At 41.9% G+C, this 57,671-nt stretch carries 56 protein-coding genes, 1 tRNA gene and 2 pseudogenes (1 of these 59 running past the window's edge); 30 read left to right on the top strand and 29 right to left on the bottom strand.

Annotated features, from left to right (window positions below; genetic code table 11):
• On the bottom strand, window positions 1-567 hold the 5' end (the start) of the coding sequence (locus tag LC586_RS21245; protein WP_229486681.1) for a serine/threonine-protein kinase. 1,134 nt of this gene lie to the left of the window's left edge; only the first 567 of its 1,701 coding nucleotides appear in the window; the start codon lies at window positions 565-567; the stop codon falls past the left edge of the window.
• A 195-nt stretch (window positions 568-762) separates the two neighbouring features.
• On the opposite strand from LC586_RS21245, the gene LC586_RS21240 reads away from it, so the two are divergent.
• Window positions 763-2,277 carry a phenylacetate--CoA ligase family protein gene (locus LC586_RS21240; RefSeq protein WP_229486680.1) on the top strand — a complete coding sequence of 505 codons (1,515 nt, stop codon included), beginning with the start codon at window positions 763-765 and terminating at the stop codon, window positions 2,275-2,277.
• Between the two features lie 18 nt (window positions 2,278-2,295).
• On the opposite strand, the gene LC586_RS21235 is transcribed toward LC586_RS21240, so the two are convergent.
• Window positions 2,296-2,916 carry a transposase gene (locus LC586_RS21235; RefSeq protein WP_229486679.1) on the bottom strand — a complete coding sequence of 207 codons (621 nt, stop codon included), beginning with the start codon at window positions 2,914-2,916 and terminating at the stop codon, window positions 2,296-2,298.
• Window positions 2,917-2,973: 57 nt separating this feature from the next.
• Between LC586_RS21235 and LC586_RS21230 the strand changes: the two genes are divergently transcribed.
• The 4 genes from LC586_RS21230 (at window position 2,974) to LC586_RS21215 (ending at window position 4,001) form a co-directional block, all read left to right on the top strand.
• Entirely contained in the window at window positions 2,974-3,258 is a 285-nt protein-coding gene (locus tag LC586_RS21230; protein ID WP_229486678.1) for a hypothetical protein, read from the top strand.
• A gap of 66 nt (window positions 3,259-3,324) precedes the next feature.
• Window positions 3,325-3,603, top strand: a complete 279-nt coding sequence (locus LC586_RS21225; protein ID WP_229486677.1) for a hypothetical protein — start codon at window positions 3,325-3,327, stop codon at window positions 3,601-3,603.
• Entirely contained in the window at window positions 3,596-3,859 is a 264-nt protein-coding gene (locus LC586_RS21220; RefSeq protein WP_229486676.1) for a type II toxin-antitoxin system RelE family toxin, read from the top strand. Before LC586_RS21225 ends, LC586_RS21220 begins: the two co-directional genes overlap by 8 nt.
• A complete protein-coding gene (locus tag LC586_RS21215; RefSeq protein ID WP_229486675.1) occupies window positions 3,849-4,001 on the top strand; it encodes a hypothetical protein in 153 nt (50 codons plus the stop codon). Before LC586_RS21220 ends, LC586_RS21215 begins: the two co-directional genes overlap by 11 nt.
• Window positions 4,002-4,085: 84 nt before the next feature.
• On the opposite strand, the gene LC586_RS42715 is transcribed toward LC586_RS21215, so the two are convergent.
• Window positions 4,086-4,169, bottom strand: coding sequence for a hypothetical protein (locus LC586_RS42715; RefSeq protein ID WP_438822919.1), 84 nt, complete (start codon window positions 4,167-4,169; stop codon window positions 4,086-4,088).
• Window positions 4,170-4,183: 14 nt separating this feature from the next.
• Here LC586_RS42715 and LC586_RS42710 point away from each other — a divergent pair.
• The 4 genes and pseudogenes from LC586_RS42710 to LC586_RS21200 form a co-directional block, all read left to right on the top strand.
• Window positions 4,184-4,318 (top strand): annotated as a pseudogene (locus LC586_RS42710) (IS982 family transposase); the annotation flags it as partial.
• Window positions 4,319-4,720: 402 nt separating this feature from the next.
• A complete protein-coding gene (locus LC586_RS21210) occupies window positions 4,721-4,960 on the top strand; it encodes a hypothetical protein (RefSeq protein ID WP_229486674.1) in 240 nt (79 codons plus the stop codon).
• A 192-nt stretch (window positions 4,961-5,152) separates the two neighbouring features.
• Window positions 5,153-5,374, top strand: a complete 222-nt coding sequence (locus LC586_RS21205; RefSeq protein ID WP_229486673.1) for a hypothetical protein — start codon at window positions 5,153-5,155, stop codon at window positions 5,372-5,374.
• 121 nt (window positions 5,375-5,495) lie between these two features.
• Window positions 5,496-5,888, top strand: coding sequence for a hypothetical protein (locus LC586_RS21200; RefSeq protein WP_229486672.1), 393 nt, complete (start codon window positions 5,496-5,498; stop codon window positions 5,886-5,888).
• On the opposite strand, the gene LC586_RS40755 is transcribed toward LC586_RS21200, so the two are convergent.
• The gene (locus LC586_RS40755; RefSeq protein WP_267921707.1) at window positions 5,872-5,994 is read right to left on the bottom strand and encodes a hypothetical protein; all 123 of its coding nucleotides are present in this window, start codon (window positions 5,992-5,994) and stop codon (window positions 5,872-5,874) included. The genes LC586_RS21200 and LC586_RS40755 overlap by 17 nt on opposite strands.
• A gap of 131 nt (window positions 5,995-6,125) precedes the next feature.
• Window positions 6,126-6,713: a Uma2 family endonuclease gene (locus LC586_RS21195; RefSeq protein ID WP_229486671.1), complete on the bottom strand. Its 588-nt coding sequence runs from the start codon at window positions 6,711-6,713 to the stop codon at window positions 6,126-6,128.
• 153 nt (window positions 6,714-6,866) lie between these two features.
• Between LC586_RS21195 and fni the strand changes: the two genes are divergently transcribed.
• The 4 genes from fni (at window position 6,867) to LC586_RS21175 (ending at window position 14,992) form a co-directional block, all read left to right on the top strand.
• Window positions 6,867-7,916, top strand: a complete 1,050-nt coding sequence (gene fni / locus LC586_RS21190; RefSeq protein WP_229486670.1) for a type 2 isopentenyl-diphosphate Delta-isomerase — start codon at window positions 6,867-6,869, stop codon at window positions 7,914-7,916.
• Between the two features lie 128 nt (window positions 7,917-8,044).
• Window positions 8,045-9,880 carry a signal peptide peptidase SppA gene (gene sppA, locus LC586_RS21185; RefSeq protein WP_229486669.1) on the top strand — a complete coding sequence of 612 codons (1,836 nt, stop codon included), beginning with the start codon at window positions 8,045-8,047 and terminating at the stop codon, window positions 9,878-9,880.
• An 856-nt stretch (window positions 9,881-10,736) separates the two neighbouring features.
• Window positions 10,737-12,500, top strand: a complete 1,764-nt coding sequence (locus tag LC586_RS21180) for a pre-peptidase C-terminal domain-containing protein (RefSeq protein WP_229486668.1) — start codon at window positions 10,737-10,739, stop codon at window positions 12,498-12,500.
• A 1,148-nt stretch (window positions 12,501-13,648) separates the two neighbouring features.
• Window positions 13,649-14,992 (top strand): pre-peptidase C-terminal domain-containing protein, encoded by a 1,344-nt coding sequence (locus LC586_RS21175; RefSeq protein ID WP_229486667.1) that lies wholly within the window; start codon window positions 13,649-13,651, stop codon window positions 14,990-14,992.
• Window positions 14,993-15,425: 433 nt separating this feature from the next.
• Here the strand turns inward: LC586_RS21175 and LC586_RS21170 are convergent, their stop codons facing one another.
• A complete protein-coding gene (locus LC586_RS21170; protein WP_229486666.1) occupies window positions 15,426-16,844 on the bottom strand; it encodes a folate/biopterin family MFS transporter in 1,419 nt (472 codons plus the stop codon).
• A gap of 296 nt (window positions 16,845-17,140) precedes the next feature.
• The gene (locus LC586_RS21165) at window positions 17,141-17,911 is read right to left on the bottom strand and encodes an Npun_F0296 family exosortase-dependent surface protein (RefSeq protein WP_229486665.1); all 771 of its coding nucleotides are present in this window, start codon (window positions 17,909-17,911) and stop codon (window positions 17,141-17,143) included.
• A 488-nt stretch (window positions 17,912-18,399) separates the two neighbouring features.
• Between LC586_RS21165 and LC586_RS21160 the strand changes: the two genes are divergently transcribed.
• From LC586_RS21160 to LC586_RS21145, 4 genes are all read left to right on the top strand, one after another.
• Window positions 18,400-19,689 carry an anhydro-N-acetylmuramic acid kinase gene (locus LC586_RS21160; RefSeq protein ID WP_229486664.1) on the top strand — a complete coding sequence of 430 codons (1,290 nt, stop codon included), beginning with the start codon at window positions 18,400-18,402 and terminating at the stop codon, window positions 19,687-19,689.
• A 118-nt stretch (window positions 19,690-19,807) separates the two neighbouring features.
• Window positions 19,808-20,254: a hypothetical protein gene (locus LC586_RS21155; RefSeq protein WP_229486663.1), complete on the top strand. Its 447-nt coding sequence runs from the start codon at window positions 19,808-19,810 to the stop codon at window positions 20,252-20,254.
• Between the two features lie 221 nt (window positions 20,255-20,475).
• Window positions 20,476-21,489 (top strand): glycosyltransferase family 2 protein, encoded by a 1,014-nt coding sequence (locus LC586_RS21150; RefSeq protein WP_229486662.1) that lies wholly within the window; start codon window positions 20,476-20,478, stop codon window positions 21,487-21,489.
• A gap of 472 nt (window positions 21,490-21,961) precedes the next feature.
• Window positions 21,962-23,515 carry a serine/threonine-protein kinase gene (locus LC586_RS21145; protein ID WP_229486661.1) on the top strand — a complete coding sequence of 518 codons (1,554 nt, stop codon included), beginning with the start codon at window positions 21,962-21,964 and terminating at the stop codon, window positions 23,513-23,515.
• A 467-nt stretch (window positions 23,516-23,982) separates the two neighbouring features.
• Here the strand turns inward: LC586_RS21145 and LC586_RS21140 are convergent, their stop codons facing one another.
• The 5 genes from LC586_RS21140 to LC586_RS21120 all read right to left on the bottom strand — a co-directional run bounded on the left by LC586_RS21140 (window position 23,983) and on the right by LC586_RS21120 (window position 28,090).
• Entirely contained in the window at window positions 23,983-24,180 is a 198-nt protein-coding gene (locus tag LC586_RS21140) for an NblA/ycf18 family protein (protein WP_041565841.1), read from the bottom strand.
• 698 nt (window positions 24,181-24,878) lie between these two features.
• On the bottom strand, window positions 24,879-25,604 hold the full coding sequence (locus tag LC586_RS21135) for a Stp1/IreP family PP2C-type Ser/Thr phosphatase (protein WP_229486660.1): 726 nt from the start codon (window positions 25,602-25,604) through the stop codon (window positions 24,879-24,881).
• A gap of 26 nt (window positions 25,605-25,630) precedes the next feature.
• Window positions 25,631-27,316 carry an ABC1 kinase family protein gene (locus tag LC586_RS21130; protein WP_229486659.1) on the bottom strand — a complete coding sequence of 562 codons (1,686 nt, stop codon included), beginning with the start codon at window positions 27,314-27,316 and terminating at the stop codon, window positions 25,631-25,633.
• 220 nt (window positions 27,317-27,536) lie between these two features.
• Window positions 27,537-27,863 carry a DUF6825 family protein gene (locus LC586_RS21125; RefSeq protein WP_229486658.1) on the bottom strand — a complete coding sequence of 109 codons (327 nt, stop codon included), beginning with the start codon at window positions 27,861-27,863 and terminating at the stop codon, window positions 27,537-27,539.
• A gap of 50 nt (window positions 27,864-27,913) precedes the next feature.
• Complete coding sequence (locus tag LC586_RS21120; protein ID WP_229486657.1) at window positions 27,914-28,090, bottom strand: hypothetical protein; 177 nt, start codon at window positions 28,088-28,090, stop codon at window positions 27,914-27,916.
• Between the two features lie 108 nt (window positions 28,091-28,198).
• Here LC586_RS21120 and LC586_RS21115 point away from each other — a divergent pair, with 108 nt between their 5' ends.
• From LC586_RS21115 to LC586_RS21105, 3 genes are all read left to right on the top strand, one after another.
• Window positions 28,199-29,905, top strand: coding sequence for a protein kinase domain-containing protein (locus LC586_RS21115; RefSeq protein ID WP_229486656.1), 1,707 nt, complete (start codon window positions 28,199-28,201; stop codon window positions 29,903-29,905).
• 196 nt (window positions 29,906-30,101) lie between these two features.
• Window positions 30,102-30,782, top strand: coding sequence for a Uma2 family endonuclease (locus LC586_RS21110; RefSeq protein ID WP_229486655.1), 681 nt, complete (start codon window positions 30,102-30,104; stop codon window positions 30,780-30,782).
• Between the two features lie 62 nt (window positions 30,783-30,844).
• Window positions 30,845-31,567 carry a Uma2 family endonuclease gene (locus tag LC586_RS21105; protein ID WP_229486654.1) on the top strand — a complete coding sequence of 241 codons (723 nt, stop codon included), beginning with the start codon at window positions 30,845-30,847 and terminating at the stop codon, window positions 31,565-31,567.
• Between the two features lie 21 nt (window positions 31,568-31,588).
• Here LC586_RS21105 and LC586_RS21100 read toward each other — a convergent pair whose 3' ends face one another.
• Both LC586_RS21100 and LC586_RS21095 read right to left on the bottom strand, forming a co-directional pair.
• Window positions 31,589-32,173 (bottom strand): Uma2 family endonuclease, encoded by a 585-nt coding sequence (locus tag LC586_RS21100; RefSeq protein ID WP_229486653.1) that lies wholly within the window; start codon window positions 32,171-32,173, stop codon window positions 31,589-31,591.
• A gap of 25 nt (window positions 32,174-32,198) precedes the next feature.
• Window positions 32,199-34,937 carry a CBS domain-containing protein gene (locus LC586_RS21095; protein ID WP_229486652.1) on the bottom strand — a complete coding sequence of 913 codons (2,739 nt, stop codon included), beginning with the start codon at window positions 34,935-34,937 and terminating at the stop codon, window positions 32,199-32,201.
• A 570-nt stretch (window positions 34,938-35,507) separates the two neighbouring features.
• Here LC586_RS21095 and psbZ point away from each other — a divergent pair.
• The 7 genes from psbZ to LC586_RS21060 all read left to right on the top strand — a co-directional run bounded on the left by psbZ (window position 35,508) and on the right by LC586_RS21060 (window position 42,141).
• Window positions 35,508-35,696 carry a photosystem II reaction center protein PsbZ gene (gene psbZ / locus LC586_RS21090; protein ID WP_100901500.1) on the top strand — a complete coding sequence of 63 codons (189 nt, stop codon included), beginning with the start codon at window positions 35,508-35,510 and terminating at the stop codon, window positions 35,694-35,696.
• 189 nt (window positions 35,697-35,885) lie between these two features.
• Window positions 35,886-36,464: a 6,7-dimethyl-8-ribityllumazine synthase gene (gene ribH / locus LC586_RS21085; RefSeq protein WP_094346524.1), complete on the top strand. Its 579-nt coding sequence runs from the start codon at window positions 35,886-35,888 to the stop codon at window positions 36,462-36,464.
• Between the two features lie 113 nt (window positions 36,465-36,577).
• Window positions 36,578-36,649, top strand: a tRNA-Gly gene (locus LC586_RS21080).
• Between the two features lie 444 nt (window positions 36,650-37,093).
• Complete coding sequence (locus LC586_RS21075; RefSeq protein ID WP_229486651.1) at window positions 37,094-37,501, top strand: hypothetical protein; 408 nt, start codon at window positions 37,094-37,096, stop codon at window positions 37,499-37,501.
• Window positions 37,502-37,505: 4 nt separating this feature from the next.
• Window positions 37,506-38,771: a glutamate-5-semialdehyde dehydrogenase gene (locus LC586_RS21070; RefSeq protein ID WP_229486650.1), complete on the top strand. Its 1,266-nt coding sequence runs from the start codon at window positions 37,506-37,508 to the stop codon at window positions 38,769-38,771.
• Between the two features lie 422 nt (window positions 38,772-39,193).
• The gene (locus tag LC586_RS21065) at window positions 39,194-40,765 is read left to right on the top strand and encodes an alkaline phosphatase D family protein (RefSeq protein ID WP_229486649.1); all 1,572 of its coding nucleotides are present in this window, start codon (window positions 39,194-39,196) and stop codon (window positions 40,763-40,765) included.
• A gap of 524 nt (window positions 40,766-41,289) precedes the next feature.
• Window positions 41,290-42,141, top strand: a complete 852-nt coding sequence (locus tag LC586_RS21060) for a universal stress protein (RefSeq protein WP_229486648.1) — start codon at window positions 41,290-41,292, stop codon at window positions 42,139-42,141.
• An 84-nt stretch (window positions 42,142-42,225) separates the two neighbouring features.
• Here LC586_RS21060 and psbM read toward each other — a convergent pair whose 3' ends face one another.
• From psbM to LC586_RS21035, 5 genes are all read right to left on the bottom strand, one after another.
• Complete coding sequence (gene psbM, locus LC586_RS21055) at window positions 42,226-42,342, bottom strand: photosystem II reaction center protein PsbM (protein ID WP_100901506.1); 117 nt, start codon at window positions 42,340-42,342, stop codon at window positions 42,226-42,228.
• Between the two features lie 160 nt (window positions 42,343-42,502).
• Window positions 42,503-42,799, bottom strand: coding sequence for a 2Fe-2S iron-sulfur cluster-binding protein (locus LC586_RS21050; protein ID WP_229486647.1), 297 nt, complete (start codon window positions 42,797-42,799; stop codon window positions 42,503-42,505).
• Window positions 42,800-42,985: 186 nt separating this feature from the next.
• The gene (locus tag LC586_RS21045; protein ID WP_006195022.1) at window positions 42,986-43,123 is read right to left on the bottom strand and encodes a photosystem II reaction center protein K; all 138 of its coding nucleotides are present in this window, start codon (window positions 43,121-43,123) and stop codon (window positions 42,986-42,988) included.
• A gap of 120 nt (window positions 43,124-43,243) precedes the next feature.
• Entirely contained in the window at window positions 43,244-44,431 is a 1,188-nt protein-coding gene (gene tgt, locus LC586_RS21040) for a tRNA guanosine(34) transglycosylase Tgt (RefSeq protein WP_229486646.1), read from the bottom strand.
• A gap of 372 nt (window positions 44,432-44,803) precedes the next feature.
• Window positions 44,804-45,256, bottom strand: a complete 453-nt coding sequence (locus tag LC586_RS21035; RefSeq protein WP_229486645.1) for a hypothetical protein — start codon at window positions 45,254-45,256, stop codon at window positions 44,804-44,806.
• A 377-nt stretch (window positions 45,257-45,633) separates the two neighbouring features.
• Between LC586_RS21035 and cobS the strand changes: the two genes are divergently transcribed.
• Window positions 45,634-46,413 (top strand): adenosylcobinamide-GDP ribazoletransferase, encoded by a 780-nt coding sequence (gene cobS, locus LC586_RS21030; protein ID WP_229486644.1) that lies wholly within the window; start codon window positions 45,634-45,636, stop codon window positions 46,411-46,413.
• 60 nt (window positions 46,414-46,473) lie between these two features.
• Here the strand turns inward: cobS and LC586_RS21025 are convergent, their stop codons facing one another.
• The 6 genes from LC586_RS21025 to LC586_RS21000 all read right to left on the bottom strand — a co-directional run bounded on the left by LC586_RS21025 (window position 46,474) and on the right by LC586_RS21000 (window position 52,227).
• On the bottom strand, window positions 46,474-46,929 hold the full coding sequence (locus LC586_RS21025) for a PPC domain-containing protein (RefSeq protein ID WP_229486643.1): 456 nt from the start codon (window positions 46,927-46,929) through the stop codon (window positions 46,474-46,476).
• Between the two features lie 88 nt (window positions 46,930-47,017).
• Window positions 47,018-47,695: a ComF family protein gene (locus tag LC586_RS21020; protein WP_229486642.1), complete on the bottom strand. Its 678-nt coding sequence runs from the start codon at window positions 47,693-47,695 to the stop codon at window positions 47,018-47,020.
• Window positions 47,696-47,732: 37 nt separating this feature from the next.
• On the bottom strand, window positions 47,733-48,224 hold the full coding sequence (locus LC586_RS21015) for a GNAT family N-acetyltransferase (RefSeq protein ID WP_229486641.1): 492 nt from the start codon (window positions 48,222-48,224) through the stop codon (window positions 47,733-47,735).
• 832 nt (window positions 48,225-49,056) lie between these two features.
• A complete protein-coding gene (locus tag LC586_RS21010; protein WP_229486640.1) occupies window positions 49,057-50,361 on the bottom strand; it encodes an alkaline phosphatase PhoX in 1,305 nt (434 codons plus the stop codon).
• 846 nt (window positions 50,362-51,207) lie between these two features.
• Complete coding sequence (locus LC586_RS21005; RefSeq protein ID WP_229486639.1) at window positions 51,208-51,612, bottom strand: VOC family protein; 405 nt, start codon at window positions 51,610-51,612, stop codon at window positions 51,208-51,210.
• An 18-nt stretch (window positions 51,613-51,630) separates the two neighbouring features.
• Window positions 51,631-52,227, bottom strand: a complete 597-nt coding sequence (locus LC586_RS21000) for a MiaE family protein (protein WP_229486691.1) — start codon at window positions 52,225-52,227, stop codon at window positions 51,631-51,633.
• Between the two features lie 28 nt (window positions 52,228-52,255).
• Between LC586_RS21000 and LC586_RS20995 the strand changes: the two genes are divergently transcribed.
• On the top strand, window positions 52,256-52,696 hold the full coding sequence (locus LC586_RS20995; protein ID WP_229486638.1) for a hypothetical protein: 441 nt from the start codon (window positions 52,256-52,258) through the stop codon (window positions 52,694-52,696).
• A 146-nt stretch (window positions 52,697-52,842) separates the two neighbouring features.
• Here the strand turns inward: LC586_RS20995 and LC586_RS20990 are convergent, their stop codons facing one another.
• From LC586_RS20990 to LC586_RS20975, 4 genes and pseudogenes are all read right to left on the bottom strand, one after another.
• The gene (locus tag LC586_RS20990) at window positions 52,843-53,202 is read right to left on the bottom strand and encodes a chemotaxis protein CheB (RefSeq protein WP_229486690.1); all 360 of its coding nucleotides are present in this window, start codon (window positions 53,200-53,202) and stop codon (window positions 52,843-52,845) included.
• A 156-nt stretch (window positions 53,203-53,358) separates the two neighbouring features.
• Window positions 53,359-53,565, bottom strand: a pseudogene (locus LC586_RS20985) (polyphosphate kinase 2 family protein); the annotation flags it as partial.
• 91 nt (window positions 53,566-53,656) lie between these two features.
• Entirely contained in the window at window positions 53,657-54,139 is a 483-nt protein-coding gene (locus LC586_RS20980) for a hypothetical protein (RefSeq protein ID WP_229486637.1), read from the bottom strand.
• 111 nt (window positions 54,140-54,250) lie between these two features.
• On the bottom strand, window positions 54,251-55,537 hold the full coding sequence (locus LC586_RS20975) for a proton extrusion protein PcxA (RefSeq protein WP_229486636.1): 1,287 nt from the start codon (window positions 55,535-55,537) through the stop codon (window positions 54,251-54,253).
• A gap of 839 nt (window positions 55,538-56,376) precedes the next feature.
• Between LC586_RS20975 and LC586_RS20970 the strand changes: the two genes are divergently transcribed.
• The gene (locus LC586_RS20970) at window positions 56,377-57,564 is read left to right on the top strand and encodes a glycosyltransferase (protein WP_229486689.1); all 1,188 of its coding nucleotides are present in this window, start codon (window positions 56,377-56,379) and stop codon (window positions 57,562-57,564) included.
• The last annotated feature ends 107 nt before the right edge of the window (window positions 57,565-57,671 follow it).

Raw genomic sequence — 57,671 nt, 5'->3', positions numbered from 1 at the left:
TAATACTGGCAGATTATCAGAACGCCGCCAAATTAAATTATCAGGAGAGATATCACGGTGAACTACATCTCGTGAATGGATGTAAGATAACACCGGTAAAATCTGTTGCAGTAAGGTGATTACTTCTTCTTCACTAAAGGTTTTTCCTTGACTCTCACGCTGTTCTAATAATTGGTAATAATTATCACCATCCACATAATCTTGCACTAGAAAGAAAAAATCTTTAGTGCCTATCTTCACTTGTAGCGAGGCGTGAAAACGCGGTATCTGTGGATGCTGGAGTGTTTTCAGGACATTTGCTTCTCGTTCAAATAACTCTTTAGCTTTTTGTAAATCTTGCTTTTCTTCTACTTGGGGTGCAAATTCCTTCAGCACACAGGTTTGATGAGATTTAGTTCTATCCTCCGCCAAATAGGTGCGTCCAAAGCCCCCTTGTCCTAATTGACGGATAATTTGATAGCGATTATCCACAACCTGTCCCACAGCAAGAGGTAATGGTTCACCACAATGGGTACAAAAGCGGTTCCCACCATTATTTGTGTGTTGTTTACTGCAATAGAGCTGCATGGTGCCCAAGGATAAATTAAGGTTTTATTGAATGACTACAACGCGCATACCCTCATTTTCGGATATCCTACGAATTACGTTAGCGACGCGCTTTCTCGTATCCGCGTACTCTTGCAGGGAAGCAAGCTACGCGCAGAGTCTCGTAGAGAGCGTCATTACGAATTACGAATTACGAATTACGAATTACGAATTATCATGAACCGGAAATCAAGACAGCAGCAAGTAATTAAAGCATTTGAAGATTTTTTGTCTACCCCCCTAGAAACGATACTGCAACAGCATCTCAACACTCAAACTTCGGCAGCTTTGAGTTTATTTCACGATGTGGCGGCTAATGTACCTGCCTACAAGGCTTTTTTAGCAGAAAGGGAAATTAATCCCGCGACTATTCAAACCTTAGAGGAGTTTCAAAAACTACCAGCGATCGCTAAACAAAATTATATACTGCGTTATCCTTTAGCTGACTTGTGCCGCAACGGGCAACTCCAAGGGTGCGATATGATAGCTGCTTCTTCCGGTTCCAGTGGTAAACCGACATTTTGGCCTCGTTTTTTCACAGATGAACTCCAAATCGCCACACGTTTTGAACAAATTTTTCACGATAGTTTCTATACAGATACCAGACGTACCCTAGCAGTGATTTGTTTCACTTTGGGCACTTGGGTAGGTGGAATCTTTACCACCAATTGCTGTCGTTATCTTGCTAGCAAAGGTTATCCCATCACTGTAATTACTCCTGGTAACAACAAAGAAGAAATCTTGCGAGTTGTGCAGGAATTAGGTTCAGCTTTTGAACAAGTCGTGCTGTTGGGATACCCGCCATTTTTAAAAGATGTGATTGATACTGGTATCGCTCGTGGTGTGGAGTGGCAGCAATATCAGATTAAATTAGTGATGGCGGGAGAAGTATTTAGTGAAGAATGGCGGAGTTTAGTTGGCGAAAGAGTTGGTTCACAAAATCCTTGCTATGATTTTGCATCACTCTATGGCACTGCGGATGCAGGAGTTTTGGGTAATGAAACACCGTTAAGTATTTGCATTCGCCGTTTTTTGGCAATAAATCCCGATGCCGCTAGAGTTTTATTTGGGGAATCGCGTTTACCCACATTAGTACAATATGATCCTTGCAGTCGCTTTTTTGAAGTTCAAGATGGCGGATTGCTGTTTTCTGGAGATAACGGTATTCCCTTAGTGCGTTATGACATCTTAGATACTGGCGGGATAATTAGTTATGATGCCATGCTGCAATTTTTAGCAGAATGGGAATTTAATCCGCTTGAAAATCTCCGTTCTGACACTCAAGAATTACCTAGAGGTATTCATCAGCTACCTTTCGTTTATGTCTTCGGGCGTTCTAACTTTACAGTTTCTTACTTTGGCGCAAATATCTATCCAGAAAATGTGACGGTGGGATTAGAACAACCAGGAATTCAAGAATGGGTGACGGGTAAATTTGTGTTGCAAGTGAAGGAAGATACTGATAAAAATCGATTTTTATCTGTGGTTGTGGAGTTAGCACCAGGGGTAGAGGGTAGTGAAGATCGAACAGAAGCGATCGCATCTTCTATTCTTTCGCAATTGCTACGCCTAAATAGCGAGTTTGCTAATTATGTTCCCGCAGAATATCAAACACCACAAGTTACATTAGCCCCAATGGGTGATTTTGAATATTTCCCCATTGGCGTGAAACATCGTTATACCCGTCAATAGTACAAGACGCGATGAACGTCAATAGGGTGGTTGTTTGCGATCGCGTTCCCAATTGATTGGGTTATTGATAATATATTGTCTAATTTTATCGAGGGCGAATTCATTACGAATTATGTTGTCATGGAACCTTCCTTGCCATCCAAAACCTTGATAGATTTGATTAATTTCAAATGAACATCGTCCTTTGTACCACCTAACAATTTTAGAAAGGGAATTTTTAGACAACATCGGGTTAAACAACCCAGTAACCCCACCCCGTTCACCATCCCCCCTTGTAGAGACGCGATTCATCGCATCTTCTTCCTGTGTTTGATTCATCACGCCTTCTTCTCGTATTTGATTAATAACCAAAATCCCGTGAATATGATTAGGCATGACGCAAAACGAATCTATCTGGCAATTAGAAAAATGATGAGGAATCTCGTACCATAATTTCTGAGCAATTTCTCCAATTGGTGATAGCTGCATTCCACCCTGCACAACCTCACCAAAAAAGCATTTCTTCCCGTCGGTGCAAATAGTAACGAAATATCCAGCATTACTAGCATAACTCCATGCCGGTAAACGGGTTGAGTCAATTCGATATTTACCTTTGTATTTGGGTTTGTTGTTTTCTGGTTGAGGATCGTAATGATTCATGATTACATCTTTGATTGATACAAAAATTTATGCAATTATTGCTTTGTATTGATGTAATTGCCAACCCAAAAAACTCGGAATTATTCCCGCTATGTAAATGACGGAAAGGAAGAAGACGCGATGAATCGCGTCTCTACAAGGGGCGATCGCAAAAACGATCGCATTTCCATCTTGTTCACGATATCTGTTTTATTAGGGGCGATCGCCTCTGCCGCAGTTTCCCCTAAGATAACCAAAGCACCTGGAAGAATTTTGATAGCTTTGGTTCACAACACAAGTTCGTTTGAATTTATAGTCGATAGCTTAGGCACAATGAAGTTAAAAGTCAAGTATAAAAGCTAGTTACTTCCATCATCTCCAGTGAATGCGGCATAATAAAAACTAAACCTTAAAATTCTGAAGTAGGCAATGAATACTACCGATAATTCTCCGATGGATGATGGGTCATCAGCAGATTTGATTTCTGTCGCAGAGTTACAGCAACAGCTTAATGACTTACTCCAGCAATTATCTCCAGAACGATTACAGGTGCTGACTGATTTTGCTGCTTATTTGGCAAATGCTGAAAGCGAAGCTGCAACCCAAGAGCTTTTGGCAATTCCTGGATTGTTAGAGCGAGTTAAGCAAAATCAAGTAACGCCTAAAGCCCAATACACCGCCTGGAGAACTCTTCGCTCTGATGTATGAAGTTATTCTTCATCCCGATGTCCAGGAAGTTTATGTCAATGCTGACAAAGCCCTTGCTAAGAAAATTGCCCGATGTTTGCAGCAGCTAGAACAAACTCCTCGATCGCACCCCAACATTAAAGCCCTGAAGGGAGATTATGCAGGTTACTATCGCTACCGAATCGGGGATTACAGGGTCATTTATTCTATAGACGATGAAGTTGTGCAGGTACTTGTTATGGCAATCGCTCATCGCAGCGAAGTATATGAACCATAAAGGCGATCGCTTAATCAATTCATCGCAGCAATCAAAAAAACGATCGCATTCCCATTCTGTTCGCAATATCTGTTTTACTAGGGGCGATCGCATTCTCTGGATTGCGGAAATATCAGACGCGATAGATTTACGAGACGCTTAGGAGACGCGATGAATCGCGTCTTTACAAGGAATTGCTGCTTCTACATTTCGCTTATGTTTTGGCTGGAGGAAGTATTTTTCTTTCCTACTCTCCATCTTTCACTTTCTCTTGTTGATGCCAAGCTTGATAAAAAGCGGGGTAGGGCATACTTTGGGCGCACTTCCAGATAACTTCGTAGCAAATATATTGAAACAGTGTTTAGTAGCATCACTTGTGTCTTCCCGAAATCAATTCATGCAGTCACTTATAAAGGATTTTTACTGAAGCTTGAAGCATTTATTTCTACATTTACCCTTAAACAAGCATTTATAGAGTGAGTAACATGTAATGCTTTAATATAATTAAATACTTATGCTTTTGATTAATTCAAAGTAGTGGTTGCCCTACGCACAACCACTACTTTGCACTGCGCGATCGCCTGAGCCAAAATCCCAAAATTGGGTTAAAAACATGATTTATTTTATAGTACAAACTTCACCTTGAAAGGGCTAGTCCTAACTGAGTACATTTTCTAAAGCTGATTCAGCTTTGCGAAGATTTATTGACATCATTCAAATATAAAGAAAATTGAAATAATTTGTAATTACCCAAACAAACAAGCTTCCCCAAGCTGCAAAACCTGACGATACAAGCATTATAGACGTTGCGTGGGGGATGTGTCTGGGGAAATACCCAAAAAAATAATTGACCTTGTAAGCCTAAAAACAAGGTGAATTCAGATGCCAGCTAAAAAACGTGGTCAAAGTGCAAGTCAAAAAGCGATCGCTTTCTTACTAATTCTGCAAACAATGCTAATTGGCGTAAATGCCGAAAACCGCCTTCAGCAAGGAGACTCCCCAATCGAGGTTTTAATGTGGATGATTAACCAGTGTATCCCAGTCCTGAAACAAGCCAGCAGTTTGCAAGAAAAACAGAAAAAGAGCCTGTTACCCAAACATCGCCGTTCTGAGGATCAATAATATCACAAGCCCCTCTTTGCAAGCTTACGATGTACACACAAGTCTTCTAGAGTTGCCCCACCGGCTTTAGATCCCCCCAACCCCCCTTAAAAAGGGGGGCAAAACCTTTCAAAGTCCCCCTTTTTAAGGGGGATTTAGGGGGATCTAAAACGTTTTGCTAGCAATCAGGGGACTTTTCAAACATTCTCTAAGGTGCGTTCAGAACACAAGTCCATTCGTTCAGAACACAAGTCTATTCGTCCAGAACACAAGTCCATTCGTCCAGAACACAAGTCCATTCGTCCAGAACACAAGTCCATTCGTCCAGAACACAAGTCCATTCGTCCAGAACACAAGTCCATTCGTCCAGAACACAAGTCCATTCGTCCAGAACACAAGTCCATTCGTCCAGAACACAAGTCTATTATCGTGTAATTACTGAGCTACCAATCCAATATTATTAAAAAAAATACCTTTTTCTGTAAGTTTTACTGAACCACTATACTGTCCCATTGAGACACTCTAGAAAGATAAGTTTAGTAAAAAGTATGCATTGATGCCACGCCAAAAAAGAACCTCTCCCGTGCTAGAAAAAACCGAACAGAGAGTAATCGGATTTAAATCGATTGATTCCAGCCTTGACTTTGGTGATTCCATCAGCTTAAACAATTTAACCCAGTTAATCGGGCAACTCCGCAACCAGATCGACGAGTATAATATGATGCTAACTGCCATTGATTCAGCAAAGGGAAAAATAGAAACCCTTGAAAAGACCATTCGGGAAACCTCAGAGCGCTTAGTCAGTGGTGTGGCGTTGAAGTATGGCAAAGACAGCCGGGAATACGAGATGACAGGCGGGGTACGCAAAAGCGATCGCATTCGTAAAGCCACCATTACGCGGTTAAAATCGACCGCAGACTCAAAAGCGGCTTCTACACAGACGGCGTAATGAGCAACAAGTAGGCATCATTCACGGTGAATGATGCCCATGTTTTGCGTAGGCGTAGCCCACCGCAGGCATCGCTTTTCACGCTATCTGGAAAACCTCTCTTCATAAATAGTTATGCTAACCACAGTCATTAAACCCCACCCCCAACCCCTCCCCGCTTGCGGGGAGGGGAGACAAAGCATAGCTTTGGCGGGGTGGGGTTCTTCGGATTTAATAAGCAATCAACCAGACATGATATTATTCCTCAATCAACTCAAAATTCACCCGCTCGTAAATATCACGCAAGGCAATTTGAAAATCGATAGAATCTAAAACTAAAACTGCATCTTCACCTTCATATTCCTTAAAAATCCATTGACCTTCTGCTTGCTTTGCAAATTGTTCCACAGCAAAACTATACTGTTCAATCATAATATATTCTTGAAAACCAAGAATTGAACGATAATATTTAAACTTATCTGTTTTGTCATAATTTTTAGTTGAATTTGATAAAACTTCAACAATTAACAAGGGATTAGTAATAATTGTTGTACCTGTTCCCTCATAAATAGGCTTACCTTTGATGACTATAATATCAGGATAAGTATAAAGACGATAACGAGGTATTGATAATTTCACATCCCCTATGTAAATCTCATAATCTTGTCCTTGCGCTGTCAGGGGAAATTTTTTATAAAAATTACCTGCAATTTTGTTGTGGTTAGTTGTTCCCCCTGTCATAGGTATAATTTCTCCGTCTCTGTATTCATTTTTATATTCAGCCTTCTCTTCTAATTCCAAATATTCTTCTGGGGTGTAGTAGCGCTTCTCTGTTTGCAAAACCATATTAATTAACTCATAAAATGAGGGAATAGCTATGTTATCAATAACGTAACGTACCCTAAAGATAGCGAAAATAAATATTTTTGTTATCAAAAGACGGTTGCAGACAATGTAACAATAGCGATCGCAAGCCAATAATTTTAGCCATACCCACCAGTGAACGCCCCTACCAACATCTCTGCACAAACTCAGAATCGCAAAGCCGATCACATTCGGATCTGTTTAGAAGAAGATGTTCAGTCTCATCAAATCACCAATGGACTGGAACGTTATCGCTTTACCCATTCTTGCTTACCCGAACTCAACCACAACGATATTGATATCAGTACAACTTTCCTGGCGAAACACCTTGGCGCACCTTTGTTAATTTCTTCCATGACTGGCGGAACAGAACAAGCCGCAATCATTAACCAACGTTTGGCCCAAGTCGCGCAACACTACAAAATTGCAATGGGTGTCGGTTCCCAGCGCGTAGCAGTAGAAAAACCCCAAGTAGCTGATACTTTTGCTGTCCGCAAGTATGCCCCCGATGTTTTGCTATTTGCGAACTTGGGCGCTGTGCAACTTAACTATAAGTACGGCTTAAATGAATGTTTGCGCGTAGTTGATATCCTAGAAGCTGATGCCCTGATTTTACACATTAACCCTCTACAAGAGTGCATTCAACCCAAAGGTGATACTAATTTTCGGGATTTGATTGACAAGATATCTGATTTATGCGATAAACTACCAGTGCCAGTGATTGCGAAAGAAGTAGGTAACGGCATTTCAGCAGCGATCGCCAGCAAACTAATCGCCGCCGGAGTAGCAGCAATTGATGTAGCTGGCGCGGGAGGTACTTCTTGGGCAAAAGTAGAAAGTAAACGGGCAGAAAATCCCTTGCAACGTCGCTTAGGAAGGACGTTTGCCGATTGGGGTTTACCGACGGCAGAGTGTATTACAACTATTAGAGCGATCGCTCCAAATGTGCCCTTAATTGCTTCGGGAGGTTTGCGTCATGGACTGGATGTTGCAGCTGCGATCGCCTTAGGAGCAGATATAGCTGGTTTAGCAATGCCTTTTTTGCAAGCAGCAGCAACATCAGAGACAGCAGTTGCGGAACTCGCTGAAGTATTAATCGCTGAAATCACTACAGTTTTATTTTGCACTGGCAACGCCACCTTGTATCAGTTAAAGCACTCTGGTAGTTTACAGCGCATAGAATAAGTAAATAGGTCATTAGTCATTAGTCATTAGTCATTAGTCATTAGTTAGTTGTTTTTCCAATACCCATGCCCAATGCCCAATGCCCAATGCCCAATGCCCCATGCCCAATGCCCAATAACTAATAAATAATGCGTAATTTTATCAAACAAACTGTTGCTAGTTTAATTGGCACCTTACTAGGACTAATTATTTTCGGTGGTCTGGGAACCACTGGACTGTTCTTGCTAATATTGGCTGCTAGCTCCTCTAAAGATACTGGGCCAAATGTGAAAGATAAGTCAATGCTGGTTTTTGACTTGTCAATGAAAATTACTGATAGCGAACCTAGTTCTGGCGAACTGTTTCAAAACACATTATCAGGTGTGGATGACGATAGGATGGCACTCCGCAAAGTTGTGGAAACTTTGGAAAAGGCGCGGCGCGATCCGCGAATTGTCGGGATCTATTTAGATGCAACAAGCACAAGCCAAGCTGCTAACGTTGGCTATGCCTCTCTGAAAGAAATTCGGAAAGCGTTAGAGGAGTTTCGTGCTGCGGGGAAAAAGATTGTCGCTTATGGCAGTGATTGGAGTAAAAAGGAATATTACCTTAGTTCAGTGGCAGATTCCATTGTGCTGAATCCTCTGGGAATGATGGAAATCAACGGCTTGAGTTCACAACCGATGTTCTTAGCGGGTGCATTGCAGAAATATGGCATTGGTGTTCAAGTCGTGCGGGTGGGGAAATTTAAGGGCGCTGTAGAACCGTTTATCCTCACAAAATTGAGTCCAGAAAACCGCGAACAAACTCAGAAATTGTTGGATGATGTTTGGGGAGAGTGGCGCACTACTGTAGGCGCAAGTCGGAAAATTGAACCTAACCAGTTGCAAGCGATCGCAGATAATCAGGCACTACTGGAAGCCACGCAAGCCAAAACCACCCGTTTAGTCGATCGAGTAGCATACCCCGATGAAGTAGTAACTGACCTGAAAAAGTTGACAGATAGCGATAAAGACGACAAAACATTCCGACAAATTAGCCTGAATAGCTATGCAGAAGTTTCTGGCAAATCTTTGGGTGTAGAACGTAGCTCAAAAAATGAAATTGCCGTTGTTTATGCAGAGGGCGAGATTGTCGATGGTAAAGGAGAAGATGGGCAAGTAGGAGGCGATCGCTTTGCCAAAATCTTCAACAAACTACGACAAGATAAGGATGTGAAAGCTGTTGTACTACGGATTAATAGTCCTGGTGGTAGCGCTACCGCATCTGAAGTCATGCAGCGAGAAGTGAAATTAACTCGTGAGGCAAAACCGGTTGTAGTGTCAATGGGTGATGTAGCCGCCTCTGGTGGTTACTGGATTGCTAGCGACTCTAATCGCATTTTTGCCGAACCAAACACCATTACAGGTTCAATAGGTGTGTTTGGGGTGTTGTTCAATGGTGAAAAGCTGGCTAATGATAATGGTATCACCTGGGATTCGGTAAAAACTGGAACCTATGCTGATAGTCAAACAGTTTCGCGTCCGAAATCGCCCCAAGAGTTGGCACTTTATCAACGCAGTGTTAACCGAATTTATAATATGTTTCTGAATAAAGTTTCTCAAGGTCGCAAACTCCCAGAACAAAAAGTGGCAGAAATTGCCCAAGGGCGGGTTTGGTCTGGTGTAGCAGCGAAGGAAATTGGTTTGGTGGATGAAATTGGCGGTTTGAATACTGCGATCGCGTATGCTGCCAAGCAGGCGAAACTAGGAGAAGACTGGGAAGTGCAAGAATATCCTCGCACTAGCAGTTTCAAAGAACGGTTTTTTGGACGTGCAACTGAAGAGGTGCGGACTGCTTTAGGAATTGAGGAGACGCAACTCAAACAATCCAATCCCCTCACCGATGAATTCCAAAAGTTGCAACAGGAAATCGGAATTCTGCAAAAGATGAACGATCCACAAGGGGTTTACGCCCGCTTACCTTTCAACTTGAAGATTGAGTAGATGCTTTTTCTAAGTCCTATATCATGTTCGGGTAATTAATTATGATTGCCATAGTTATTGCAAAATTGAAAATTTGGTGGGGGTTTTAAACCCAAGTTCGCTACGGTCACGGGCAGGAGGCAGGAGGCAGTATTCCAACTCAATACGCTTGGGTTAAGGCTAAAACCCTTTGTGAAATCAATTTTTTTAATGAACCTTATTAGGCGCAGAGAAGCCAGTGCGCCCTTGCGGTTAAGAGACTTGTTCGCGCAGCGTCTCCCCTTCTCCCAAAGGGAGAGGCTACGCCAAGGGAGAAGCAACTGGCGCGACACAGAGAGAAGGAAAAAATGCTTAACTGAACTGTATTGTATTCCAACTGAGCCTCCTGCCTCCTGCCCTCTGCCTTTCTTGATAAATCAGTAGATTGAAACAATAATTAATTACAATTTACATTTCTATATAAATGTCTTATTAATCATACTTATTGAAATCTTAAAGTTTTGATAAAGTAGTTGATGTAACCTCGTACTTCATTATAATAAAATAATTACAGCGTCGGTTAAAAAAAGTTTGGAAAAAGAACCAAAATTTTTGCTCAAATTACTTACTATTTGGGTCATAAATTAAGGGACTTTCAAAAAAGAAATTATCTAATTCTTTAGAGTAGGCGTCTCGCTCGTGCACAAGCAAAGGCGGGCTTTTCGGGTCACCCTACAATAAATAGCTGGATATTTTTTTCTTTAGAAGTTATTAACCAAATAATTTAGTGGTTTTTAATTTAGATTACACAAATGGCAAGTAATCTACATTGAACTGATGAATAGTTTTTTGACTGAGGCTGAACTTACGCATTAGTGAGAAATTCAGGAGAAATAACATGGCATTTATTTTCGGCAAAACAACTGCTGACAATCTTTCTGGGACTTCGGGAAATGACACGATAGTTGGTTGGGCTAGTGGTGGTGATGCCAATAGTCCCTCCGGTAACGACACTTTAAATGGTGCAGATGGTAACGATTCCCTCGCAGGTGGAACGGCAAACGACAGTCTAATCGGTGGAAATGGCAATGACACTCTAATAGGTGATGCAGGCAGTGATACCTTTAGAGGCAGTCAGGGTAACGACAGCATTAATGGCGGAGATGGCATAGATACCGCAGACTACAGTCAACTAGGTCAGAGCATTACCTTGTCAGGTGTTGGAACCATTGAAAAAGCTGGCGGATTTGGGCAAGACCAACTCTTTAGAGTAGAAAAGGTTATTGCTAATGCTAATGTTGCCAACAACACCATAGATGCATCCCAATCTTTGGCTGGAGTAGCTATCACCGTTAACCTGCGAACCCAAAGTTTGGTTGCCAATAACGTTCCTGGCTTGGGAACATTGTCATATACAGCAGTCAACTTTGATAATGTCATCGGCACAAATGGAAATGACAGCATTGTTGGCGACACGCAAGATAACCGATTATCCGGTAATAATGGCGATGACACACTTGATGGGGGCATAGGAAACGACACTCTAATAGGTGGTGCAGGCGACGACACTTACTTCGTTGACACTACTCTTGATAGGATTACAGAGGCTGCGAATTCAGGCACAGATAGCGTCCGGTCTTCTGTCACCTACGCACTAGGCACCAATCTGGAAAACTTGAGGTTGAGGGAAGGTAGCGACATCAACGGGACAGGTAACAGTGTTAGCAACTTCCTTTTTGGTAATACTTCTAACAACACTTTGAATGGCGTAGGAGGCAATGACACTCTAGATGGTAATAATGGCAATGATATCCTCAATGGTGGTGATGGCAATGATAGTCTACAAGGCGGGCCCGGCAATGACGTACTCAATGGCGGGTCTGGAGACGACATCCTCATCGGTGTTTTCCCTGGTAGTCCGCTTCCACCTGGAATAGCGGAAACTGATAACTTCACTGGCGGGACTGGGGTAGATAGATTTATCCTGGGGGACGCTGTAAATGTTTTCTACGACGATAACAACACTACCAGTCCTGGTTTTGGGGACTTGGCTACTATTATTGACTTCGACTCTAGCCAAGATCGAATTGAACTCAAAGGACCTCTACAAGACTACAGCCTGCAAGTTGTTGGAAGCAACACGCGAATATTGTTAGACAAACTAGGAGCAGAGCAAGATGAAATCATAGGTATTCTGCAAGGAAAAACCAATCTCAGACTTGATAGTGATGACTTCCTTTTCTATGAGCGGGAAAATGCTGGAGAAGGTACAAACAACTCACTAGACAGCGCTGAAGGTTTAGGTTCCTTATCATCAGGCTCAGACGTTAATCTCTTGGCCCAGTTAACAACAGTTCAACCAGGGGATAATTCCGATTTCGACTTTTTTACATTTTCTTTAGCAAATCCAGGAACTGTCACTATCAGTACGGTGACATCGGGAGATACAGTTCTCGGTCTGTTTGACAGTGCTGGAACTTTATTACAAAGTGACGACGATAGTGGCTTAGACCAGGGGTCATTAATCACTAGTTCTCTGGGTGCAGGTACGTACTCCATTTCAGTGAGTAAATTTGCTTTCTTGCCTGAAAATGGCGGAATTTTCTCTGGTAGCACCTCTATACCTGATCTTTCTTATACCCTAGAAGTCAGTTTGGTATAAGAACGTTGTCAACTTAAGAAAGTCCTGACATCACAAGGCAGATTCAAGGATACTTTTCCTCTTGGCTAAGGGAACACGGCGACGTGTCCCCCTTACCCCAATACGTTTGGGTTAAGGCTAAAACCTTTTAGCAAAGTCAAGTTTTTTAACGAACCACAGAGGCGCAGAGAGCCAGTGCGCCCTTGCGGTTCCCCGACTTGTTCGCGCAGCGTCTCCCCTTGGGAGAAGCAACTGGCGCGGCACTGAGAGAAGAAATAAATGCTTAACTGAACTGTATTGCCCCTTACCCGACAAAAGACTATTTACAAGGCAGCGCTAATTTTCCAATCCTAAATAACTACAGCGGATTTCAAGGAAAGTGTTGTACACAAGCTCGCGTCTCAAAGCCAGCTATAAAGCCTGTTTTACTTCTATTAGCGTAGCGGGGCGTAGCCCATTCTGACGCCTCGGCGGAGCGTCTCCGGCTCCGCTCCTGAATTCTGAATTCTGCTGTATATAAAATTTATGTAAAGCCTAAGTTTTATTAAGTGCAATAATTCCTGGATTAATATATCAATGAAACTTGGAAATTTTACAATCCATTTTTTAATGCAAAATTATCTTTTGGTAAAAAAATGATATTGAAACTTAACTTAACAAAGATATTGCGTTCATCTGAAAATCTTGCAACGTTCACCAAAAAAATCATTATCATTAGTTTAAAACAATAATTAATTAAAAAGTACGTGCGTATTTCAATGTATTATCAATCATATCTATTAACATTTTGATAACTTGGAAAAAAAGTTGACGTAACATTGTATTTCATGATATTTAAATAATTACAGCTTCGGTAAAAAAAGTTTGGAAAAAGAACCCAAGCATTTGATCTAATTACTTACCATTTGGGTTATAAATTAAGGGACTTTCAAAAAATAAATTATCTAATTTTTTAGAGTAGGCGTCTCGCTCAACCGCAAGCAAAGGCGTGCTTTTCGGGTCAGCCCACAATAAATAAGTGGATATTTTTTCTTTAGAAGTTATTAACCAAATAATTAGTGGTTTTTAACTTAGATCACACAAATGGTAAGTAATCTACATTGAACTGATGAATAATTCTTTGACTGAGGCTGAACTTACGTATTAGTGAGAAATTCAGGAGAAATAACATGGCATTTATTTTCGGCAAAACAACTGCTGACAATCTTTCTGGGACTTCAGGAAATGACACGATAGTTGGTTGGGCTAGTGGTGGTAATGCCAATAGTCCCTCCGGTAACGATATCTTGAATGGTTTGGCTGGTAACGATTCCCTCGCAGGTGGGACGGCAAACGACAGTCTAATCGGTGGGGATGGCAATGACACACTTGATGGGGGCTTGGGTACTGACACTCTAATAGGTGGTGCAGGCGACGACACTTACTTCGTTGACACTACTCTTGATAGAATTACAGAGGCTGCGAATTCAGGCACAGATAGCGTCCGGTCTTCTGTCACCTACGCACTAGGCACCAATCTGGAAAACTTGAGGTTGAGGGAAGGTAGCGACATCAACGGGACAGGTAACAGTGTTAGCAACTTCCTTTTTGGTAATACTTCTAACAACACTTTGAATGGCGTAGGAGGCAATGACACTCTAGATGGTAATAATGGCAATGATATCCTCAATGGTGGTGATGGCAATGATAGTCTACAAGGCGGGCCCAGCAATGACGTACTCAATGGCGGGTCTGGAGACGACATCCTCATCGGTGTTTTCCCTGGTAGTCCGCTTCCACCTGGAATAGGAGAAACTGATAACTTCACTGGCGGGGCTGGGGTAGATAGATTTATCCTAGGGAACGCTGTAAATGTTTTCTACGACGATAACAACATTACCAGTCCTGGTTTTGGGGACTTGGCTACTATTATTGACTTCGACTCTAGCCAAGATCGAATTGAACTCAAAGGACCTCTACAAGACTACCGCCTGCAAGTTGTTGGAAGCAACACACGAATATTGTTAGACAAACCAGGAGCAGAGCAAGATGAGAGCATAGGTATTGTCCAGGGGAAAACCAATCTCAGACTTGATAGTGATGACTTCCTTTTCTATGAGCGGGAAAATGCTGGAGAAGCTACAAACAACTCACTAGACAGCGCTGAAGGTTTAGGTTCCTTATCATTAGGCTCAGACATTAATCTCTTGGCCCAGTTAACAACAGTTCAACCAGGGGATAATTCCGATTTCGACTTTTTTACATTTTCTTTAGCAAATCCAGGAACTGTCACTATCAGTACGGTGACATCGGGAGATACAGTTCTCAATCTGTTTGACAGCGCTGGAAGTTTATTACAAAGGAACGACGATGGTGGCTCAGGCCAGGGATCATTAATCACTAGTTCCCTGGGTACAGGTACGTACTCCATTTCAGTGAGTAAATTTGGTTTCTCGCTTGAAGATGGCGGAGTTTTCTCTGGTAGCACCTCTATAGCTGATTTTTCTTATACCCTAGAAGTCAATTTTGCATAAGAACTAGAACTAGCCCTTTCAAGGTGGCCAACGAAGATACGTTGTTTCAGTGCTACCATCTTGAATCCTCCGCTCATATCTTGGGCTTTTTGAAGGTTGAAATAACCAATTCTCGTTCTAAATTTCACCACCTTGAAAGCGTTAGTACCGCAAGGCGGAAGTCAAAAATCAAAAGGAGCCAGCGCGGTCTTCTCCCAAAGGGAGAGGCTAGCGCCAAGGGGTTTCCCCCATGAGCGACTGGCGTCGGCTCTGCCGATTTGTACCCCTACGGGGAAGCAAACTACGCTCTTAGCGTTCCCGCTCTTTAGCAACTGGCTCTCAAAAGTCAAAAATTTTGTATATTAAGGCTTTTGCAAGTTTTAAAATGGTAGCTTGATTTACGCCACGCTGTACTAGTCCTATTATTGTTACTTTGCACGAAAATATTTAGCCGCTAAAAAGAATTTTTTTCCGACTCTGGTTCTCTCAGTACCAACTCAGACATCAAATCTGGCAAAAACGCTTGTTCCCCATCTTTGGATGTCTCAGTTTCTTCTTCAGCAGCAGGTAGCCAGTTGATAAATGGTAAGGGTAACAGCGTGCTGAGGTTAGTAATTACTACCAATAGCCAAAGTGATTCAAAGTTCGTTGCGGTAATCCCCAGCCAATAGGTGATTAATGCCCCGAATGCATGGGAAACCGTTCCTGCTGAATTAAACACCGACATTAACAAGGCAAATAATGTCGCTTCCACACCAGAGGGACAAAGCCTTGCTGCTAGCACCATCACTTGCATAAAGGCAATTTTCCCCATCACAGAGAGAATCAGGCTATCACCCAAACTAAACCAGTGGTCATCTATACCTAATCGCCTGTTTGCGTGAGTCACTAACAACAGCATCGTCATCCCCAAAATTGACGAAAGGACAGTACTCCAAGCAAAAATCACGCGAAAAGGGATGTTTTTGAGGAAACGTTGAAAAATCCAAACACCTGCTAAAGAAGCGAAACTTGTCACCAAGTGGACTCGCCCCAAAAATTCTGGTTCAAAGTGGAGTTCGTTGGTAGCGAAGTAGAAAAAGGCTGAGTCAGCATTTGGGGTAGCTTGCCAGATGAAGATAAACGCCGTTGGTAGCCAAATTCTTTTTTGGGTAATGGCTTGGCGTAGCTGCCCCAGTTGATGTTTTATTGGTAAAGAGTTGGTCTGATTACTATCTTGAGAATCTTTGCTAACGGGGAACTCAGTAATTAACCAAGCTACTCCTGAAACGATGAGAGGGAATAAGGCGGTAATTCCAAAGACAGTACGGGTAGTAAAGTATTGGAGCAGCAGACCGCTAAAGTATGCTGTTATCAAACCTCCGATCGCAGAAGCACCCCAGCACAGAGATTGTAATGAACCGGCTTTTGCTTGGGATTCGCCTCTAGCTCGTTCCACAACCAGCGAGTCAACTATGACATCACTCATGGCGACAGAGAGAGAACCAAGAGCGATCGCTAATGTAGCTGCCCAGCTAGTATGAACTATTGTGGCCAGACTCGCCCAAGAAGCAGTTCCCAGTATCCCGGATAAAATCAAGTAAGGACGCCGACGATAGCCAAATATGGGCAAGCCATCAGAGATGAAACCAAACACCGGCTTGATCATCCAAGGTAGGAAGACAATTCCCAATAGCGCCGACACCTGGACTGGACTCAGCAGCAGTTCATCTTTGAGGAAAAAGCTAACGGCTAGACGCGATAACCCTAAAATTCCTTGGACAAAATAAACGGTGAGAATTGCAATTAACTCCGCATTGGGTTCATTACCCAAGAAGATTTTTTGTGTTAATGAGTCTTTGACCTTGGACAAGCCAGATGATTGAAGCACCATTCGATAAATATTTTTTAAGTTTTATCTACTTTTCTATCATATCGATTCTTAGGATGTGGGCTTTGTGTCAGTCCTACTCTGAAAGCTTGCTATGGGTTGCGTTGTCCGTAGGAGAAAATCTGATCATCAATTGCAAAAGGATTAGGGCGAGTTTACCTAAGTAAGCTCGCCCTAATTTGTATTTAATATTAAATTGTCGTCGGAAGTTTTTAAATCCAGCTTACGGCACACTACGCGAACGTAGAGCCTGGAGTTAGGGTATAGACAAAATCAGGAAAATCTTACTGAGCCAAGATTTAATGAGATTGGCTGACGCTTTGCAACTTCTCGTTCTTGCGCTTGCGAAGAAACATACCACCTACAGTCAGCATACCCAAGATAACACTAGGCTCAGGAACAGCTTTAGGGTCAAAACCTGTAAATCTGTCAGTTCCTGAATGGAAAGAATGGTTGTCGCTTTCAAATCCACCACCATTTGTGCTTGTTTGGGAGATGACAATCTTATTGAAAATATCGTTGGTACTATTTGAGTAGAAGTGAACGTAGCCACTACCTTCACCATTCTGCTGTGAGCCATGAGTTGGAGCAACTGGGTTCACATCCGCAGTTGTAAATGTCTTGATCAGAGTATTGCCATTGTAGAAGGAGAACGTGTTATTGGCACTGATAGCTCCCCAGTCAATACCGAAATAATTGAGGTAACCGTCAAGGTTAATTGTGACTTTATCACCGTTGAAAACTGCCAAATAGCTACTTTTATTAATGTCTGTATCTTTCACACCAGGAGGTGCCCATACATCTGACCTAACGCTGCTGGTTCCACTTGTGTTCTCAAATGAGTACTTAGCGAAACCAGTGGTTGGTACTTTACCATCATTGAAATTAATAGTTGTCGTACCGGGAAGCTTAGTAAACTCAGAAAAAGCACCTTGGTTAGTTTCTCCATTAGGGCCTGCAATGCCTGTGGTCATTTTGAAGGAAATAGCCTGGGCAGAACCTGCATAGATAAATGAAGAGATTGCAGATAAAGATAGAGCAGCGATGCAAGCAATTTTTTTAAAAGACATAATTTTGAGATTCTGTATTTCTATTTGTTGATTAATTCGTTGTGCGACTTGAATTCATTATGGAATGCCTTATATAAGAAACAACACGATGAAATCACTGGATTCTCACTTACTGGTAAATCCATATATCTGGCAGATATTTTGCTGTTTTTTAGGATCTAAATAAGTAGTTTCACTTGGCAAAATAATGGATAACCTATCTGTTCTTTATCTGAAGATAAAAAAGTTGTAAATTTAGATTATATATATTAAGAATTTGTATCTTCGGATGTTGTCATTATTAAGGACTAATAAAGATAACGGACAGTCTTGGAGAAGCCTGTTTCCTGATCAATAGAAATAGATACGTGGTCATTGCTATTGGTTTTGACATTCTTCCCTTGTGCCTACTCCTCTTTCTCCAGTCAACTATGCCATCTGAGTTTTTTTGACATCGGTAGTAACATGAATTAAACTACCTGTTGCAATCAACAAAAGAATCTTTATCAATGCATCCAACCGAAGAAGTTGCTGTCCCTACTCGCGTTATCGGTTTAATTAGTGGCACATCCGTAGATGGCATAGACGCTGTGTTGGTAGAAATTTCCGGTACAGAATTGGATCTCAAAGTTGAGTTGGTAGCTGGGGCAACATATCCTTATCCATCTGAACTCAGAGAAAGAATATTGGCAGTTGGTGCAGGCGTTGCCATCTCAATGGCAGAATTGGCAGAAATAGATGATGCGATCGCTATTGTCTTTGCCCAAGCCGCCCAAAATATTCAAATTGGTCATCAGCCAGCTACTCTCATTGGCTCCCACGGTCAGACAGTTTATCATCGACCACCTGCGGATAGGGAAATGGGAAACAAAACCACTCCCTACTCCCGTTCGGCTACGCTCACGGCAAGCCCACTCCCTAGTACAGACGCAATTAATCGCCTCTGTGCCCACTCCCCACTAGGCTACAGTCTCCAACTAGGGCGCGGTGCATTAATTGCCCATCTTACGAGCATTACAACGATGAGCAACTTTCGCGTCGCTGATATCGCTATTGGTGGTCATGGTGCGCCTCTCGTGCCTAGAGTAGATGCCTATTTACTCAGTCATCCTGAAGAAGGGCGTTGTATTCAAAATATTGGTGGTATTGGTAATGTTGCTTATATTCCGCCTCGGCATGGCGACTGGCTCTCAAAAATTCGCGCTTGGGATACTGGCCCAGGAAATAGTCTGTTGGATCTAGCGGTGGAGCATTTAAGCGCTGGTGCTAAAACTTACGATGAAAATGGCAATTGGGCAGGCAGTGGTACTCCTTGCCATCCATTGGTAGAACAATGGCTCAACCAAGACTATTTTCATCTACCGCCGCCCAAATCCACTGGTCGAGAGTTATTTGGTGTGACTTACCTGCATGAGTGTTTAGAAGATGCCCAAGCATACCAGCTCAACCCTGCCGACATACTGGCAACTCTCACTGAACTTACGGCTGCTTCAATTGTTCATAGTTACCGCACTTTTTTGCCGGAAATGCCACAAAGAGTACTATTATGTGGCGGTGGTAGTCGCAATCTGTATTTGAAAAGTCGATTAGAGTTGTTGTTGCCATCAATACCAGTCTTGACTACAGATGAAGTTGGTTTGAGTGCAGATTTTAAAGAAGCGATCGCCTTTGCAGTTTTAGCCTACTGGCGACTTTTGGGTATTCCTGGCAACCTACCTACTGCGACTGGGGCACCTCTTGAAGTGCTTTTGGGAGAAATTCACCAAAATCAGTACTCAGTGCTGAGACAGGAACAATAAACAAGATAAAAAATTTCTTCATTCAGCACTGGCTCAACGCCGAGCTATCGCTAACGCAACTTAGCACTGCTATAACTATAGTCTTGGCGGCACTCGATCAAGACAGGGAATATAGAAGGTGGCTCATACTTTTTTATTGGAACCAGGACGCTGGACAATGCAGGGAAATTGGCTGGAACGTAATGGTATGCCAATCAGCGTCAAGGGTATGACCTTGGTAGCTTGGAATCGAGATAACTGGTTCACTATGGCTACAAAACTGATATTTCCTGGTAGCGATCGCTCAGAAATCTCTCTGCAATACAAGGGGCGGCTGCATGAGGGAGAGCGTCAGTACACTTTTTTACTCCAGCATAATATTTTGGGGCAGATTGAAGGTGAAGGCTGGATTGGTTTAGATACTATTGTGCAGCGTTATTGGGTAATAGGCGATCGTCAACGTCGTAGTGGCTTTGAAACCCTGCACCGAATTTCGGAAGATAGATATTACCTCAGCAGTGGCATGTTGGCTGGTCATTTTTTAACTAACACAATGGAAGCTAGCCTAGAGCGTCAGTCAACCTAAGGGTAGCGCTGCCTCACTGCTATGCCTCTAGGCTGGAAGCCTCTGGCTCAAACAACTCTGGCAAGGCACTGCTTTCTAACGTCCAATCTCTCATGCCTGATCTTAAAGAGTCATCGTTTATTCTCACTGACCTACTGAGTTGTATACTAAATAAGAAATTATCAAATTATCGTTAGACTTTTAGTATTTTTACCGAACCGTGTAGTCTGGAGTCCAGTTTCATGAATCCTAAAGTCTCTGTCATTATCCCTGCTTACAATACTGAAGCTTATATTGCGAAGGCAATAGAGTCAGTTTTAGAGCAAACGCTCACAGATATTGAAGTTATCATAGTCGATGATGCTTCAAGTGATAAAACTGTAGAAGTCGCTAAAAGTTTTACTGACCCACGTCTCAAAGTAATAGTTAATCAACAAAACCTTGGGGCTGCTGCTGCGCGTAATCGTGCCCTTAGAGCAGCCCAAGGAGAATGGATTGCTGTGCTTGATTCAGATGATTGGTATGCTCCCGAAAGATTGTCCAAGCTTGTGTCACTGGCAAACGAAAGAAATGCAGACATGATTGCTGACGATCTTTATTTAATCGAAGATGGCGAAACATCTCCTTGGAGCACATTGATTCAAGAAAGTGAAGAACGTATAGATAAAATTCTCCAAATTGATATCGTTTATTTTGTAGAAACTGATGTCTATGGACAACCAGGATTGCATCTTGGTATAAGCAAGCCTCTATTCAAACGAGAATTTCTGGTTAAGCACGGCATCGAGTATGATGATGCCATCAGGATGGGTCAAGATTTTTGGATTGATATGAAATGCTTAATCAAAGGAGCTCGCTTTTTCCTTGAGCCAAAACCCTATTATTTCTACCGCTCACGCCCCGGATCTCTTGTACATAAAAGCCAATTGTCACGTCTAAATCAATACTTGAATGCTAGTAATTCTTTCATGCAACAAGAAGTTGTGAAAAAAAATCCAGCTTTAATGCGTGCTTTGTCTTATAATAATTCAGTCTATAAAAAACATCTAGCTTACCTTAAAGTTGTAGAGCCTCTAAAGGAAGGAAAATGGTTAACAGCATTGACAGAAATGGGTAAAAACCCGTACTTTTTTTATGATTTCATTTTGCGATTGAACAATATTATCGAACGTCGAATTCAATACTATGTGATGGGTAATAAATCAGTTTTTGACATTTCTTATAACATTCAGAGAGAACGAAAAACTACCAATTAGTACTATCACATTTTTCCCAATAAATAATCCATTCTTCCGTAGTCAGAATGAGCCTGAAGGTTAAAAACCTGGTAAGGCAATAAGTATCTTTCATTATCCCTACTTACAAAATAAACGCAGAGGACAGCTTTGCTGGAGGTAAGAGGAAAGTACTAATTAAGCAAAACCTTAGTTGTAGACCATTGCTCACTAAAATTAAAATAACCTGAGTGTGACGAACCTCTCCCTGCCTTGAATTTTAGTTCAAGTCGTCCCTCTCCCACTCGGAGAGGGACGGTTTTGGGTAGTATAGCGGTTCTCGCTTGAGTAGGTACTGAACCCCACCCCCAACCCCTCCCCGTTCTTCGAGAGGGTGTCGAATCCCTTTCCTGTTCAATCCCCCTAGCTCCCAGCAAGAACTGCTCCCTTGCCTCTTTTTCAATGCACTTTTCCTCCTAAACACTTACAACCTGCTTTTGGATTCAAATTCTCTATGTCAGACCACAACATTGGTCGCTTACTTAGCAAACGCTACCAACTCCAGGAGTTAATCGGTACTGGAGCAATGGGTCGGGTTTATCGTGCTAAAGATACTTTGTTGGGAGGTGTACCTGTTGCGGTTAAGTTTCTGGCGCTATCAATTCAAAATGAAAAGATGCGATTGCAAGACCGCTTTGAACGAGAAGCAAAAACCTGTGCTTTGCTAGGGCAAAAAAGCATCCACATTGTCCGAGTCATGGACTATGGCGTAGATGACAATAACACTCCGTTCTATGTCATGGAGTACCTACAGGGACAAAGCCTGAACAATATTATTCGCAAGCAACGACTGCCTTTACCAAGATTCCTGAGTATGGCGCGTCAACTCAGCCTGGGGTTACAGTGCGCTCATGATGGCATCCCAGTTGAGGGCAATATTTGCCCAATTATCCATCGCGATATCAAGCCAAGTAATATGTTGGTGATTCAAGATCCCAGTTTCGGAGAATTGGTCAAGGTTCTAGATTTTGGTATTGCTAAATTATTACAGTCAGATGGCGACCATACAAAATTCTATTTGGGGACATTGGCTTATTCTTCTCCCGAACAGATGGAGGGTAAAGAATTAGACAATCGTGCTGATATTTATAGTTTGGGTGTCATGATGTTTGAGATGCTCACAGGCAAAATGCCACTGGTGGCACCAACTCACTCTTTTGGAGCATGGTATAAAACACATCACTATCAAAAGCCACGTTCTTTTGCTGAGGTTGTGCCCGGATTAGAATTACCAAAAGAAATCGAAAATTTGGTGATGAGTTGTCTAGCTAAAGTACCACGCGATCGCCCCCAAAGTATCACTGAAATCCTGAGAGTTTTAGCATCTCTAGAAAAGCCTGAGCATTCACGCAAAATTAAGCAAGACAGCCATGCCCTAGTTCCTGCTATTACAGTGAGCAATGAGGGTGAACAAAAGACAAAAGGCGATTTGCGTGTATCCTGGTCAAACGATGAAATTGCTCGTGTCATTTCCTGGCCCCAAAATAAACCAGTTGCCGATATTGTGTTTCCCCAGCCCATTCATAGCAATGGGGAGCTTTTACCAGCTCTGTGGGTGATGCTACCGCAAGAGGAAATTCAAAAGCGCTTACTCTGTACCCGCTATAACCAATTTCTTTTTATCTCTATTCCCCATCCCATGCTGCTATGGATTACTGTCATCTACAACCGCAAACATGGCGCTAAATGGTTACCTTATTATCTTGATCTCAAAACCAGTCTTGGTCAAGAAATTGCCCGGTTACTACAGCACACAGGTTACTACCGTCTGTTGTTCTTTGCACGAGAAACACCAAATCGCTGTACCCATATTTTACTTTCCAGCATCGCTTCTGCCCAGCGCCAACGACTGCAAGAGTGGGTCGCAATGAGCAACACATTGATGTCCTCTGCCGACCCGCAAATTAGTAAAAGCTTACTCAAAAGTGAGTATGAAAAGATTAAGCCTCAAATTCTCGCAAAACTGCAAAGTATTGATACAGATTCTCCATACGATCTTTCCAGCTAGGAATAATTTCTTCATGTTACATGTATTAAATGTAACTAAAGGGTAGTTTTTTGAAGAATGTAAACTTTTATAAACAAAATATATATAAAGATGTAAGTTCTAGTTATATGTATAAAGAGTGAAAAAACTAGCTGCCAAATCACGGTTATCTAAATTCTCTCTCAGTCTTCCTGTATATATATTCCGGGAGATTGTAAATTTACGCAGGTTAATTTCCACACTAGACGAATCAAAAGGAAGTCTGGCTAAAGCAAACAGTAGATTTGTACTACAAAGTAAAGTAAGTCTAGACTCTAGCAGATGTGTCGTCGAAAAGCTTACTCATTGATTGTTAGTTTTTTGAATTTAATTTTTGTCCAACTTTTGCAGAATTGGTTATCGAAGTTGACGCCCCGACATCCCCAGCTCTTTTCCTCCTTGGAACCAAGCAAGAGAAGGAGGTCGCCCACTGCGACAGTAGAACGACTCTATGCCATAGTGGAACCGGAATCTAAGCCCCACTGGTGCTTAAGAAGCTCTTGATAAGTTGCCTCGCGCACGACCATTTGCTCATAGAGCTTCACCAAAAAGTCTTTAGCTTGATCGTGGCTCATATTTTGCACCTGAGTAGCAAATGAGCATATACTGAATTGCTGTTCTAAGGATAGTTTCATTGGCTGGTTCATAATTAACTCCGAAAAAACAACGAGTAAAGGTGATATCGTTTGCAGAAGTCCAAATGGGATAATAATTGGACTGATATCTGTCCAACATTTGTTCCTCCGTATTACGAAAGATAACAAGTGTTTGACACATTGCCCACATCCGAAGTGTGGACTTTTTCTGCTCTGATATCTTGCACCTAATCCTACTGATATACCACCCAAGTCAGCCGAGCCATATTCCGGAAAATATTCTCTGTTTGGTCTTAGATAGGTATAACTAGTTCTTGACTCCTTTTTGCTTTGCATAACTCTCCTTTGAGGAGATGAGCAAATTTTGTCCTGAATCCTACATAGTTTCCTTGTTTGAGAAAAACTAATATGCTGTCTCCCCCGCAATATGGATGGAGGAAGCTTCGGAGGGTTGGGACTTTAAGGAGGTTGGAGAATGGATGGTAATAAGCGTGAATTATAGTTGCTTTACCTGATTACGTGCAAGATGTAAATCTACCAATTTGTGCAAATTTAGCCTCTTTTAGGTCACTTTGGAAGCTAAAAATATTTGTATCAAATTGTAAAAAGTAAAAATGCTCATGCTGAACAAATTGCTGAGTATATCTACCAGATTTGTCCTTTGTCCAATAGCTAGTAACTCTTGACTAATGACTAATACTTCGGCTCCGCTCAGTACAAGTGACCAATGACCAATGACCAATGACTATTTAGTCGAGTGAGACGATGACAACTGTAATGTTATCGTGCCCTCCGTGGTCTTTGGCAGCCTCAACTAGAGAGATGGCGGCTTTATCAAGCCAAGGGGTGTCTTGGAGGCAGTTAGCAATCTTCTGTTCGACAAGTTCTTCTGTTAGACCATCACTACATAACAGCAAGCGATCGCCAGCTTTTACATCCAGTGGTTGCACATCAATTTGATGTAAGTCTTCACGTCCCAAACAGCGCGATAATACATGACGAAACGGATGTAATCGTGCTTCATCTAAGGTGATGTCACCGATTTTGATTGCTCGTGCTACCCAAGTGTGGTCTTCTGTTACTTGTTCTAAGTGCGATTCTCGGAAGCGATACAGCCGCGAATCGCCAACATGAGCGCACCAGGGCGTCTCTGGGGCGCGAAAAATTACCGCTACAACCGTTGTACCCATGTCGGCGCGTTCGGGATGATTTTGCTGATCGTGCAAAATAGCTTCATTAGCACCCCACAAAGCTTGCTCTAGCAATTCTTGGGAAGATTTAGGAGATTGCCAATTTGCTACTAAATACGCCTGAATTTCCTTAGTGGCAATCCGACTTGCTTCCTCACCTCCGGCATGACCACCCATGCCATCGGCAACAACAAAAAACCGCCCCTGTGGGTCGATATAGTAAGCATCCTGATTATTAGAACGAATAAGTCCCGGATCGCTAAAACCCGTGAAATTAAGTTTCATAAATTATTTTTGCAACCAACCAACAATTAATACATACGATCGTAACGGTCAAGTCGTAAAAGTAGTCTGATCAGGATCACTGAAAGCACTGCTGCAATTAAACCAGGCGCGAGTGCCCACCACACATAATTGGTAACGACTAAGATCGTAGCTGAAAGCGTGAAACCACTGATTAACAGAGCGTAGCTTATTGAGAGCTGAATACTGCTCTGCCGACGCAATAGGCGTTCAGTTTCGATAGACCGAACACGCAAGCGCATATCTCCGCGTTCTAGCTTCTCTAGGGTATCCTCTAACCTACGTGGTAGACCAAACGCGGTACTACTTACCTGAGCTGCTTGACGACTTAATTCGTTAATAAAGCTATTCCCCTCAGAACCATTCATATCGGTCATAAGCTGCATTGCGTATGGTTTGGCAACTTCCATAAAGTTAAACTCTGGATCTAAACCTTTGCCTACCCCTTCTAAGGTAGAAAAGGCTCGCATCACAAAAGTGAAGGTTGCTGGAAATCTAAATGGCTGATTATAAGCTATTTCATAAAGATCGTCACTGATTGCTGCCACCGATTGGTTTTCAAAGGGCTTATCCATGAAATGATCCAGCATGTACTGGACGGAACGCCGGACTGGGCCCATATCATCGGTTGGTGCGATCGCGCCTAAATCGATCAGAGACTGAACAACGCGATCGCCATCTTTTTGGGCAATGCCAAACAGTGTTTGCATTAGTCCTTCACGCACGTTGGACTTAATCCGCCCCATCATGCCGAAATCGTAGAATATCAAAGCACCACTTGCACTAATGGCAATATTACCTGGGTGAGGATCGGCGTGGAAAAAGCCACTATTGAGTAATTGTAGTAAGTAGGCTTGAGCGCCTTGACGAGCGATCGCCTTTCGATCTAAACCTGCTGCTTCTAAAGCTTCGTATTGGCTAATTTTAATTCCAGGGAGATATTCTAAAGTCAACACTCTGGACGTGGCGTAACGCCAGTATACTCTTGGGACGTTTACCCAATCGTAGCCGCGAAAGTTCCGGCGAAAAGTATCAGCATTACGACCTTCGTTAAGATAATCAATTTCTTCCCAAAGAATGCGACAACACTCTTCATAAATACCTAACCAATCTCGCCCCCGTCCCCATTTGGGATGGTTTTGAAAATAGCGGGTAATTCCCTTGAGAATTTGTAAATCTATTTCAAATAACTTTTTTAGTCCAGGACGTTGCACCTTGACGACAACCGATTCCCCAGTATGCAGCACAGCTTTGTGTACTTGCCCCAAGCTAGCAGCAGCTAAAGGAACAGGTTCAAAATTATGGAATAGTTCAGGAATTTTCTTGCCTAGTTCTTTCTCAATGGTCGCTTCTACTTGCTCATAGCTAAATGCCGGTACTTTGTCTTGTAATTTGGCTAGTTCTTCTACATATTCACCAGGGAATATATCAGCACGGGTAGAAAACAATTGCCCTACTTTGATGAAGGTTGGCCCTAAATCCAGCAGGGTATTGCGAATCCAAACCGCTTGACTTTTGCGTCTTGCAGCTTGCTTTGCCTCAGTCACGCCACCCGGATAACTCCAAGATTTGTTGTATAGCCAAAGTTTGAACAATAAGGTCAAGACAAAAGACCAAATGTCCACAAAACGCCGTCTGCTAGAGTATTTTTCCCGATTCCAACGGTATGCTTTATCTGAATAACCTTGTTCCATATACTTTGTTTACCGTTGGTTTGCAACCGAATCCCTTGAAAGAAAAGACACTCTGATTCCTAAACTGTTTTTTCTTAAGTGTCCTTTGTCATTTGCCATTTGTGCAAAATTTTTGACGAATACTTCGACTTACCTCGGCTTCTCTGCGAGACGCTACGCGAACGCTCGGCACAAGTCGCTCAGTACAAGTGACTAATGACCAATGACTAATGACTAAAATTTATGCAGAAGTTCTGCGATAATGTTGCAATTCTGTTCGTAACAGGGCAATTTCTGCTCGTAATTCATCAATATCTGCTTGCAAGTCACCTGAATCAGAACTGGTTTGTCCAGTACCTGTACTAGGTTGACCACTATTAGCAGCTTCTGCTGACCGATTTGCCCGCTCTAGGACTTCTTCTGTAAACTGGCGCAACTGCTCTCTAGCTTCGGCATCAAATTTGCCCAGATCACTCAAAGCATCGGTCAAGGCGACCTCTAAACGCTCATTAACTACTTCAGCTACTGCTCTGCCTACGAAAAAGGCTTGTACGAGGGGGTTACTCATAAATTTTTGTTACGTTGATCCGCAAGAAAATTATAACTTGCCTGTATGCTTTACGGCTTCTGGTTTTGGGGTGGAGACGAAGGAATTTCACAATGGTAGCAGGCGATCGCTTTTTTATTCTCTGTGCCCTCTGTGCCTCTGCGGTTAAAAATCTTTATTAACCACAGAGGCGCAGAGAACGCAGAGGGAAGAGTTTCAGGAGAAATTTTGATAGAGATACCTCGCATCTATAACTAATGTTAAAAACATTGATTAATTGATTTACCCCTGCTAGCTTAAGTGTATTTGCGTAATACACAGCAAACTTGGCATACCCTACTTGTTGCCCTTGAACTATGAATAGCTATCCAGATTTCAGCGAACACGGCTATCAAGTTTTGCGAGAATTGGGACGTAATCGGGAAGGAGGAAGGATTACTTGGCTAGCATCAAAAGTTGATACTGGGGAACAAATGGTAATAAAGCAGTTTTGCTTTGCTCAAGCTGGTTCCAGTTGGTCTGGTTTTGAGGCTCATCAACGAGAAATTAGAGTGCTACAAGGACTAGCTCATCCCGGTATTCCCCGCTACATAAATTCTTTTGCTACGTCTGATGGCTTTTGTTTGGTGCAAGAATATATCAACGCCCAATCTTTAGCAGAAACCCGCAGCTTTGCACCAGAGGAAGTTAAGCAAATTGCTGTCAAAGCTTTAAAAATTCTTAGATACCTGCAAAATCTCAATCCTCCGGTAATTCATCGGGATATCAAACCGGAAAACATTTTGGTAGATGAAGAACTCAACGTTTATATAATTGACTTTGGTTTTGCTCGTATTGGCAGCCAGGAAGTTGCAGCGAGTAGTGTATTTAGAGGTACTCCTGGTTTTATCCCGCCAGAGCAAATGTTTAAACCAACAGAAGCTACAGACTTGTATGCTTTGGGTGCAACCTTGATTTGCTTACTGACAGGAATCAAATCAACAAAAATAGATCAATTGCAAGATCAAGATGATCCATATTTAATTAAGTTTCGTCATCTTCTACCTCGGTTGAATCTACGGTTTCTAAGTTGGTTGGAAAAGATGGTACAACCGCTACAGAAAAACCGTTTTGTTAATGCACAATCAGCTTTAGAAGCACTCAAGCCTCTTGATGTTATCCGTGTAGCGGGAGAAGCACTCAAACCTCTTGATGTTATCCGTGTAGCGGGAGTTGATTTCAGTGAAACAGTGCTGGAGTTCAAAGCGAACCAATTGGGGGAAAAGCTAACGCAAAGCATTACTATTGAGAACCCCATAGGAGATACTTTGCTAGAAGGTAAATGGGAAGTTGCACCCCATCCTCAAGACCCACCCCATACCCCAGATTATCATGCTTGGATTTCGGTAACACCTGCTCAGTTTAGCGGGAATCATACTCGGTGTCAGGTTCAGGTGGATACGAGTAAATTGATGGCAGAGAAGCAGTATAAACGTCAACTTATATTGCACAGTAATGCCTATCCAGAGACTCATACTTTAACCGTGAAGGTGCAGACAGCTGCTTTACCGATTGAAAAGCAACAACTAGCATACGCTTGGCTTGCTGGAGTGTTGCTAATTTGTATTATTGCATCCACATCTATGACTTGGTTTATAAATGTTGTTGGTTTATGGGCTGTAATTTGGGCTGTGATTCGTGCTGTCATTGGTGCTGTGATTGGTGCTGTATGTGCAGGGGAGGGGGCATTGATTGGATCTGTAATTGGAGCTATATTTGGGGCTATGTCTGAGACTGGGGGTTGGCTTGGGGCTGGGATTGGGATTTGGGTTATGGCTGTGCCTTGCGCTGTAGTTATAGTTAGTTCGCCTACTAATGCGTCTACCGCTGTGCTGTTGCTCACAATGGGATTAGGAACTAGCTTTGGAATTATTTATATAGTTGGCTTTGTTAATCCCTATATCTTATTTGCACTAGCAGGAACCGGATTACCCTTGGTAAGTATTTTGCTTTATTCACCACTAAAACGACGTAGGTTAATTACTAAATATCGCCAGTCTGAAATGTCTTTAATCAAACCGTAATTAAACAGAACCCGACTTGTTTTAAAAGTCGGGGTTATTGTTTTGTTTGTGATGCAGATAAGATCGCACTCTCTTTTTTTATGCCTAACTTAAGAATGCGATCACCTTTTTTGCAAAGCATTAATTAATGTAGTGCGATCGCTAACTACAATACTGCTAAAATAAACCCATAACTACTTGATGCCGTATCCATTCGATGACCATAGCTCAAGAATTAGAATCTCAAGAAGGCATCTGCCAAGATGTTATATTTCCTCCTGGTGATCTATATAGTGATGAACCTCCTTTGGAAAGCGAACTTCATCTAGAGCAAATCATGCTCTTACTCAAATGCTTAAAATGGCTGTGGCGAGACAGAAATGATTTCTATGCGGCGGGAAATCTGACTATCTACTACAGTCCACGCCAACGCAAATCAGAATACTTCCGAGGGCCAGACTTTTTTGTAGTGCTAGGAACTGAACGTAAAACCCGCAAAAGTTGGGTAGTCTGGGAAGAAGATGGCAAATATCCGAATGTAATTCTAGAAATTTTGTCTGACTCAACAGCGAATACTGATAAAGGTTTAAAAAAAGAAATTTATCAAGATACTTTCCGCACGTTGGATTATTTTTGGTTCGATCCTTACACACAAGAATTTGCGGGATTTCATTTAGTAGATGGAGAATATCAACCTCTACAAGCAAGTGAACAAGGATATTTGTGGAGTCAGCAGCTAGGGTTATATTTGGGAGCTTATCAGGGATTATTGCGGTTTTTTACACGAGATGGTCAACTAGTGCCAACACCTGAAGAAACCGCAGAACAGGCAGAACAAAAAGCAGAACGTTTAGCAGCAAAACTGCGTGAGTTAAATATCGACCCAGATACAATTTAGATTATTGCTAACTACAACACTGCTAAAATAAATCCATAACTACTTGATGCCGTATCCCTTCTATGACCATAGCTCAAGAATTAGAATCTCAACAAGGCATCTGCCAAGATGTTATATTTCCCCCTGGTGATCTATATAGTGATGAACCTCCTTTGGAAACAGAACTGCATCTACGACAAATAATCCTACTTTTAACTTGTCTGGAATGGCTGTGGAAAGATAGAAATGATTTCTATGCGGCTGGAAACTTGACTATCTACTACAGTCCACGCCAACGCAAATCAGAATACTTCCGAGGGCCAGACTTTTTTGTAGTGCTGGGAACTGAACGTAAAACCCGTAAAAGTTGGGTAGTCTGGGAAGAAGATGGCAAATATCCAAATGTAATTCTAGAAATTTTGTCTGACTCAACAGCTAATATTGATAAAGGTTTAAAAAAAGAAATTTATCAAGATACTTTCCGCACGTTGGATTATTTTTGGTTCGACCCTTACACACAAGAATTTGCGGGATTTCATTTAGTAGATGGAGAATATCAACCTCTACAAGCAAGTGAGCAAGGATATTTGTGGAGTCAACAACTAGGGTTATATTTGGGAGCTTATCAGGGATTATTGCGGTTTTTTACACGAGATGGTCAACTAGTACCAACACCTGAAGAAACGGCAGAACAGGCAGAACAAAAGGCAGGACAAGCAGAACAAAAGGCAGAACAAGCAGAACAAAAGGCAGAACGTTTGGCAGCAAAACTGCGGGAGTTAAATATCGACCCAGATAGAATTTAGAGTGCCGCGATCGCATTATGATTATTCTTCTATTTCAAAATTAACTCCTTGATAAATATCGCTGAAGGAAATTTGAAACCCTATTGATTTTAGTGATAATACAGCATCTACTGATTCGTATTCAGTTAATACCCATTGCCCTTCAGCATTTTTATTAAACTGCTCAACAAGATATTCATATTGATTAATCATAATATATTCTTTGAGTGTCGCAATAGAACGATAAAATCTAAATTTATTAGTTCGATTGTGATTCTCTGTCAATTTAGATAATACTTCCACAATCATTATGGCATTGGTGACTGTAGTAGTGCCAGTTCCCTCATATATTGGTTCTCCCTGAATAACCATGACATCAGGATAAGTGTAGATACGATAACGCTGTATCCACAATTTGACATCACCCATGTAGATTTTGTAATTTTTACCGCGCATCGTAAATTTAAAATTGGCGTAAAAATTACCTGCAATTTCATTGTGATTAGTCGTACCACCAGCCATAGGAATTATTTCTCCATCTCTATATTCATTTTTGGATTCTGATGTCTCCTCTAGTTGTAAATATTCCTCTGGACTGTAGGATTTTTTCGGTGTTTGTGTTTGCATAAAAACCAGATGTGTGAAATATAAATTAATGAGAATAATGCTTGGCTAAAAACTCTTCAGCTTCTCTGTGATCTTTAATCACTCCATCTAAGGTAGCAGCAACTACATCATCTAATATTTGCCGATACTGCGGCCCTGGTTTGTAACCCAGTTTCTTTAAATCATTGCCATTCAATAGTGGCTGCACATTAACCAAAACAGTTAAATATTCCCAAATCTGATGTCTAAGCGATCGCGGACTTTGCAAAGCAATTAAAATCAGCATTGGTAAATCGTACTGTCGCAACAACTGCACTACTTGACTGGGACTTTGACACTTAGGCAAAGATTCCATCACCTCAGTTTGGGCAGAAGCCAAGTTTTGCAAGCGTTTAATGCTATCCTCTTGCAGTTGCAGATTCTTTGCTACTTTCGCTCGATATTGTGGTGCAAGTTGGGCGATTAACGCTTCTAAGCGCATTTCCCAATGAATGAGAGTTTGTTCAGTATCAAATCGCCGCAAGCAGCGTTCTAGCAAACGTAATTGTCGCAGGAGTTCTGCATCTAGCTTCAGGGTAGGATGGATACATTGCAATGCTCCTAAATTATCGAGTAACTGCAAAGCCGATTTCCAATAAGGGGCTTCTAGGATGTGCTTTAATTCTGTTTTTAGTCTAGTTTGCAGGGCTGGAGTTTTGCTATTCTCTTGAGCAGTGCGATCGTAAACGCCACTGTTGATGGCATAGCGGATAAACTCTTCAGTTTGCGGTTCAATTTGAAATCCGAAGCGCACGGCAAAGCGCACGCCACGATAAATCCGGGTGGGGTCTTCGATAAAGCTGTTGGGGTGCAAAACCCGAATTTGCTTGGCTTGTAAATCGATTAATCCGCCAAAGAAATCGAGTAATTCACCAGCACGAGGAGTAGTGAGGCGCAAGGCGATCGCATTGATGGTAAAATCTCGACGATACAAGTCTTGACGAATGGAACTCGCTTCAACTTCTGGATTTGCTGCTGGATAAGGATAAAATTCTGTTCTAGCGGTGGCAATATCTACCCATAGAGAATCTAATTCTGGGTCTTTGTGCCACAACAAAGCCGCAGTTTGAAAAGCCCCGTGGATTTCTAAACGAGCCGCAGGGTAAAGTTGTTGGAGTGCTTTTGCTAGTTCTACACCAGCACCAACATCTGCTGATTTGTGAAAGCCATCAACCACAAGATCAATATCTTTAATCATCAAAGTCCCCGATGCTGCATCAGCTAACAGTAAATCCCGCACTGCACCCCCGACAAGATAAAGATGCCAACCCCGTTTTTCTGCCTCTTGTGATGCTGTGGTGAGTAATTGCCACAGTTGCGGAGCAAGGCGATTTTGCAACTCAGTGCTGAGAGGAATTTTGAATTTTGTTAGCGCAGTGTTAGCGAGTCCGCGAACGTCATTTTGAATTTTGAATTTTTGTCCCTCTTCGTCTTCATCCCTTTCTTGATGTAATTCCCGCAAGACATCAGTACGAGTGACCAGACCAACTAACTGCTCATTCTCCAATACTGGTAAGCGTCCGATATCATAAGTCACCATCAGCGCTTCAATTTGTGGCAGTGTCGTATCTGGTGTAATCGTTTTAAGATTTGTGGTCATGTAGCCTTTAACTGGCGCATGACTAAATCCGTGGTGCAGAGCAACATCAAGATCCCGGCGCGAAATAATACCTACTAGTTGCCCTTGGGTATCAACTACAGATAAACCAGAGTGTCCATAGCGTAATAAAATGCGCTGGGCTTCGGCAATTGTGGTTTCAGGCAGAATCGTGCGAACAGGAGAGGACATCAAGTCTCTAGCCGTGAGGGGATGGGGAATTTGTGCTTTTACCCCGTCCAGGAGTTGTTTTAATATTGCTTCTGAATCAACTCCTCTTAGGTTTAGCGATGCGGCTTGTGAATGACCGCCGCCACCTAGAAGTTGGAATAATAGGTTAAGATTCGTTTTGGGAATTTGCGATCGCCCAATTACAGTTAACCGTGAATCCTCTTCACCTAAAGGATACTCATTAGCCAACAGTAGGGCGTCAATTTCGGTTAATTCCACGAGTTCCGATGCCAAACTCGATAACCCAGGCACAAAATTTTTAGTTTTTAGAGTTACCCAAGCAACCGTATATCCATGTAGACAAAGATATTCTAAATTTTCCAGCGATTCAGTTAATAACTGCTGCAATTGCACAGACAAACCAGGGTCTCGGTAGGTGGAAATTACCGATAAACTTGCACTTTGTTGCATCAACCAAGCCAAAGCTAGGGCATCCCGTGGTGTGGACTGGTCATAAGTCAAAGAGCCAGTGTCAACGTGGATACCCAAAGCCATCACAGTTGCTTCAGCAGGAGTTAGGGAAATTTCCTGTTGTTGCAATTGCTCAACGATTAAAGTTGTGGTTGCTCCTACTGAAGAAATATCTGATTCGGTAGCCGGAATATCTGATTCTTGTCCTAAGTGATGGTCATAAATTATAATTTCTCTAATATGGGGTAAATCTAACCACTCAGCAGCTTTCCCCAAGCGATCGCGCTGTTGCGTATCCACCACAGTCAGAGAACGAATTTTTTCTGGATTCACAGAACGGCGTTCAATTAACGGATATTCGTCCCGATGCAATGCTAAAAAATCCCTTACAGGAGGGTGAGAACCGCCAGTCAGCACAATCTTACTTCCCGGTAGTAGGCGCGTTAACCCTACTGCTGCTCCTAGTGCGTCAAAATCTGCTGTTGTGTGGCAAAGAATTAAATCCATAGTTAATAGTCATTAGTCATTGGTCATTAGTCATCGGTACTTAGACAAAGGACAAACGACTAAAATGTTGAAATTTCCGGTAACTTAAAAACGAGAAGAAAGTGTCAGTGTTACCCTTTAGCTAAAATGGGCAGAAGCCTCACCCTTTAACTCTCAGAGTCAGTGCCCTAATTGTCAAATATTCTAAAATAGATGATCAGGGCGTTGTATGATTTAAGTGGTTACTCGCCACCACGGTCGTTGATACACCCCGGTTACTGCCCTCTGGGAAACCTACGTGAAACGTTAGACAACGGGAAACGAGTAGGCATCCTTTCAAAGAATGCAAATTTACCATTGGTTGACATATCAGTGCAAAAGTCATAAGCAAATCATCCTGTGTCGTAAAATTTGTGGGGTACGAAAGGAAGAAAAAATCAAATTGTTGACCGTGGGGGATCACAGGTACATAAAACCAGAGCTTCTGGAAATGTCCTATGCAATAGCAGGAGTCACGCTCGTTGCCTACACTGTACACCTTACTGTTAGTGTAAGACATATCACTATTTCGCTGTATTGGGAGAAGCAAAAATGACCATAATATTCCAATTCGCTTTGATAAGCCTAGTTCTATTGTCTTTTGTCCTGGTTGTTGGCGTTCCCGTTGCTTACGCCACTCCCCAAAATTGGGTTGAATCTAAAAAACTGCTCTGGGTTGGTTCCGCCGCCTGGATTGGTTTGGTATTTTTAGTTGGTTTGTTAAACTTTTTTGTCGTGTAGGCGACGGCTTCACTCTGGCGCAGGCACATAATATAAGAACTAGAGGGGCAGAAAAGCCAAGGTCAAAGACCAAAGGAGAAAAGGAAAGATTTTTTCCGATTTCCTTTTTTCTGACCGTGCTTTCCTGCTCCTCTACATTTAAATAAGAAATGTATATTGGCCAGAACTATAGTTGATTAAGAGGCAGTCATGGCAGTTTTCGAGGGAACTTTTACCCAAACGGAGCCTTTGCGGTTTGCAGTGGTGATTGGTCGATTCAATGACCTAGTTACCGGAAAGCTGCTAGAGGGATGTCAAGATTGCTTGAAACGCCACGGTGTAGATCCTAACCCGCAAGGTAATCAGGTGGACTATGTTTGGGTTCCAGGAAGTTTTGAGGTACCTTTAGTAGCTCGCCAACTAGCACTTTCCCATCGTTATGATGCAGTAATTTGTCTAGGTGCAGTTATTCGAGGGCAAACACCCCATTTTGATTATGTATCCGCCGAAGTTTCTAAAGGTATTGCCGCCGCTAGCTTTCAAACTGGAGTGCCAGTAATTTTTGGCATTTTGACAGTAGACACTATGCAGCAAGCCTTAGAACGGGCAGGCATCAAAGGTAATCACGGCTGGGATTATGCCCTGAATGCCCTAGAAATGGCAAGCCTCATGCGGCAACTACGTTCTAACCTGGCAGAGCCATATTCTCGTAATAGCCAGTCTTTGCCAGCCTCTTTTCAAAGTGCCAGCATCGGTAATTTAACTGCGGAGTCAGAAGAACTCGGCTAGACCGTCATTAGTCATTTATCCTTTGTTATTCACTAATGACTAATGACTAATAACTAAATTAAGGGGTTGACAATTAGGGATAAATCTGAGATATTAATATATGGTTATCGATTGCGGGTATAGCTCAGTGGTAGAGCGTCACCTTGCCAAGGTGAATGTCGCGCGTTCGAATCGCGTTACCCGCTTCCAACTAAAACCTCTTGGAGTTGAAAATTCCAAGAGGTTTAGTATTTTTAGGGTGCATTGAAGTCTTCGGCGATTCGCACTACACTCTTGTGAATCGCTCCCAATGTGGACAGATTGAGCAAACAAATCGTCTACTGTCTCAATTTGAATATCGCCCACTTGCTAAGAAATATAAAACCCAGCTTTAGACTGGTGTAGATATACATTAGCTTGGCTACAATCTTTATAGGTGTAATCAATTCGTTTTATGTAGGGTGTATTACACTGGACTAAAAGTGGCTAGTTAAATAATAGTGTTGTCAGGTGCAAAGCGTCTTTTAGCATTCCGCGATCCGTTAAACATCGCCTGTTTATCTTCATAAAGGGAGAAGCCTCTAAGGCATTTACTAAGGGATCATATTCTCACAGTTCGTGTAAAACACGCTCAAGTTATTAGAACGCTTGTGCAATCTCAAAAACCCGAAAAAATAGACTTCAATACCGAATATCCCTGTCCCTGTCGTCGCCGGGGTCAGTTAATTCCGATTACGCTGACAGAAGCATTTGGTTGCGATCGCTGTCAGCAAATCTTTGTAGTAGAAGATAATGGTCATGTCCTAGAACAGCTTTCTACCACCTATCCCTATAAGCGGGCTTGGCGTTGGATGGGAAATAGTTGGCATGTTGTCCATCCGCGCTTGGGAGAAAGCTATCTGCCTATAGCACTTGGCATTATTTTCGTGCTAGTGATTATATGGCTGCCATTAGCACTGCGATTGGCAAATGGTTCCAGCATTGTTGCTTGGGCAATGGTGGCGGTGCTATTGGCTATTCTGCCAGCGCTAATGGTCTGGCTTACCTACAGACGTTAACTCAATGACTGTTGAAGTTTTGGATGATCACCCCGAACCGATTACTAGTGCCCAACGAGCCTATCATGCTTCCCTAAAGTTGGGGATCACAAAGGGAGCAGACCGGAGTCGTGCAGTACTGGCAATGGCACAAGCCCTTGAGCGCTCATTTGACGACATTCTAGAAGCCAATACCTTGGATTTAGAAGCGAGTCGGGAAATGGCAGTGCCTGAGTTGATATTGGACTGGCTGAAGCTGACTCCCACAAGGTTAGAGATGACCGTGGACATTTTGCAACGGTTGGGGGAATTATCAGATCCCCTACGGCGCGTTAGAACTGCTGATTATCAACTGGAAGATTCCCAGAGTTATACCCAGTTAATGCCCTTGGGAGTAATTGCATTTATTTATGAGGCGTTTCCAGATTTAGGAGCGATCGCAGCAGGTTTTTGTATCAAAACTGGCAATAGTATAATTCTCAAAGGCAGTACTGAAGCTAGCCATTCTAACGCGGTCATCGCTGAGGTATTGCAAAGTGCGATCGCCCAAGTTGGACTACCTCCGGGCTGTCTAGAACTGATCACAGCAGAACATGGTGCTTCGGTTCGGGATTTAGTCACCCAAGACCAGTACGTGAATCTAGTGATTCCCTACGGACGTTCTAGTTTGATACAGCAGGTAGTACGACAGTCAACTTGCCCAGTCTTAAAGTCAGCGATGGGTAACTGTTATCTCTACTGGTCGCTAAATAGCAGTTTAGAAATGGTGCGCTTAATGATTCTTAATAGCCATCAGAGCGAACCAGACCAAGTTAATGCCATTGAAAAGGTGCTAATTCACCGCCAAGCCTTGCCATCGTCAATAGCCGTTCTGTGGAACAGCTTGATGGAAAAAGGCTTTGAAATTAAAGGGGATGCAGAACTAGTAAAAGCCTTTCCTCAGTTGCAGCTGGTGAAGGAAGGCGAATGGGGAAACCCTTATTTAACTAAGACAGTAGCTTTTAAATTGGTGGATAGCTTAGAAGCTGCGATCGCCTGGATTAATGAATACAGCAGTGGTCATGCCGACTCTATCGTTACTGAATCGTATCAGGAAAGTCGGCAGTTTGCTTTAGGAGTTAACAGTGCTTCTACCTATATCAACACTTCCCCGCGTTTTTCCCGCAACCCCTCACGGGGAGATTCAGTGTTTCTTGGCATGTCTAACCAAAAAGGTCATCGTCGGGGATTTATTAGCCTGGAAACCTTGACCACTGTCAAGCACATTGTTCAGGGAAATGGTAGGTTTTAAATAATTCGTAATTCGTAATTCGTAATTCGTAAAGGGTTTGACAAAAGTTTCTGTAGCGGCAGTTCTGTTTGGTTGGGGTCTAAATCCCCCACAAAATTCTCCCAGTCCCAATGCCTCATGCCTCAATTCAATTTGAAACTTAATACAATCTTAATTTCTGCTTGATCTTAGGTTGGTAGGTTTCTTGTGTTTGGTTGAGCAGCTATTGGGAGACAAGTCAAGTCAATATAATTAGTAATTACTAATTCATAATTCATAATTATTAGACGGGTTAGAATTCCCTGCAACAATCAAGCAGCCACCTTTTCTTTGGAATTACGAATTACGAATTACGAATTACGAATTATTTAAGCCACTGTTTGTGCTTTTCACAACTGACCCTCCTGAATGCCAACTGTATTTACATCTGGGTAGGGGTGAATATGGAACTTATGGATGGTACGCGCCTGCTAGCAAATCGGTGCAGACGGCGGAGTTTTTTGCTGGGTGCAGGATTCTTAACAGGATTAACAATAGGTAGCCAATGGCATCCAGTATTGGCTAACTCAAGGTTTTCTGATTATCCGTTTAGTCTTGGTGTTGCCTCTGGTGATCCTTTGCCAGATGGTGTTGTTATCTGGACACGACTGGCTCCCAATCCACTCTCTGGAGGTGGAATGCCATTGGTAAATGTCCCTGTGCGGTGGCAAGTTGCCCTTGATGAAAACATGAAACACGTGGTGCGGCGAGGAACAGTGCTGGCGACACCAGAGTTAGCACACTCAGTTCACGTTGATGTCCGTGGACTAGACCCTGACCGTTGGTACTGGTATCAATTTCAAGCGGGTAGGGAAGTAAGCCCTATTGGACGGACTCGCACAGCACCAGCATTTTATGGCTCTATATCACAACTGAACTTTGCTTTTGTCTCTTGTCAAGACTGGCAAAATGGCTATTATACGGCTTATCGGCATTTGGCTGATGAAAACCTCGACCTTGTGGTTCATCTGGGTGATTACATTTACGAATACGGGCCACAATCCGGTGGGCCCCGTCAGCATAATAGTCCAGAAATTATCACTCTTGCAGACTACCGCGATCGCCACGCCCTGTACAAAACTGACCCGAATCTCCAAGCGGCTCATGCTGCTTTTCCCTGGATTGTCACTTGGGATGATCATGAAGTTGACAACAACTACGCCAACTTAATCCCCGAAGATAACCAAACCCAAGAGGCTTTTAGGAAACGGCGAACTAACGCGTACCAGGCTTACTACGAACACATGCCTCTGCGTCGGTTTTCATTGCCTAACGGCCCAGACATGCTGCTTTATCGACGGTTCACTTTCGGTAATTTAGCTGAGTTCAATGTTCTAGACACCAGGCAGTACCGCACTAACCAACCTTGTGATGACGGACTTAAGCCTCGCTGTCCCGAAGCTGTTAATACAAATGCTACCATGACCGGCTCAGAACAAGAGCAATGGCTACGAAAAGGGTTAGATCAGTCGCGATCGCGCTGGAATGTGATTGCTCAACAGACCATGCTTGGCCAGTACAATTTTAATAGCAGTCCAGGTGCAGGTGTCTTCAATGTGGATCAGTGGGACGGCTACGTGGCTGCACGTAATCGACTCTTGAGTTTTCTAAACCAGCGTAAACCTTCTAATCCAGTGGTAATTACCGGAGACATCCATTCTAGTTGGGTTCATGATCTGAAGCTTGATTTTAATAACCCAAACTCACCGACAGTAGGCACTGAGTTCGTAGGAACCTCAATTACCTCTGATTTTCCTACCGAATTCATCGCTTCAGTTCAAGCTTCCCTACCCAACAATCCCCATACTAAGTTTTTTGACGGTGCTTTCCGGGGATACGTGCGCTGCAAGCTTACCCCACAACGCTGGCAAAGTGACTACCGTGTTGTATCAAGCATCATTGACTTGAATGCCTCTGTCAAAACCCTAGCTTCCTTTGTAGTCCAAAACGGACAACCAGGAGCGCATCTAGGTTAAGGGAAGTTCGATAAACCCTCCCTGAGTTAAACTAAAGTTCAAGTCTCTCCCTCTCCAACTCGGAGAGGGACGGTTTTGCGTAGTAAAACCTTCTTAGAGGTCTTTATAGTACCTCAACAAATAAATTTTCTTAACCCAAGCGTATCGGCTTACAGTATAATAAATCTTTTTGAAGAGTTATTTTGGCATTTCTTTGCAATACTTAACTAAGTTCTAATTAAAAAAAGTGAATATAGATAAAAAATGATAACTAACATCATAATTTATTAAGTTATCCAAGCGAAATTGAGACTATGCTTAATAATTGCAGTCTAGTTGATCATCTTAAGTAAATAGGTGCAAATGAACTTAAACATTTGTTGAGCTTTTTGTACTTTGTCATTTGTTTGAGTGTTAAATACTAAAAAAACAAAGTTTATTTGTGCCAAGTTACTGACTAAGTTGTTGAGCAAGGCAGTAAAAATCTGACCTGAGCCAAGTAATAACAGCGATAACTAAAGTAAACTTAACAACAATCACGTAAAATGATAGAAAAAATTTTGCTGGCTGTATCGGGATTGGGACACGCAGAAGAAATGCTCAAAACCCTGAAAGAAATTCCTTCAATTCAATCTGCAAAAGTAACAATTTTGCATGTTGTTCAGGCACAAAATACTGCTGCTACCATGACAGCTAAATGGGAAAATGGCGGTAAAATATTAGCTAATGCCATTCAAACTTTGAACTTAGATCCTAGCCAGGTTTCTTCAATTTTGCGCGAAGGTGACCCGAAAGATGTAGTTTGCCAAGTAGCTGATGAAATCGACGCTGACTTGATTATTATGGGTTCACGCGGACTGAAGCGCCTGCAATCCATTTTATCCAACTCAGTCAGTCAGTATGTTTTCCAGCTATCTTCTCGCCCAATGTTGCTGGTAAAAGATGATATTTATGTCAAAAGAATTAAGCGCATTATGGTGGCAATAGACAACTCTGATTCTGCAAAAAACTGCTTAAAATTGGCACTGTTTTTACTGCGAGATATTCAGGGCGGCGAGTTAATTTTGGCAAATGTTGTCACAGATTTAGGCGGGAAAAAATCGGAAATAACCGAGGTTAACTCAGATAAAAATCCTGTTTTAGCAGCCGCAGTTGCAGAAGCTAAAAACCAGGGCATCCAATCTCGTTGTTATATCAGTAGTGGCAAACCTGGTGAAGAAATTTGTCGGTTGGCAGAAGAGTTGAATATAGACTTATTATTGCTCGGTTCTCCAGATCGTCGTCCATCCATCGCTAAGAGTTTTGTTGATATAGACCGACTTATCGGATCTTCCTTGTCTGACTATGTTCGAGTCAATGCCACTTGTCCAGTATTGTTGGCGCGGACGATCGCTTAAAGTCAAAATAGAGTTAATGGTTGATAAATAAATAAAAACCCCTACACTACCGGTGCAGGGGTTCTTTATTTGATACACAAACTCTTAATTATCTTTTCCACCTTCGCGGCTAGCAGTTTGGATGTACAGAATTAGTAAAAACACAGTGGGGACTAGTACGAACAAAATGCTCGCTACGAACCCCAGGTCATTAACTTGCATGGCAAGAAAACCTCTCTTAAATTTCCAGTCAACAACATTAGGATAGCATCATCGACGACACAGTTATACCAATTCAAAATTCAAAATCAGGAAACTTAATTTTGGTAAGTATTTTGACTACTGACTGGATACAAATTGAAGCAGTGGCAGATTTGAGAACTTAAGGCTTGGTGACTACACTGACTGAGCCATTCACTAAAGTTTGACAGGCTAGGCGGTAATTTTCCGGCTTTTTTTTGAATTTGCGGTTTTCTACGTCTGTGCGGGGGGAAAGATTTTCTAGTCCTTCGACTATCTCCACAATGCAAGTACCACACTGACCATTCCCACCGCAATTGGTCATCTTACCAATGAATTTATATATATCAATGTCATTTTGCATCGCTTTGAGCCGGAGATTGGCACCATCTGCCGCCACTACTTCTTTATTCTCTTTAACGAATTTGATATTACCCATAACTGATTTCTCCTTGACTCTAAGCTTGGCTTTCAAGGCTTCATATTGACATGGCTTGATTCACATCTTATTTATTATATTAAATCATTACAAAATATTAATAAATATTAATTTTATAAAATATAGCCCCACAAAAAAATAGAACAGGTATAGTACCTGTCCTAATAAATTGAAAAATAGATTAACTTACCTAAATCCCACGGCTGCTTGCCAAACGAAAGCAAGCAACAAGAAGAATACGGGGATGACTGGGAGAACGTCCACCAAAGGATCAAAGATTTGGTATGCTTCAGGCAGTTTTGCTAATAAAAGTGCTGCTTCCATGTTTGTTTAAATCCAACTATCCAACACAGCGTTCATAATTGAGAAATATCTTAACATGGTTTGGTCGGTTGTTAGGAGTTAGGAGTTAGGAGTTAGGAGTTAGGAGTTAGGAGTTAGGAGTTAGGAGTTAGGAGTTATTATTCCCCTGTTTCCTCTGCCCCTCTTACCCCCCCCATCTCCCTCATCTTCCTCATCTCCCCTTTCTTGGTTGAGCCAGTGACCAAATTCTGTGACAAAGCGATCACTTAATATTGCTTCTCTAATATGCTGCGTAAAGCGAATTAGTTCGGTAATGTTGTGAATGCTCAACAAGGTATAAGCTAAAATTTCCTGCGATCGCACTAAATGAGATATGTAAGCACGGCTAAAATTTTGGCAAGTGTAGCAAGGACAAGTTTCATCTAATGGCGTAAAATCTTCACGAAACTTAGCATTTTTTAAGTTCCAGCGTCCGCCCTGCACGATCGCTGTACCATGTCTCGCCCAACGGGTGGGAATTACGCAATCAAATAAATCTATACCAGATGCGATCGCGATCGCCATTTCCCGATAAGTACCGACACCCATCAAATAACGCGGCTTTTCAGGCGGTAGAAGCGGTGCTGTCACTTTCACAATCTCAGCCATCATTTCTGGTGGTTCTCCTACACTCACGCCACCAATGGCATATCCCGGCAAATCCAACTTAGCCAAAGCTTCCGCCGCACGACAACGCAAATCCAAATACACGCCCCCTTGCACAATCCCAAACAAAGCCTGCTCACTGCGTTGATGAGCCGTTATGCAGCGTTCTAACCAGCGATAAGTGCGCTCAGTTGCAGTTTCAACCTCTTGGCGAGTAGCTGGGTAAGGCGGACACTCATCAAAGGCCATAATCACATCTGCCCCCAAAGTATTTTGAATCTCAATGGATAACTCAGGAGTCAAGTTAATAATTTGTCCATCATGGGGTGAGCGGAAAGTGACGCCTTCTTCAGTAATTTTCCGCATCTCGCTTAAGCTGAACACTTGAAACCCACCCGAATCTGTGAGCATTGGGCCATTCCAACCCATAAATTTGTGCAACCCACCACCCCCAGCGACGATCGCTTCCCCTGGTTGTAGGTGAAGATGATAAGTATTAGATAAGATCATTTGCGCCCCAGTATCTCGTAGCTGGGCTGGGGTGATAGTTTTGACATTCGCCAGCGTTCCCACTGGCATAAATCTGGGGGTTTCTACAACACCGTGAGGAGTGAAAAACACTCCTGCTCTAGCTTTGGTTTGGCTACAGCAAGCGAGACATTCAAAGGAAAAATTCGCACTCATACCATTTTGGATTTTAGACTTTCCTGCGGAACGCTACGCGAACGGCTACGCTCAGTCGAACGATTTTAGATTTTGGATTGTGAAACGCTAATGAGTAAAGAGTTTCAGAAATCCATAACTAGTACAACGTGGCAGAAATAAACCTACCATTTCAAAACAGCCAGAAAGCCCAAAATGAAAGCTTTTTGACTTTTGACTTCCGCCTTGCGGTACTAGCAGCCATAAAACCAAATGGTATTAGGGCAAGATTAATATTATTGGACTAAATTATGGACAAACATAAAAACTGGCAATTGAGTTTTCGTGAACATTTAAGCGTTCACTACTAACCTAGTTACCAACTTTACGAGTATATACTGTACTAATTGTTATTTAAAAAGAATCAGAACAGTCATCGTCAATTTCTGCATCCCATCTGGCTGAGAGGACTTGCTCCATCATCGCTTCTATGGCGCTGACATTGAAGTTTCGCTCTCGTCGCTCTTGTATGGGGGTTGAGCGGGGAATCAACCGCAGACACACTCCTTCTTGCATCAAATCAAAATAGGTTTCTTGTTGCGACGACTGTTTTAGTTCCAAGTAATCAAAACTACAAACATTCAGATATAGGGCGTGGTTAGCCACTAAGGTAGACCTTTGCGGATTGGCAAAAACTTCCATCACATCTCCTTCACCCTCGCTCAGTACCTTATCTTCTTGGGTGTAGATGTAGTGGACTCGACCTAAATCTGTCAGTAATCGCCGGATGTCGAGCTTATTCACAATGATGCCCGTGTTAATAATGCACGGAGCTGGTATCCTGATGTCGGGTAGATGGTGACTCATAGGAAAATAGCGATTGAGCTAAGGAGAGCGACAACATAGCTAAACTGTCATAATTGAATAGCTTGTTTACTTCCTACATTTAAAAAATATCAATTTTGTGGGGCAATCGTCTAAATAATTTGAAGTAAGTTTTTAGTTAACGAATACAAAACACTAATTTTGATCCCTGATGTAATTTTAATTTCCTGAATCATTGCTTATTTTGTATAAAAACTACGCTTGATTATTTATTTACCACTTAGAACAGCATAACAAAATTTTTAAGAAGAATCTCTAATAGAAGTAAATCTTATCTAAAGTTTTAAAGTATGCTCATGTTGGTTGTACTGAACCCAAGTCTATTATCCAGCAATTAACCATATATTAATGTTACTAAGATGACGAAACAGCAACAGTGGTGGAAAAAGCTGCTGTTAAAGCTGGCAGCTAGTATTATATTTTATACAAGTATTCCAGTACCGTATTTGGACGGATTAGACTTTGGGGGAGTGGCACGTCTTGCTTCGGTTGTAGGGTTAATAATTGGGGGAATTTTAGGATTACTGGATACGGGGATGGATTATCTGGGTATGCCAGTGTTAACTCGTAGTGCTTTAGTAGTCAGCGTTTGGATTGCCATAACTGGTGGACTGCACTTAGATGGGGCAATGGATACTGCCGATGGTTTGGCAGTAGGCGATCCAAATCGACGGCTGGAAGTGATGACAGATAGTGCTACAGGTGCATTTGGGGCAATGGCAGCGATCGCCTTGGTGATACTAAAAATAACTGCTTTGACGGATATGCCAGAAAACCGTTGGTTGTTGCTGATGGCTGCTTGTGGCTGGGGACGTTGGGGACAACAAGTAGCGATCGCACGATATCCTTACCTGAAACCAACTGGCAAAGGTGCGCTTCACAAACAAGCCATTCGTTCTTACAAAGATTTGTTACCAGGATTGTTGTTGCTGTTTAGTTTGAGTGGTTTAGTTTGGTTGATAGATAAACAGCAACTATTTCTCGCACTGACAATGATAATTGCTGGAAGTGCGATCGCCACTTTAACTGGTGCATGGTTCAACCACAAATTAGGCGGACACACAGGAGATACCTACGGCGCAGTCGTTGAGTGGACTGAAGCCTTATTTCTGTGTGTATTGACCGCTCTGGGAAGTTAGGAGTGAGGAGTTAAAAATCCAAACTCCAAACTCCAAACTCCTAACTCCTAACTCCTAACTTTACTTAATCGGTTGCAGCTTTGTCACCTTGAGTTTAAAAGCCCCAATCCCAGTTTCCCCAAAAGACCGGACACGAATCACATAATCCCCTGTCTCTACGATGCGAGTAAATAGTAGGGAATTGCTAGTACCATCAGGGCCATCATCATTTTCTGCCAAAGTCGATCCATCAGGTGCTAGCAGGGTGATGATGCTGTCAAAGTTTTCTGATGACAGGTCAACTGCTAAATTATCGCCCTTCTCTAACTTCACTGTATAATCACGGGCAAACCCACCTTGACCTGTGGGAATGTCTTTGTCTGAGAGGCGATCGGAAAATTCAGTACTGTTAGATAAAGGAATTGGACTATACAACTTATTTTGAGCAAAAGTTGCACTTGTACTTATACCTATTGCCAGCAATGTGGCAGGAATAATGATGAGTTGTTTTAAACCTGCCGCAAAAACTTTATTCATACATTTCAAGCAATTTTGTCTACAAAAATAGGGTAATTCGGTCAATTTATGTACTTAATCTGCTAAAACCTGCCCATTAATTCTTGATTTATCCGTCTTTGACGGCAGTGGCTACTGCTACTAATCCTAAAACCACAATTCCATATTGGCGAAGTGCTTGCACAGCAGACCTAGCAGTAGCACCAGTAGTATAAATATCGTCCACTAACAGCACTGGGACATTTGGGGGACGATGGCGAAATTCTTGGCCAACAGCAAAAGCGTTAGCCAAGTTTTTTTCTCGTTTAGATACTGATAAACCAAATTGCGCTTCAGTTTCTCGCACTCTTGCTAAACCGTTTAGTTTCAATTTTAATCCAGTTATTTCGCAGAAGCTTTGGGCTATGAGTGCGGCTTGATTGTATTTACGTTGCTTTTGCTTGCTAGGGTGGAGTGGGATGGGAACTACTACAGGCTGGCTATCTCGGCTTGGTGAATTTAACAACCATGCTTCTCCTAACCAGTGACCCAAGGGACGAGCTATTTGGGGTTGATTTTCGTATTTCATCGTTGCGATCGCTCGTTTCACCGGGCCACCATACTCCCCCCAGCCAAATACTGGTATTGGCTCTTGCCACAAAGAAATCGGGTCTTGACGTTGACATTTTTGCAGTTGTCTGGTGCAATTTTGACAAAATTCTTGCGAGGTTGCACGTTGGCACAGAGGACAATGGGATTGGAGAAAAAGATTGAGTAAGCCTGTAAAATTTTTAATCCAAGTGTGCATTTAGGGTTGTCCTTAGTCATTAGTCATTTGTCATTTGTCATTTGTGTTTGACCAATGACTTAACATACACGCGATCGCACCTTGTTGTTTTTACTCCCGTTGCTGGAGTGTAGCCGTTGCTTTCATAGAGCTTGACTGCTTCTACTAAAACGCTGGCGGTTTCAATCCAAATTTGCTCAAAACCACGCTCTGCGATCGCTGCTTCTAGCTGTTGTAACAAATATTTCCCTAATCCTAAACCCCTAATGCTGGGCAAAAGATACATTTTGCGGATTTCTACAGCTTTTTCGCCACGGTTTATGGGGTAGTATGCTCCAGTACCCACTAGCTGGCTTTGGTGTTCAATTACCCAAAACTCTCCCCCAGTAGCTAAATAATATTCCTCTACTCCCAGCACATCTCGGTCAGCGCCCTTTGGTTCCCAACCCAGACCGTATTCTGATAATACATAACTGATGACTTCGGCGGCTCTTGTGCGATCGCTTTGCACCCAATCACGGATTAAAAAATCTTGATAATAGTTTTTCATTACCATTTGCTGGTCAAGTTTACCCAGAAAATATTTCTGGTTCTATATCCCAATTTACTCAGCAAATAGCTTTTATGGCAGAGTCCATTTCAGGCGGTACTCTCAAGGTGTCAATAAAGAGACTTGGGGAGAGGAATTGTTTTCCCCTCCCCAAGTCTCTTTACCAACGATAATTCAACGATATAGTAGCGATGCCTGCGGTGGTCACTGAGCGGCTGGTGAGCGGAGTCGAACCATGTCGTACCACTTCGGGGATCTTGCTGGGCGCAGCGTCTCCAAGAGTTGTGCGGGCTATTCGGTGTCGCGGACATTGATCTTACAACTTACAGCAGAAATCATATATTTGAACCACATCTGTTGTACTGACTTTTCACGGGAAGTCCTCAAACCGCGAAACAACGTGACTTTTTCCACAAGCTAATTCTCAATAGCTTTAAGTTAATGAAAATGACTCACGTAAAAATCATGGTCTGAGAAAAGCTCAAAAAGGTGTTTTCCAGATACCGTGAAAAGTCAGATCTGTTGTAAGGGCACAGCAATGCTCATTGGTGTCAACTTAAGTCAGAGAGCTTCATTCCACAGTCATTTTACCCCACACGCTATCCGGCTCCACGCAGGTGAACCCCAAGACCGCACTGGCTCCCCTTAATCCCCTCCCCGCAAGCAGGAGGGGAAGTTTTGGCTTTAGACAAAACCGGGGTTGGGTGACGCATGATGGGTAAGTGAGTGAACTCAATATCACGTCTTTACAAGGGTTTCACGTTAAGTTGACACCTATGAGCAATGCTGTGCCCCTACCGCGTAGTCTATTTACCTGAAAATAGCTGTAATATCAGTTATGACTTGTCCAAGGGCCCCAAATTGCGAAAGTAATACCAGGAGTTTGGATATTGACAAACAAAGTCTTACCATCAGGTGAGAAGCAAGCACCAGCGAACTCGTTTGTATTCAGAGCATTACGCGCGAATTGATAAAGTTCTCCTTTGGGAGTAACACCTACTAAGAACTGCTGATCATCTCCATCTTCACAAAGAATGAGATCGCCGTAAGGTGAAACAACTATGTTATCTGGATTTTCTAGTTCGGCAACAGATGTAGACTCTACAAACAGTTCAATTGTCTCTTTAGCCGGAATATAGCGCCACACTTGGCCAAGCCCTAAAGCACCACCACTTGTGCAGCAAAAGTAAAATTCACCGTTACCGTACCAGATACCTTCTCCACGAGCAAACTGGGCCGCTCCTTTTGCGAAACCTTCTACTCGTACAGTATCTTCTGGTGGATTTGGCTCAGTAATCGTCACCCATTCGACTTTCATCGGCTTCCGCTTGGGGAAATCCGCAAAGGTTTGTGCTTGAAAGATATCTTTGAATTTTAAAGCTTGAAGAGTGCCTCCTTCCTTTAACTTGCCACGTACTTTCGGGATAAAACGGTAGAAGAGACTATCTCCCTTATCTTCAGTTTCATAGACAATTCCTGTTTTGGGGTCTACGGCAACAGCTTCATGGTTAAATCTTCCCATAGCTATTAGAGGCTCAGGCTTCACAGGAGTAGTGGTGCTAGCTGGAACTTCAAAGTTATAGCCGTGGAACTTCGAGACATAGTTTCTATCTCCTAGCCCAAACGAAGTCGGAGTGGAGGTGTTTTCTTCACAACTAATCCATGAACCCCAAGGAGTTAGTCCACCTGCACAGTTACGAAAAGTTCCACTTAGAGAAGTGAAGTGTTTGATTAGCTGGCAATTAGGCCCAACAATCAAATTTGTTGTGCCACCTTTACAAAATGGATCGTAAGGATTTGTACCCTGAACTTGTGTATCAGAAGTAGGGCTAAGTTCGTGATTACGAACCAGAATAACTGTGTTTTTGGGGCCGGGAAAAGCTGCCATACCATCATGACCACCAGGCACTTTAGTGTGGTCGCTCATTAATTCACCTGTTAGAGAAAAAGTTCGATACTGAAATCCGGCGGGTAAATCTAACAAGCCTTTGGGATCTGGTACAAGTGGCCCATATCCTTTACCAAATCTTCGACCAAAAGTCTGTTTAGCAAGAAGACCTTCTAAAGGAGACACCATCAAAGTGCCGACAGCAGTTGTACCTGCTACTGCAAAGAATTTACGTCTTGAAAATGTCATGAGGATGGTTTGGTTACTTAAATATAATGCTTAATAAAAAATATTTGATTTTGATTAAGTTTGGGTAATGCTTTATTTAATTTAGGGTTAGTTAATCCAATCTAAACTTACATAAAAATTTACCAAAACAAGTAACATTTCTGTATACAAGGTTATATAATACCACTACCTAAATCCTGGTACTGGATAAATAAATCTGCGATCGCAGATTTATTTAATCGCACCCTTAAAAGGTAAAAAAATAAAATATAAGAGTGATTTTTATAAAATAAGTAATAAAAGCAAATTTGTAGATGCTGGTACTAATACAAAAATCAGTTAAAAAAATTTAAAGATATGTTTAAGCGAATAAATTATTTTATGGGAAAAACTAATCAGGAATTTTAAGGCTTAATTCAAATCTAAATGATACAATTTCTCTGAAGTTATTATAGACATTAATCATACCAAAAATTGCGCCAATTTTTTATATTTTGGTTATTGGTTTTATGAATAGAGTGCTGAAGAAAAAGCCAGCATCCTATATATAGCGGTTCTCAATTGCATGAAATACAGACCTAACCCCCAGCCCCTTCCCTGCAAGGGAAGGGGAGTAAGACTCAAAGCCTCTCTCCTTTTAGGAGAGAGGTTTGGAGAGAGGTCAAAGTGTATTGCTTCCATTCGAGAAGCGCTATAGACAGTGAACCTGAATAGTGTAAGCTAGCCTGATTAGAACTGTAATTAAACATTATTCTAGCTTTAATGACCAAGGAATTTGGAAGGCTAGAAATGCCTAAAATTGTAGGGGGACGTATTGATAGTGCAATAAGTAAGTGGGCAATAATAAATCAAACTAACAGCGAACTTTTAACTGACAATTCCTAAATTGTTGTAGATTTCGATGAGATTGCCATCAGGATCGCGAAAATGAGCTGTGCGGATTCCCCAGTCGGGGCGATCTTGTGGTTGAGTTACAACGATCGCATTCTGAACTTTTACTTGCTCATAGACCTCATCCACGTTATCGACTGCGAAAATCAAGACAATTTTATCTCGATTGGCAATATATGAAGGCTGTTCGATTCTTGGAACTACTTCAGCCATTAATTCTTTTTTGAACAAACCGAGCTTAAGATATCCGGTATTAAACTCAGCATATCCGCTATCTTCATCGCCCCAATCGACATCAAATTTCAGCAGATCCCGGTAGAACAGAAAAGAATCTTTATAGTTGGAGACAAGCAGTCTCAGGTGTGTTAACTGAAGCTTCATATCTGTTACCTTAGTCTACTAACTGTGAATTCTAGGTTCTGGGTGCAAAGTCGCCAGCAACTCACTTTCGACAATTGCTAATTCATCAAGCCGTTGCATGACAATTTCTTTGTCGAAATAAGTAGCAGCTAAAACCCAATATATACCGTAGTGACGCGCTTCGGATGCCATTAGCCCACGATAAAATTTTGCTAACTCTGGCTCTGGACAGTGAGCAGCTAATAATCCCAGGCGTTCGTGAGAGCGAGCTTCTATTAAACCAGTGACTAGTAAGGAATCCAGAAATCGCTCAGGTTCTTTGGGGCGGACAGCAGCTTTTAAACCCGCGCCGTAGGGAGGCGGTGGTAGGGGAGCTAGGGGAATATTCCGGCGTTCTAACCATTGGTTAACTAGCTCAAAGTGTTCTAGTTCTTCGCGGGCGATCGCAGTTAATTCCCGAACCATTTTAGTATTGGAAGGGTAGCGAAACATCATGTTCAAGGCTACGCCTGCTGCTTTGCGTTCACAGTGCGAGTGGTCGAGTAAGATGATGTCTAAATTAGCGATTGCTTGTTCAACCCAAGCAGAGCTAGTGGGTTGTTTCAGGGCGTTGATAGTTGGTAACTGAGTAAGCACAGAGTCAATCAATTTTGGATTTTGGATTTTGGATTTTTTCAAATTCGGGGTCTTTTTCTGGGGAAGTCATAGGGTAGGGGCAGAGGGCTGGGGGCAAAGGAATGGAGTTCTGAACTGCGTCTGCGAGTATCAAAGACTCATTAAAGGAGTTCTGAGCCTCATTAATGAGTATCAAAGACTCATTAAAGGAGTTCTGAGCCTCATTAATGAGTATCAAAGACTCATTAAAGGAGTTCTAAGCCTCATTAATGAGTATCAAAGACTCATTAAAGGAGTTCTAAGCCTCATTAATGAGCAAAAAAGACTCATTAAAGGAGTTCTAAGCCTCATTAATGAGTATCAAAGACTCATTAAAGGAGTTCTGAGCCTCATTAATGACGTTAACTCAGAACTTGCACCAGTCCCAACAACCGCCTCAGAATTAATTCTGAGGCTGATAGCTAAAGTCTATCTATTGAAGACTGAATAAGGAAGGATTGGAGTCCACGCTTAGTGGACTTACGCTATTAGCCAGAGAATTTATTCTCTGGCGGGAAAGTGGGCAGGTGCAAGATATAACTTAAACTATGTTGACACCAAGTTGCATTTTAAAATATATTTCTTCAGCCCCTCAGCTTAGTAACATTCTCCCATGACCAAAGTTACCAGGGCGCTGGAGATTTCATCGAGGGGGAGAATAAAATCTACATTGCCAGTTGGAATTGCGGCGGAAGGCATCCCGGAAAATTCGGCGGTTTTTACGTCTTGAACAATGATGATACCGCCCATTTTTTTAATTGCTTCTACTCCCATCGCGCCGTCGCTACCCGTTCCAGTTAGCACAATGGCGATCGCGGCTGTAAATTCTGAAGGTATCGATAGCAATTTAATTAAAGCAGTTAGACCTCCTGCTGAGGCTGCGATCGCCACAACATCAAAGGCAGCATTATTAAAGTGAGGTAGATGATTTTTGGCATTTTCTGCCATCTGAGTCATGATTTTTTGGCTGTCACTATCAGACAAACTTCTTTAGTTACAAAAATCATTAATAAATTTAAAATTCATCTTTAATCCAAATATATTATACAGCATATTTATGTTATTTTAACCCTTTCTTTCTTTCTTTCTTTCTTTCTTTATTAAAAGAATAACTCAATCCTCCTGTTCTAAAATGCGTTTTGCCTGCAAAAGTTGCTGTTTATGTTCCTCACTAATTGTCGGGTATTGCAGATTGAGTTCTTGTAATTTTGTGCAGATGATATTGGCAACAGTCAGGCGTGTAAACCATTTGCGATCGGCAGGAATAATATACCACGGGGCCCATTCTGTACTAGTGTTGTTGAAAACTTCTTCATAAGCAAGGTAGGTGCAGCATCGCGTAGAGAAACCTTTCCTGTGAAACGCTACGCGAAGCCGTAAGGTATTACGAATTACTTTTACTCAGCACTTGCTATTTTGATTTCCGTCGCCTTGGCATAGGACGCATCGCTTCACGGCCCAACATAAACATCCCTGTAACACCCAAACTGACAAACAAAACATATTGATACCAGTATTGCCGAATTTGCTCACCCGTACTGAGTTCTGGACGCAACGTGTTTAAGTACAGCAGCAGTACTAATATCATCAGCGCCCCAAAACCAACAAAGCTTAAGCCAACACCAATTCGTGCATGTCGCAGTTCAAAATCACTAATACTGTCTAGGTCAATTTCTGCCAATTCCTTAAAAGAATCATCTGCCAAAGATGACGTTGCTTGGAACTTATTGCTCAGTTTTGGTGGCAAAATCGGCGACAGTGTTGCTACGGTTGGGCGGCGTAGTAAAGCCTCAGTATCTCGCAGCAATTCTAATGGCTTACGGCTAGTAGTTGGTTGAGCAAACTCTATGTTGTCTGTGGGAGTTGGGGCATTGGCTTTGCTTTCAAAATCCATAGTACGCTTCAGAAGAACCAGGATATACATAGCCTAGCGAATCAGGAGACAAATACGCCAAAATAATTATGAATTACAAATTACGAATTACGAAGTACGAATTACGAATTATCAATTACTCTCGTCCATCTCTTTTAACGTAGCTAATGCCGACGGTGATAAGCGACTCAGATAGCGGAATATCCAGTATTTAAAGATAGTGTTTAAAATCACCGGAAATGTAGCGATAAAGAAAAATATTATATTTCTATTGGCCGGCAGTCCTAAATGTTCTGCTAATCCTTCAAGAATAACCTTCCACCCATCTGGTGAGTGAAATCCTAAAAATATATCTGTAGAGAGAATAATTAAAAAGGCCTTGGCACTATCGCTTAGTCCATAAACAATATTATCTAGAAAAGATTTCACAATTACAATTTCTTTTTTGCTTATGATGACAATTATACTAAAATAAATTAGTGATATTAAATCAGCGAAGACATTACTAATAGCACTATTATATTTTATGTGAAATTCCTCAGCTATCTCAATGGCTTTGTTTTTTATCTTTTCTTTTATTACTTCTGAAGAAATTGGTGGTGCTTGATTTAGTAAATATTCAAACATCAGGCTTTGTTGATAATTATGTAATTCATGGAGAACTTCTTTTTCCATATCAGAATTAATAAAAATTTGATTTATATTGTTTTCTCTGCTTCTTTCTAATATGGGATATACTAAAAACTCTTTAGATAATTGCTGAGTTAAAAATGGAACAATAATTAACGTTAGTATAAATCTAATGGCAATTCTTGTCCTATTTTTAGAAAGTCGGTAATTTCTGACAAACTCTTCTTCCGTCTGCGGTGTAATATCTGCTTTGATTCTATTAAGTCTTTGACCCATTGACCTCGATAATAATCTAGTTTGTTGAGATGGAAGTTTAGGTCGGATATTATCAATATTAGATAATGGCTGTTTGTTGATTTCGCTCTGGTTAATTTGTAGTGTTTGAGAAGTTGATACTAACGCCTTGTTGCTAATTATTTCATCTTTTATAGCGTACTTCTCTACAACTTCATCAATAATTTTCAATTGTTCTAACAATACGGAATTAGAGAGATTTAAAATTTTCCGACTAAGCCGAAACTCTATAAGTCTTACTTTGATAGTAGTTAAGTTCTTATCGAGGTATCCTTGCCAATAAGACATCACATTTTCAGTATAATTTACTGATCGTGAAGATATTTTCTTGCCTTCAAAATGTTCTATCTCAATGTTTTTAATTCTCTGAGCTGCTTGTTGAGCTTCTAAGAGTGCCCTTTCTGGTGTATCTAAAAACCAAACGTTAAGCGATCGCAAATAATATTTGAGATTTTGGCGAAGTAAATTTGCTGTTCTGGCGAAGGAATTTTTCATTATATATAATGTGGATAAGAGTTATATAACCATTAAAAATGGTTAATATTTAGTTGAAAATATTCTTAATCATTACCTAACATATATTAGATAAATTACGTTGGATAAATGCGAGATAATTTTAGAGATTTTCCTTTGTGTATTTGCGCTTTTGCGTGAAACATTCATCCACTTATTCAGCAACGCCCGATAATTTTATTATTTCGAGTGTACACATATTAGAAGATTAGGTAGAGTGAAGAAGCGATTTTCTATGATTTTAAATCGACTCGGTTCACCATTGTCGGTAAATAGTAGTATGACACGAATCAAAATTACACTTTATAGCTTGATATAGCAAGCCTTGTAGAGACTCAGCCTGTTAAGATTTTTTAGCCTTATTTATAAAAATTATCAAAAAATCAAAATAAATATATCTTGAGTTCGTTTCAGTCAGCTTGTCTTATATCATGTCCGCTTGATTACTTATTAAACCCGAAAAACCCCATCCCTTAATCCCCTCCCCGCTCTTCGGGAGGGGTGGGGTGCAATGACTGTGGGAATCATAACTAATTATGCGGACATGATATTACAAGTAAAATTTAAGAATTTTTAATTAAGTAGTCATTAGTCATTCGTCATTGGTGCATACCCCCTCCCTTGCAATGCTATGAGCAAGTCGTTGGGATAAGGCAGTTCTAGCTGGGGGAGAGTAACTCTTGACAAATGACAAATGACTAATGACTAATGACTGTCGTTTATTAAAAACTCGCCTTATGATGGTCTGATGCTATATCGGCACAAAATAAAAGTTGGTCACTACAGTAAGCAAAAAGTTTGAACCAGAATTTATTGGCAATATGAAACTCAGTCTGTGCATGATTGTGAAAAATGAAGCAGCAACACTGCCTAAATGCCTGAGCAGTGTCCGAAAAGTGGTGGATGAAATGGTAGTCTTGGATACAGGCTCAATCGATCGCACTCCCAATATTGCCCAACAACTCGGTGCAAAAGTCTATCATTTTAAATGGTGTAATGACTTCAGTGCTGCCCGTAATGCAGCTCTAAAATATGTCACTGGTGATTGGATTTTGGTATTAGATGCTGATGAAACTCTCACACCAGGAATTGTACCGCAGTTGCGAGAGGCGATCGCAAGAGATGAATACCTGCTCATCAACCTCGTCCGCCACGAGATTGGTGCAGAACAATCTCCCTATTCTCTGGTTTCCAGGCTGTTCCGCAATCATCCAGATATTCGCTTTGACCGTCCTTATCATGCCCTAGTGGATGATAGTGTGTCAGCAATTATAAACAAAGAACCCCATTGGCAAGTAGGTTATTTACCAGGAGTGGCACTTTTACACGTAGGATATCAAAAAAGTGCGATCGCTCAAAATAACAAATATGCTAAAGCAGCTACAGCAATGGAAGGGTTTCTCGCTACTCATCCTGATGACCCCTATGTTTGCAGTAAATTAGGGGCATTGTATGTGGAAACTGGGAAAATTACCCAAGGTATGGAGTTGCTTAGACGAGGAATCATCGGTGCTGAAGAAAACTACGATATTTTATATGAACTCCATTACCATTTAGGCATTGCTTACAGTCGGTTGCAAAAATCCCCACAGGCTATTTCTCATTATCAAGCTGCGATCAAATTGCCAATTTACCCTATGCTCAAACTTGGAGCATACATTAACTTGGGTAACTTACTCAAAGCAGCAGGAGATTTAAACGGTGCGAAAACTGCTTACGCCACAACTTTGAAAATTGACCCTAATTTTGTTTTTGGACATTATAATTTGGCGATGATATTTAAAGCTTTGGGTTTATTTACAGATGCGATCGCATATTATCAAAATGCAATTGAGTTAAATCCCAACTATGCCGAAGCCTATCAAAATTTAGGAGTAGTGTTGCTCAAAGTTGGCAATCATCAAGATAGTTTAACAGCTTTTAGAAAAGCGATCGCCCTTCATGAAAGGTATAATCCCGAAGAGGCGAAGAGACTACGCCAGGGGTTGCGGGAGATGGAGTTGATGTAAGAGGGGGAGATGAGGGAGCAGGGGGAGATGAGGGAGCAGGGGGAGATGAGGGAGCAGGGGGAGATGAGGGAGCAGGGGGAGATGAGGGAGCAGGGGGAGATGAGGGA

Source organism: Nostoc favosum CHAB5714 (assembly GCF_020829495.1).
GTDB lineage: Bacteria > Cyanobacteriota > Cyanobacteriia > Cyanobacteriales > Nostocaceae > Nostoc > Nostoc favosum.
This window is presented reverse-complemented; position numbering and strand designations above follow the sequence as displayed.

Coding starts and splice junctions, on each gene's coding strand:
- LC586_RS21160 (WP_229486664.1), top strand. CDS start 18,400: ATGCATCCAACCGAAGAAGTTGCTGTCCCTACTCGCGTTATCGGTTTA.
- psbM (WP_100901506.1), bottom strand. CDS start 42,342: ATGCAAGTTAATGACCTGGGGTTCGTAGCGAGCATTTTGTTCGTACTA.
- LC586_RS21240 (WP_229486680.1), top strand. CDS start 763: ATGAACCGGAAATCAAGACAGCAGCAAGTAATTAAAGCATTTGAAGAT.
- LC586_RS21120 (WP_229486657.1), bottom strand. CDS start 28,090: ATGCGAGGTATCTCTATCAAAATTTCTCCTGAAACTCTTCCCTCTGCG.
- LC586_RS21005 (WP_229486639.1), bottom strand. CDS start 51,612: ATGAAGCTTCAGTTAACACACCTGAGACTGCTTGTCTCCAACTATAAA.
- LC586_RS21015 (WP_229486641.1), bottom strand. CDS start 48,224: ATGAAAAACTATTATCAAGATTTTTTAATCCGTGATTGGGTGCAAAGC.
- LC586_RS21035 (WP_229486645.1), bottom strand. CDS start 45,256: ATGAGTCACCATCTACCCGACATCAGGATACCAGCTCCGTGCATTATT.
- LC586_RS21180 (WP_229486668.1), top strand. CDS start 10,737: ATGGCATTTATTTTCGGCAAAACAACTGCTGACAATCTTTCTGGGACT.
- LC586_RS21095 (WP_229486652.1), bottom strand. CDS start 34,937: ATGGATTTAATTCTTTGCCACACAACAGCAGATTTTGACGCACTAGGA.
- LC586_RS21010 (WP_229486640.1), bottom strand. CDS start 50,361: ATGACATTTTCAAGACGTAAATTCTTTGCAGTAGCAGGTACAACTGCT.
- tgt (WP_229486646.1), bottom strand. CDS start 44,431: ATGAGTGCGAATTTTTCCTTTGAATGTCTCGCTTGCTGTAGCCAAACC.
- LC586_RS20990 (WP_229486690.1), bottom strand. CDS start 53,202: ATGACTCAGATGGCAGAAAATGCCAAAAATCATCTACCTCACTTTAAT.
- LC586_RS21200 (WP_229486672.1), top strand. CDS start 5,496: ATGCCACGCCAAAAAAGAACCTCTCCCGTGCTAGAAAAAACCGAACAG.
- LC586_RS21110 (WP_229486655.1), top strand. CDS start 30,102: ATGACCATAGCTCAAGAATTAGAATCTCAAGAAGGCATCTGCCAAGAT.
- LC586_RS21195 (WP_229486671.1), bottom strand. CDS start 6,713: ATGGTTTTGCAAACAGAGAAGCGCTACTACACCCCAGAAGAATATTTG.
- LC586_RS21235 (WP_229486679.1), bottom strand. CDS start 2,916: ATGAATCATTACGATCCTCAACCAGAAAACAACAAACCCAAATACAAA.
- LC586_RS21210 (WP_229486674.1), top strand. CDS start 4,721: ATGCCAGCTAAAAAACGTGGTCAAAGTGCAAGTCAAAAAGCGATCGCT.
- LC586_RS20980 (WP_229486637.1), bottom strand. CDS start 54,139: ATGGATTTTGAAAGCAAAGCCAATGCCCCAACTCCCACAGACAACATA.
- LC586_RS21140 (WP_041565841.1), bottom strand. CDS start 24,180: ATGAACCAGCCAATGAAACTATCCTTAGAACAGCAATTCAGTATATGC.
- LC586_RS21165 (WP_229486665.1), bottom strand. CDS start 17,911: ATGTCTTTTAAAAAAATTGCTTGCATCGCTGCTCTATCTTTATCTGCA.
- LC586_RS21115 (WP_229486656.1), top strand. CDS start 28,199: ATGAATAGCTATCCAGATTTCAGCGAACACGGCTATCAAGTTTTGCGA.
- LC586_RS40755 (WP_267921707.1), bottom strand. CDS start 5,994: ATGAAGAGAGGTTTTCCAGATAGCGTGAAAAGCGATGCCTGCGGTGGG.
- LC586_RS21020 (WP_229486642.1), bottom strand. CDS start 47,695: ATGCACACTTGGATTAAAAATTTTACAGGCTTACTCAATCTTTTTCTC.
- sppA (WP_229486669.1), top strand. CDS start 8,045: ATGCGTAATTTTATCAAACAAACTGTTGCTAGTTTAATTGGCACCTTA.
- LC586_RS21070 (WP_229486650.1), top strand. CDS start 37,506: ATGACTGTTGAAGTTTTGGATGATCACCCCGAACCGATTACTAGTGCC.
- LC586_RS20970 (WP_229486689.1), top strand. CDS start 56,377: ATGAAACTCAGTCTGTGCATGATTGTGAAAAATGAAGCAGCAACACTG.
- LC586_RS21100 (WP_229486653.1), bottom strand. CDS start 32,173: ATGCAAACACAAACACCGAAAAAATCCTACAGTCCAGAGGAATATTTA.
- LC586_RS21145 (WP_229486661.1), top strand. CDS start 21,962: ATGTCAGACCACAACATTGGTCGCTTACTTAGCAAACGCTACCAACTC.
- LC586_RS21105 (WP_229486654.1), top strand. CDS start 30,845: ATGACCATAGCTCAAGAATTAGAATCTCAACAAGGCATCTGCCAAGAT.
- LC586_RS21130 (WP_229486659.1), bottom strand. CDS start 27,316: ATGGAACAAGGTTATTCAGATAAAGCATACCGTTGGAATCGGGAAAAA.
- LC586_RS21045 (WP_006195022.1), bottom strand. CDS start 43,123: ATGGAAGCAGCACTTTTATTAGCAAAACTGCCTGAAGCATACCAAATC.
- psbZ (WP_100901500.1), top strand. CDS start 35,508: ATGACCATAATATTCCAATTCGCTTTGATAAGCCTAGTTCTATTGTCT.
- LC586_RS21220 (WP_229486676.1), top strand. CDS start 3,596: ATGTATGAAGTTATTCTTCATCCCGATGTCCAGGAAGTTTATGTCAAT.
- ribH (WP_094346524.1), top strand. CDS start 35,886: ATGGCAGTTTTCGAGGGAACTTTTACCCAAACGGAGCCTTTGCGGTTT.
- LC586_RS21175 (WP_229486667.1), top strand. CDS start 13,649: ATGGCATTTATTTTCGGCAAAACAACTGCTGACAATCTTTCTGGGACT.
- LC586_RS21060 (WP_229486648.1), top strand. CDS start 41,290: ATGATAGAAAAAATTTTGCTGGCTGTATCGGGATTGGGACACGCAGAA.
- LC586_RS21150 (WP_229486662.1), top strand. CDS start 20,476: ATGAATCCTAAAGTCTCTGTCATTATCCCTGCTTACAATACTGAAGCT.
- LC586_RS21050 (WP_229486647.1), bottom strand. CDS start 42,799: ATGGGTAATATCAAATTCGTTAAAGAGAATAAAGAAGTAGTGGCGGCA.
- LC586_RS21215 (WP_229486675.1), top strand. CDS start 3,849: ATGAACCATAAAGGCGATCGCTTAATCAATTCATCGCAGCAATCAAAA.
- LC586_RS21225 (WP_229486677.1), top strand. CDS start 3,325: ATGAATACTACCGATAATTCTCCGATGGATGATGGGTCATCAGCAGAT.
- LC586_RS21065 (WP_229486649.1), top strand. CDS start 39,194: ATGGAACTTATGGATGGTACGCGCCTGCTAGCAAATCGGTGCAGACGG.
- cobS (WP_229486644.1), top strand. CDS start 45,634: ATGACGAAACAGCAACAGTGGTGGAAAAAGCTGCTGTTAAAGCTGGCA.
- LC586_RS21125 (WP_229486658.1), bottom strand. CDS start 27,863: ATGAGTAACCCCCTCGTACAAGCCTTTTTCGTAGGCAGAGCAGTAGCT.
- LC586_RS21170 (WP_229486666.1), bottom strand. CDS start 16,844: ATGGTGCTTCAATCATCTGGCTTGTCCAAGGTCAAAGACTCATTAACA.
- LC586_RS21135 (WP_229486660.1), bottom strand. CDS start 25,604: ATGAAACTTAATTTCACGGGTTTTAGCGATCCGGGACTTATTCGTTCT.
- LC586_RS21025 (WP_229486643.1), bottom strand. CDS start 46,929: ATGAATAAAGTTTTTGCGGCAGGTTTAAAACAACTCATCATTATTCCT.
- LC586_RS20975 (WP_229486636.1), bottom strand. CDS start 55,537: ATGAAAAATTCCTTCGCCAGAACAGCAAATTTACTTCGCCAAAATCTC.